Consider the following 52,429-nt stretch of genomic DNA (forward strand, 5'->3'; position numbering starts at 1 on the left):
GCGGAGCCCGCCGGGCGGGGTCTGGGGGGTTGCACCCCCGGAAAACACGACGAACATCCCCGTTGGTGAGCGCTTTCCGCGAACAGGGGTGGGCGAAGGGATGTGAGTGCCGAGTGTGGGACTCGAACCCACACGTCCGTGAGGACAACGGTTTTTGAGACCGTCGCTTTCGATGTTTGCAGTGATGGGGGAGTGTTGGCCCCGACGGTGATATCGCGCTGACCAGCGAATTTGCTCGTTGGTGTCGTTGGGTGTCATGGACACGCTCAGGCACTGCTGCGGACTGATTGCGGACCGAACCGCGTACGGAACGGTTTCGGCCACGGTCGAATCCGTGGGCGAGGTGCATCGGGAGGGTGCGATTGCGCACTGCCCAAATATCAAGCCCATACCCATCGAAGGTGCCGGTGGCGAGTAGGGCGCCCCCGGGGGTGAATTCGGCAGACCATCACCGGTTTCGATCCACGGCCTGGGCGGCGTTGATGTCGCAGCAGAACAGCTTGGTCGCGGCCCTGCGTAGCGCGGGTGGCGCAGGAAAGCATAGACGCGATCGGGCCGGACATGGTCACCTCTTCGCGGGTCTCGAGATGCAGGGCTTCTGCACGTTCATGCTCAACGAACTGGTGCCGCTCGTCGACCGCTGGCATGAACAGTACGCTGCCGACCATTGCCTCAGGCTGATACGGCATAAGCCAGATCTTCACTGGCAGCGGCTGCAACGGGTGGGCGCTGCTCGGAGGGGTTGCGCGGGGCTGTGTTTGCTATTTCAGCGGGTATGCGGCATCTTTTACGGCCAGGAGAGCCGGGAAGTCTGGTCGGCGTGCGTGGCCCCATCCGGGGTCGGGACCGACGTCGACGAAAGATGACTTGCACTGATGAGCTCACCTCCTTCCCGGCAACGGCCCGCGCTGTTGGCATCGAGGACCCTGGCCGGAAGCACGACAGATCACCGCGATCCTGCTCATCGACGCCCGTTGCCGCGCGCTTCTGCTGATTGCCGCGATCATCAGATTGATCTGGGCCGGGTGAGCCGATGAGGTCGGCTTACCTCAACGCACCCAGTCGTGAACTGATCCGTCTGTGGTGCAACACCCAGTTGCAGGACTCGGCCATCTCTCACCGGCAGTGGAGCATTACGACCTCGGCCGGGCTGACTAGTGTCGTGGAACTCGGCCACGCACGCGAGCCGGAGCCCGTAATCGTGGTCGTCCCAGGAACGAATATGAACACCGCGGCCTCACTGCCATTCCTGGCGGAATTGGCCTCGCGGCGCCGAATCATCGCCCTGGACATACCAGGCCAGCCTGGACTCAGCGCGTCGCAGCGGCCGAGCAGGGACCGGATGACCTGGTACGGCCGGTGGCTCGACGAAACGCTGGAGCAAACCGTGCCCAATAGGGCCGTGCTACTCGGCCACTCGCTGGGCGGCGCGATAGCGCTGGCCTGTTCGTCGCAGCGGATCGCTGGCCGCGTACTGGTCGCGCCCGCCGGGCTCGTGCGTCTGGCGGTGCCGCCCCGCCTGTTAACGGCCACCCTCCGCTGGCTCGCCGCCCCGTCCTACACCAGCACGGGTCGACTTCTGCAGCTGATGACGAGCCCGACACGCGGTGCCACACCGGACCTGGTCGAATGGATGACCTTGGTCGCCCGGTACTGCCGGACCACCCTGGCGCCAGCGCCTTTGAGCCCGCAACTACTCGCCGGCTGTCGGTCGGTTCCGACCCTGGTCGCCACTGGCTCCCGCGACATCTTCTTGCCGCCGCAGCGCCTTCGCCCTGCCGTCAGCGCACATCTGGGTACCGAGCTGCGGGTGATCGCAGACTGTGGACACTTGGCCCTCGACGACCATCCGACCCGCGTCGCCGATCTCGTTGATGAACTTGCCGCAAGCATTTGACGCCATGGTCGGGACATGCCACGGCAAAATCGTCGTCGGTGCCGCGATCGCGTTACTGGATCAGCTGCGGGATCTGGCCGACCGGCTGGAGATCGTCATCGTCGATATGCTCCGGAGGACCCTCCGGATGCTCGACGAAGCGATGCTTCGGAGGGGCCGGGTGCTGTGGGTTGGAATCACACCAAGGCGGTCATCGAGGTCCATTTTCGGGGCAGAACGGCGGACGCGGCGGGATCGGTGTTGGTGAACCGATCAGGGTGTGAGTAGGTGGGCGGTCACCGCGCTCGCCAGCCAGTTTCGGTATTTGGTTGCCGGCCAGCCGCTTTCGCGGCGCAATAGTCGGAACACGTGTGGTGAAGCGAGGGCGAAAAGGCTGTCGGCGGCGGTGTCGGGGTCGATGTCGGGCCGCAAGCTGCCGTGTTCGGCGAGGCTTCGGACGAAGGCGGCCCAGAATGCACGGGTTGCGGCGGCTCCTGCGTCGGCGCCGGATTTCAATTCTGGATCGGCCGATGCGGCGTCGACCCCGACCATGATGAGATCGCCGGCGCGCTCGAGCAGGCCAGCGGTGTAGTCCACGATCATGCCGACGGCCGCGATCGGATCGGATTCGGCCAGGGCGGTCTGTACTTCTGGTCGCTCGGCCACGGCGACCGGTTCCTCGTCGCCAACCGTGGCTACGTCGAGCGCGTGCCGGAAAAGAGCGAGCTTGGTGGGGAATGCGTCATAGAGGGTGCGTTCCCCGATCTCCGCCCGGCGTGCGACCTCCCGCATCGTCGTGGCTACGTATCCGCGTTCGACGAATAGTTCGGTGGCGGCCTGCCGAATCGCGGATCGGGTGGCGGCAGCGGCCTCGGCTCGTTTGGTGGCCCGGTAGGGCCTCTTGACGGGTCGGCTCACGAGGAGGATTCTATCAATATTAACCGCAGTGTCACTGCGGCTAAATTTAGGAGGTGGATCCGATGCCCGACCTCGCAGGTATTCATCACGTCAAGATCCCGGTCTCCGACCTGTCGCGTTCGGTGCGCTGGTATCGCGAAGTCTTCGGGATGCGCCCGACCCTGCAGTTCGCTGACAGCAGCGACGGCGTGGTGCGTGGAGCGGCCGGCGACATGCCCGGTCTCGGCCGGGTCCTGGTCGCTCTGCGCGAGAATCCCGTGGCGGCGACCGGTTGCAAGGGCTTCGACCCGGTGGGCTTCGCGGTGAACGACCGCGCCGATCTGGAGCAGTGGGCGACCCACCTCGACGGGCTCGGGATCCCGCATTCGCCGGTCATCGACGCCTCGATCGGCTGGCTGTTGGTCTTCGACGATCCCGATGGCGTGGAGATCCACCTGTACACATGGGAGGCCCACGGCATCGATCAATCGGGACGCCCTGGGTACGGCATGCCGGTCGCGGACCCAGAAACCTGGGAACCCGACCCACTGCGCCCGCTCTGACATTCGGGGCTCACCTGGCGAGTGCGACCGGTTCATTCAGCCGCGCCAGCTTCCGTGGGTTTGCGATCGCGTAGATCTGGGTGATCCGCTCGTTCTCGACGACGAGGCTCAGCGCCGCTGTCTCGCTGTTGATGTCGATTCGGCCGCCGAGCGTGCCGTTGAGCCACACGGTCGTGGTCGCGAACGTGGCCGCCACCCGGTTCAGGCGCGCGAGCGATTTCGCGACCCGTTCCGCCCCGCGCAGAGGAGTCCTTGTGGCGGTGACAAGCCCGCCGCCGTCTGCGATCAGGACCACATCCGGCGCCAGCACCTCCATCAGGTCCCGCAAGTGCCCGGTTCGCAGCGCCAGCAGGAACCGCTCCACCACGGCCTGTCGCTCCGATCTACTGACCCGCATCCGCGTGTGCCGAGCCGCCACATGATCGCGCGCTCGCCGCGCAATCTGTCGAACTGTCGCCGCGGACTTGCCGATGGTCTCGGCGATGTCGCCGTACGGCAGCTCGAAGACCTCGCGGAGCACGAAGACCGCGCGTTCGGTCGGTGTGAGCGTCTCGAGTACCAGCAGCATCGCTGTCGAGATGTTGTCGGCCAGCTCGACGTCCTCGGCCACGTCGGGCGTGGTCTGCAGCGGTTCGGGCAACCAGGGGCCGATGTATGACTCCCTGCGCCGAGTGAGCGTACGCAGCCGGGTGAGAGACTGCCGGGTGGTGATCCGGACCAGGTAGGCACGCTGGTGCCGCACCGTGTCCAGATCGACGCGCGCCCAGTGTAGCCAGGTCTCCTGCACGACGTCCTCGGCGTCGTCAACCGAGCCGAGCATCTCGTAGGCCACCGTGAAGAGCAGGTTGCGGTGGGTGAGGAAAACCTCGGTGGCAGGGTCCTGACGCTTGTTCTCGGTCACGGCCTGGGCGCCGGGGAATAGGTATTGGCAAGCGCGGCAACCCGGTCGGTGCCGGCTGTTTCCGCGGAATCGTCCTGGAGGTCGATGCCGCCGGCCAGCCAGCCGCCATCGATGGTGAACACCGCCCCGGTGATGAACGACGCGCTGTCGCCGGCCAGGAAGGCGACCAGGTCGGCGACCTCCTCGCTGCGTCCGGGCCTGCCCAGTGGGAATCGGCTGCCGACGTGGAGGTCCTCGCCGATCTTCCGGGTGAGGTCGTTGCTGGCGACGTAGCCCGGGCAGACGGTGTTGACCCGGATACCAACGGGCCCCAGCTCCAGGGCGGCCGACTTGGCCAATCCGATGACACCGTGCTTGGACGCCGAGTACGCAGACGACATTCGCACACCGGTGAGCCCGGCCGCCGACGATGTGACTATTACCGAGCCGCCTCCTACCTCGCGCATCGCGCCGCCGGCCGCTTGCAGGCCGAGCAGTACGCCGCGCAGATTCACTGCCATCGTGCGGTCCCATTCCTCTAACGGGTAGTCCAGAACATCGGCCCAGTGCCCTGTCGCGGCGTTGAGATGTGCGATATGGACGGCGCCGTAGCGGGCAACCGTCTCGCGGATCATCGCATGGTTGTCCTCGGGGGACGCCACGTCGACTTGCCGCCCGAACGCCTCGCCTCCGGCGGCCACGATCGTTTCGGCCGTCCGCTCGACAGCGTCGAGAGTGCGTCCGGCGCAGCACACCCGCGCGCCCCGCGCCGCCAGCGTTGCCGCGGTTGCCGCACCGATACCGGACCCCGCCCCGGTCACGACCGCTACCTTCCCGGCCAGCGATACCCTTGCCTGCTCCGTCCGCGTCATCACGTGATTCCTGTCTATCCGAGCTCGAGTCCTGAGGTCCGGCATAAGACGTCAGCGATGCGGTCCTCCGTGACAGCCCCAGCGCGTGACCCGCGCCACAATCTGTGGCTGGGGCAGTGGCCGTACGGCGGCGTTCTCGCGCTGACGACGTGCACGCATATCGCGCAGGACGTGGAAGCCGTTGGCGAGCAGGCGAAGACACCCGACGGTGATGTGCATCACAACATGTCAGAAACGCGGGTTCTGCGACGTCTTGTGTGCAGCCGCCATCGAGGTTTGGGAGGTCGTGGATTCATGAGCACTGTGGTCCGGAGTGCGGACGCCGCCGACGAGCGTTACCGTGGCGCGGCGTTCGTCCGGCGTTCGATCAACAAGGTATTCCCGACGCACTGGTCGTTCCTGCTCGGTGAGATCGCTCTGTACAGCTTCATCATCCTGCTGCTCAGCGGCGTGTACCTGACACTGTTCTTCGACCCATCGATGAGCGAGGTCGTCTACGACGGCGCGTATCAGCCGTTGCGCGGGACGACCATGTCGCGTGCCTACGAGTCCACCCTGAACATCAGTTTCGAGGTGCGTGGGGGACTGTTCGTCCGACAGGTACATCATTGGACCGCACTACTTTTCGTAGCCTCGATGATCGTGCACATGGGACGAATCTTCTTCACCGGCGCGTTCCGCAAGCCACGTGAAGTCACCTGGGTCATCGGCTGCCTGCTGCTGATACTCGCCCTGTTCGAAGGGTTCTTCGGCTACTCCTTGCCCGACGATCTGCTCTCGGGCACCGGATTACGCGCGGCGTTCTCCGGCATCACCATCTCTGTTCCGGTCGTGGGAACCTGGCTGCATTGGCTGCTCTTCGGCGGTGACTTCCCCGGCGATATCATCATTCCGCGCCTCTACATCACCCACGTCTTGCTGTTCCCGGCGCTCATGCTGGCGCTGATCATCGCCCACATCGGCATCGTCTGGTACCAGAAACACACCCAGTTCCCCGGCCCGGCGCGGACCGAGAACAACGTCGTCGGTACCCGCATCGTCCCGGTGTTCTCGCTCGATCAGAGCGCGTTCTTCATGTTCACTCTCGCGACCGCGGCGCTGATGGGCGGGCTGCTGCAGATCAATCCGGTCTGGAATCTGGGCCCCTACAACCCGGCTCACGTTTCGGCGGGGTCGCAGCCGGACTTCTACATGATGTGGACCGACGGGATCGCGCGCCTCATGCCCCCGTGGGAGCTGTACATCGGCCGCTACACGATCCCCGCGGCGTTCTGGGTCGCGGTGGTGATGGGTCTGGTTCTGGCAGTGCTGGTTGTGTATCCGTGGATCGAGAAGCGGCTGTCGAAGGACCGAGCACACCACAACCTGCTGCAACGGCCCCGAGACGTGCCGGTGCGCACAGCGATAGGTGCCATGGCGTTGACCTTCTACCTCGTGTTGACCCTGGCGTGCGTCAACGACATCCTCGCCCTGACGTTCAACCTCTCACTGAACGCCACCACGTGGTTCTTCCGGATCGCGGTCTTGCTCGCCCCGCCTGCCGCCTACTACCTGACCTACCGGATGTGCCTGGGCTTGCAGCGCAGCGATCGCAGCGTGCTCGTCCACGGCATCGAGACCGGCGTGATCACACGGCTACCCCATGGCGAATACATCGAGATACATCAACCGCTGGGACGGGTCGACGAGCACGGGCACCCGGTTCCGCTCGAATACCAGGGCGCCAGGGTTCCGAAGACGATGAACGCACTCGGCGCGGCAGGCGCACCGGGGCCCGGATCGTTCCTGCGCCCGGATCCGCCGGCCGAATCCGCCCGGGCTGCGGCGATCGAGCATGCCGAAGAACGCCGGCAGCTGGCGGTGCTCCGCGATCATCAACGACGTGCTAGCGGCGCCGGAGGCGAGCGGTGAGGCTGCGGCGCAGGGCAAGCAGGCAGGGTGCCGAAGAGGAATACGGGCTTCTGTTCCCGATAGCCAGCGCCACCAGCGAAGAGGGGGCGCGGAGTATCCGAGACACTCTCCGCGCCAACGGTATCCGTTCGACCACGACGGGATTTCCGGCTCCCGGCCGGGCTCCACGCATCCGGGTGCTGGTCTTCCCGGAGGATGCGCCACGCGCCTACCACGTGATATGTGCCCACACCACCTAGGCGATCTCAACCAGCCCAGCCGGCGGCCCGAAGTCAGTGCAGGATGGCATCTGTCGCCTCCGGCGCGCGGGCGGATTCGTCTGCATCTGGCGGCCATGTCGGTGCCGTCCTGTAGCGCTGAGCGTGATCGATACTCTCGTCGCCAGTACGGCGGGCCAGGGTGCGGCGCTATAGGGCTGCTCGAATTGCCGGGTCGGCTGTTCCTGGTTAACCGATCGATGATCGGTTGCGCCGCCGGACGCGGGGGCGCATGGGATTTGCGGTAGGAGATTTCGTGGTGCCAGCGTCACCGTCAATGTGTATTCGGCGCGGTGTCGGGATCCTGCTCTCGAACAGTGAGCGGCTCCATCGTGGTGTCGAGCGTGGCGACTGCCCCGTCGACGTCGAAATCCGATACCTACCGCCGGGATCTGGATGGTCTGCGTGGGGTCGCGATCGCGCTGGTCGTGGTGTTCCACATGTGGTTCGGGCGAGTGTCCGGGGGTGTGGACGTCTTCCTGGTGCTGCCGGGGCTCTTCTTCACCGGCTCACTTCTGCGCCGCGTCGAGTCGACCGGCGCGGTACGCATCGGATACACGTTCCGGCGGACTGTGCTCCGGTTGCTGCCAGCGCTGATCGTTGTTCTCGCGGCCGTAGCCGCCGCGACTGTGCTGATCCGGCCTTTTACTCAGTGGTCGGATATCGCGAGGCAGATACTGGCGTCGCTGCGGTACTCGAACGCTACCGGCAGGCGCCGGCCCAACCAACTCCGCCGACGACGTCACCCGACCCGGCACGGGACGGTCAGCGGCCATCCGAGCAGCCGCAGCAACCATCGGCTACCCCGGAGAAGACATCGACCGAACGATTGATTCCCGGCACCCGCAAACCCAACCGCGACCTGATCGTCACACCGGACGAGCCAGACGATGACGACCTGTACTTCCGAGACCGCCGGCAGCGTGGATGGCTCGAATAGAGCGGGACGTCACGATTGCCGTTCGGGCCGACGTCGAACCAACCCACGTGTCGATGCAGTTGCGCAGGCCGCTGCCGCCCGTGTGCAGCAAGCACGGCGAAGCAGCGGTTGAGCGTGGGGCTGCGGTGGTGAAGTTCCACTGGGACAACAACGTTCGCGTCGAAACCACCCTCGGTTCAGCGCTCGCATGGGGATGGCGCAGGCTCAGCCGCGTTCCGCCCTCGACCGCAGCCGAACTCTACGGTGAGTGGCCTCTGCGCACGATGTGTGCGGCACCGACGATGGTCGCGAGTGTTGAGCATCGCCCTGGTATCGGTCGGTCTGATTCCGATGATCGGGTTGACGATGGGGGGCTACCTCGGGTTCGTGCGCGGGCCGATGTCACCGTACTTGGCACTCGCCTTCCTGCCCGGCTGGTTCCCCGGGCTCCTCATGATCGCCTACGTGATCCATGAACGATCGACCAGATACGCCGAAGTTCAGCCGATCCTCAGCGAAACCGACATCGTCGTCCGGGCCCATCCCGCCTTCGCGGCTGCGGTCGAAGCCATGCCGAAGCAGTGAATGCTCACGATGGCAGTCGGCAAGCCGAGCCCATCGACCGACGCTCATGGCCCGATTGCGCCGACTTTGCGGCCTTCGGCGAGGCAGATCAACAGCGGCTCGAACACCTCTAGTCTCGGAACGGGTCGAACTCGGTCATCGATTACGGCAAGACCTCCGAGATCGGATCGAAACGCGGCGGGCTTTGGGGCCCGGCGAGGCGCCTAGTTCGCCACGGGTGACGAGGCCGACCCGAAGTCCTGGACGGGTGTCGGCGCGGTCGGTGGCCGCCTCGATGGCGTGCACCGGTGATGTGAATCACTTCACGCGCCCTATTCGGCCGACGACGTGCGTGCGGAAGCAGCGGTGTCTGGATCGCGCGGCGGCTCAAAGGTTGCCCGCGAGTGTGAGTTGAGTCACAAGATGTCAGGATGCTCGCCCGGTCGGTGTCTTGTTTTCGACCCACTCGGATCGAAGGAGACATCATGGGCAAGGGCATCGAAGTAGTCGTGGTCGGCGGCGGATACGCCGGAGTGATGGCCGCCAATCGTGTGCGGCAGCGCGAGGACGTGACCGTGACCGTGATCAATCCGCGGCAGGTATTCGTCCCGCGACTTCGGCTGCACCAGCTGGTAGGCGGGACCCACGATGCCGTCGTCGACTACCAGGAGGTACTCGCCGAGAGCGTGAAGCTGGTGGTCGACAATGCGACGCGCATCGACGCGACCGGCCGGACCGTGACCCTCGCCGGCGGTGGCAGCATCGGCTACGACTACCTGATCTACGCGGTAGGCAGCCTCAGCGGTGGCCCGCAGGTTCCGGGGGCGGCCGAATTCGCCTATCCGGTCGCGACTTTGGAGGCCGCGCAGCGGCTGCGGTCGGCGCTCTTCGACACGCCGATGACGACCACGGTGACGGTCGTCGGGGGCGGCCCGGTTGGTATCGAGACCGCTGCGGAGCTCGCGGAACAGGGTCGCAGTGTCAGGCTGGTCTGCGGCCGTGTCGCCGGCCCGTCCCTGCACCCCAGTGCTCGGCGCACGGCCCGCAAATACCTCACCGAGCTGGGCGTCGAAGTGATCGAAGGGCCGGAGGCGTCGGTCACCGCGGTGACGCCGGAAACGGTGGAACTCGGCGACGGCCGCATCCTGGCGAGTCCGGTCACCATTTGGACTGCCGGTTTCGGTGTGCCCGATCTGGCCGACCGCAGCGGGTTGAGCACCGACGACCTCGGGCGCATGATCACCGACGAGACCCTGACCAGCATCGACAGCGATCGCATCATCGCGGCGGGCGACGCGTCGGCACCGTCGGATCTGCCGTTCCGGATGAGTGCCTACATCGCCGGATGCCTCGGCGCCCACGCCGCCGACACGGTGCTCGCCCGGATCGCGGGGCAACGGCCGGCGCCGATCGACCTGGCATTCCAGGCCATGTGCTTCAGCTTCGGCCGCAGCGCCGGGATTTTCCAACTCCTGCACAAGGACGACACGGCCAAGCGTATGTACTTCACCGGGTTCATGGGTCGCCGGCTCAAGGAGTACTCCTGCGCCGCCAGTGTCAAGCATCTGGTGACCGAGGCGCACAAGCCTGGGTCTCACCACTGGCCGAAGGACGGGGAGCACCGGCCCGCCCTGCTGCAGGCACGGGACGAGGGCCTTACGGCGCCGAGCGCGTAGACACCGGTGTGTCGCTATCGCCAGCGCTACCGCGTGCGACAGCGCTCGTATCGAGAACACCGCGCACCGTGCGCCCGCACCGGCCCCGATCGAACGAGACGCATTCGTCTTGCGTCGACGCCGAAAAGCCCACTCACTGTGTGCGCTGACACAGGCCCACGACCAGACCGTTCAAGGGAGTAGACATGATCACGCGGGCATCGCTCGCCACCGATGAGCATCCGTCACGATGGCCGACCGTGGCCGGAGCGGTTGTCGTGCTCACGATCATCACCAGCGTTTTGCTCATCGCCTTCGCGTGGCCTTCGGTGCGGTCCTCGGTGCACGATGTGCCGATCGCTGTCGCTGGGCCGGCCCCCGCGGTCGCCCAGATCCGGACCGCACTCGAGCAACGGGTGCCGGGCGGCTTCGACATCGCTGAAGTCGCCGACACCGCGAGCGCTGAACAACTCATCCGCGACCGTCGGGTGTACGGGGCCATCGACCTCAGCTCCGGCGCTCCGCAGGTCATCGTCGCCTCGGCGGCCGGCACTGCGGTCGCCCAGACCCTGCAGACCATGGCGGCCGGGCTCGGGCAGGACGGGAATACCGCTGCGCCCCCGGCGGTTCGCGACCTCGCTGCCCTGCCCGCCGACGACCCGCGTGGCGCCGGCCTGTCCGCCGGTGCCCTGCCGTTGGTCATGGGTGGCCTGCTCGCCGCGGTGCTGCTGACCAAGCTCGTGCGTGGCTCCGGTCGTCGTGTCGCCGCGTCACTGGCCTTCGCGGTCACCGGCGGCCTGGCCGTGACGGGGATCCTCCAGTTCTGGTTCGGCTCGATCGCCGGCTCCTACCCGGCCAATGCCGGTGCCGTTGCGCTGAGCATCGCGGCGGTCTCGCTGACCGTTGTCGGGCTCGAATCGGTGTTCGGTTACGCCGGAATCGGGATCGGTGCCGTGGTCATGATGCTGATCGGCAACCCACTCTCGGGCACGGCTACCGCCCCCGAGATGCTGCCGGGCTGGTCCGGCGCACTCGGGCAGCTGCTGCCGCCCGGGGCCGGTGGTCGGTTACTGCGATCGACCGCGTTCTTCGACGGCCGCGGCGCTCTCCCCGCCATCACGGTACTGGTCGTCTGGGCCGTTCTCGGGGTGGTGCTGTGCCTGATCAGCGGACTACGCGCACGCCGCGCCGAGGCAGCCGCAGGTCCTGTGACGACACTCTCGTCCTCGGGCGACAGCACGCCGTCATCGCGCGGGTCGATCCACGTCGAATCGACAAGCCCTGAACGTGAGGGTGGGAAGGGGAGGCGCGCCCTCGCCCGCAACGACACAGTGCGGCGGTAGCACCGGTCGCCCTGCTCAACGATCGATCCGGGCGGTGGGTGAATACCAGGACCGGACAGCCGCTCTCGCCCGCACGCTCAACGCGAAGGAGAATCAACAGTGTTCATCGAGGACCTGGCTGCCGCAGCGGCGGCCGAACATTACTGGGCCGCCGCCTACGGTCCTGGCTCCGGCAGATTCGGAGCCGTGGTGGCTGCGGTTGTCGCGGTGATCAGCCTGCTCGCCGGCAGTCTGGCCCTGACTCGCTCCACCCGCCGGCCCGGTGCCGGTCGTGTTCTCGCCGTGTCGGCGCAAGCGATCGGGTCGACCGGCATGGCGCTTGCTGTCTGGCACATCGCCCGCTCCGCCGATGGTTTCGGCACCGGCAACGGGCGAGCCGGTGCGATCGTGGCCGCCGTGCTCGCGCTGGCCGGCATCGTGCTCGGCGGCTTTGCCCTGTGGCGCACCGCTGGACGAGCCGATCCACCCAGCGTCATCACCGCTGGACGGCCACGGTAATCCAGGCGACGGAATATCCCTCGTGCCCGGCGGGTTCATCCGGGCGCAATCCTGGCAACGCATTCGCCCGGTCCATCGGAGTATCTGTCGCTGCGAAGCCATATTCATCGAAACCGCTTGCAAGAGAACGAGAGAAGAGAATGTGTGATAACGCTGCGCGCAGTATCATCCCCACCCGCCGGCTCGGACTGACCGGGATGGATATCACCCGAGTCGGTTTCGGTTCCTGGGCCGTTGCCGGGTCGGGGTGGCGTTTCGGCTGGGGCGCGACCGATGACGCCGAGTCGGTCGCGGCCATCCGCCATGCCATCGAATCCGGCGTGAACTGGGTCGATACCGCTGCCGTGTACGGGCTGGGACATTCGGAGGAACTCGTCGGGCAGGCGATCGCCGGCCTGCCCGAGGCAGACCGGCCGTTCGTGTTCACCAAGGCCGGGCTGGTCTGGGACCCTGACAATCCCAGCGCGGCGCCCAGCCGGATCATGCGCCCCGACAGTGTGCGCCGCGAGGTCGAAGACTCGCTACGCCGGCTCGGCGTCGACCGCATCGACCTCTACCAGGTGCACTGGCCCGACACCGGTGAATCCCTCGAGTACGCCGGCGACGGCCACGGTTCGGTGTCCCCGAACGCGACTCCGCTGGAAGAGTATTGGCAGGTCATGGCCGACCTGAAGGCCGAGGGCAAGGTACGGGCGATCGGGCTGTCCAACCACACTCCTGACCTGCTCGACCGAGCCGAGAGTGTCGCGCACGTCGATGTGATCCAGCCGCCGTTCTCCGCGATCAACCGCTCCGCGGCCGCCGAAATCGCCTGGGCCGCAGCGCACGACACTGGCGTAATCGTATACTCGCCGCTGCAATCGGGGCTGCTCACCGGCGCGTTCACGGCCGAGCGCGCCGCCGCCCTGCCCGCCGACGACTGGCGGGCCGCACACGCCGATTTCACCACTGGCCTGGCCGCCAACCTCGCTCTCGCTGATGCCTTGCGCCCCATCGCGGAACGCCGTGGTGTGAGCGTGGCCGAGGTCGCCATCGCCTGGGTGCTGGCCTGGCCGGGGGTGACCGGAGCGATCGTGGGCGCCCGCCGACCCGAACAGGTGGACGGCTGGCGCGGTGCGGGTGCGGTCGAATTGACCCCGGCCGATCAGGACGACATCGCCGCCGCCATAGCGGCGACAGGCGCGGGAACCGGCCCCGCTCGACCCTGACCATCGACTCAGCCCTCGGCCGGTGTCCGGAATGATTCCCCAGCCACTCCGGCGCATCGGCCGAGGTCCGTCCGGCCGACGCAAATGCCGAGAACTCGCAGGGATATACAAGTGACCGCTGTCTGCTGGATTCTGTTGATGGTCGGCGGGATGATCACCCACGCCACCACTGTCACCCCGGCACTGTTCATCATGATCGGAATCTGGTCGATCTTCGCCTGGGCGCTCAGCCCTGCCATTCAAGCCGGGATCATGGCCATAGATCCCCAGCGAGCCATGCTCGCCCTCGCGCTGGGAATCAGCGGGCTCTACGGTGGCAGCGCTCTCGGCGCGGCTCTCGGCGGCTACCTCATCGACAACCGTTCCTCGTCAGCGATCCCGTTTGCCGGCGCGGCGGTCGTGGCGCTCGGATGGCTACTCACCGTGCCCGCGGTCCGCGACGCAGGCACTACCGCCGACCCTGATATGGCCCTGCACCGCTGAATTCGCCAGCTGCGCAGACCGACACCGGCGGCCCGGACCTCAACGACAATCGGTGGTTGCGTGTCCGGCCTGACGATTGGCCGGTTCGGGGCGTTGACTCGATGTTTATCGGCGAATTCTGGCGCCACCGCGCGGCCGCGCGGGTCATGGCAGCTACGTGGTGCAGAGTTGCAGACGCGGATCGTACCGGCCGAGTCAGGCGAAGGGCTCGAGCCCGAAACGGGCCACGGCCACGAAGACGGCCATGGCCAGGTAGAACACCTCGGCAACGGCTGTCGTCCACAACCCGCGCCGGATCCGCACGATGATCGCCCCGGCGAACAGCAGTGCCGTGCCTGTCGCGGCCACCGGCACCAGGATCGGCGCGATGTCGAGCACGGCGGGCAGAATCAGACCAACGGCGCCCAAGAGGTCCACTACACCAAGCGCTTTCAGAGCGGACGGGCTGAAATCCTCGGCCCACGCGGCGTACTTACCGGCAGCGACGATCTTCTCCTTGGGGATCACGATCTTGGCGCTGCTGACCAGGAGCACGGCCGCGAGCACGCCGGCGACGATCCACAGTGCGACGTTCATGATTGACTAGCTCCACATGTTCATGTCAGAAAACGGAATTCCTGTTTCTCTGACGGATCACGGCGAGGAAACCAGACACATGAACGGCAACGAACTGCTCGCGAAGCACTTCGAGGAGCATCGCAGCCATTTACGGGCAGTGGCCTACCGGATGCTGGGATCGCTCAGTGAGGCCGACGACGCAGTCCAGGTGGCATGGATCAAAGCGTCCGGCGCCGACATCAGCAGCGTCGCGAACCCGGCAGGCTGGCTGACGACCGTCGTGAGCCGGGTGTGCCTGGACATGCTCCGGTCCCGAGAGTCACGCAACGAGGACTCCCTCGACGAACACGGCGCCGGGCTCGCTACACGGGTTCAGGCCGACCCCGAGGAGGAGGCGGTGCTCGCGGACTCTGTCGGCTCGGCACTGCTGGTGGTTTTGGACAAACTCTCGCCGACCGAACGTATCGCCTTCGTCCTGCACGACCTGTTCGCCGTACCGTTCGCCGACATCGCACCGATCGTCGACCGCAGCTCCGAGACGACGCAACGGATCGCCAGCCGGGCGCGGCGACGGGTGCGAGGCCAGTCGGAGTTGGGCGGCGACCGGGCGCGGCGATACCGCGCTGTGGAAGCGTTTCTGGGGGCCGCGCAGAACGGCGAATTCGAGGCGCTGCTGGCAATGCTCGACCCGGACGTCACCTACCGCCCTGATGAGGCCGCTCGCCTACTGGGTGCGGGGACAGATCTCGACGGGCGTCAGGCGCTGGCCGAGGCGTTCTGCGGAAAGGCGCAGCCGGCCCGTGCGATCATGCTCGATGGCGAGCCGGGCCTGGTGCTTGCGCAGTACGGCACACTGAAGCTGGTCATGACTATCCGATTCACCGGCGAGCGCATCGCGGCGATCAACGCGGTCGCCGACGATGACCGTTTGGCGACAATGGAACTCACAGTGCCCTAGTCGGAGCCGGACCGGTCTGTGTCCGGTCTCCGTCCGATACCGGAAGCTCTCACTGGCAGGCCACTGTTCCATCCGCAGTCGGGTCATGCCCTCGGTCCGGCATTGCCGTGGTTCGGCGAGAACAGGGTGGCAGCCGTTGCCGGAAGGGGAATTCGTCGTCACCAGGTGCGGCTGGCTGCCGGTCAGGTCGTGCGGATATCGAAGATCTGATCGAGGTGGTAGCCGAACACGGCTGCGGCGGCTTCGGCGGTGTGCTGGCCGATCAGGACCGCTGTGCCCAGTCCGTGGCTGAGCATGACCAGCCGTGTGGCTTCGGTAGCGGCGTCGATTCCGGCGGCGAGTTCGCCCGCGGCCGCGGCTCGGGAAAGGGCTTCGGTGAGTTCCTGTTCGAGGCGGTCGATTCCGGCGATGAACGGATGCTGGGCAAGTTCGGGGTCGGTCATGGCCAATAAGGGGCCGGGCGCGGACACGGGTTTTGGCGCTGTGGACCGCGATAGGGATAGCCGGGGGTACGGCGGGCAATGTGCTGGGTGGTGCTCTCACCGAGTGGGGTTCGTGGCGGGCGACGTTGCTGATCAACGTGCCGATCGGCGTCGGCGTTGCGGTGGCCGCGTTCGGTGTGATCGCCCCCGATGTTCGCGCGCAGTCTCGTCCACGCCCGGACATCCCGGGTGCGGTCCTGGTCACCGCCGGGCTCATGTCCACGGCGTACGGGATGGGGGAGGCTGCGGTGCGCGGCTGGACGGCACCGGTCACCATCGCCGCGCTGACGGCCGGGATCTTGTTGTTGGGCGGATTCGTTCTGGTCGAAACGTTGTGGGCAGACAACCCGCTGATCCCGGTGCGGTTGTGGCGGATCCGATCGGTGGTGGTGGGAAATGCGATGATGCTGCTGGCAAGGGCGTGCTTGAATCCGATGTGGTTCTTTCTGACGCTGTCGATGCAGAACGGCCTGGGTTACGGTCCGCTGCAGACGGGCCTGGCTTTCCTGCCCCACACCCTCCTCGCCGTAGCCGTGGGTGCACGGCTCACCCCATGGTTGATGGACCGAGTCGATGGCCGGATCCTCATCGCCGGCGGAGGGCTGTTGGCGGCAGCGGGGTTTGCCTGGCAAGCCCGACTCGACGCCGCTAGTGGCTATGTCGACGGGATCCTCGGGCCCGCGATGCTGTTCAGCATCGGCGCCGGATTATTGAACACCCTACTGACCGCCGCGGTGACCGCCGGCGTCGACCCCGCCGACGCGGGAGCCGCCTCCGGGTTGATGAACACCGCCAAACAGGTGGGTGCCGGGTTCGGGCTCGCCATCCTGGTCACCCTGGCAACACCGGACAGCGTCGAGGGGGCAGGGCAGAACGTGCTCGCCGGCTACGGACATGCCTTCGCCGTGACCGCTGTAGTCATGCTCATCGCCGCCCGTCGGCGCCACGCTGCTTCCTCGCCAGCGCCACCCGGCAGCTAATTCCAGTTGAGTTCGACCGGCTCGTGCGGCCCCCGTCGGGGGCGCACACCTGATGTTCATTCCCGGCAACGTCATTTGTAATTCGGCCCCAACCGTTCGTTCGGCGGTCGGCGTCGTCGCGATCGGCCGCGCGGGCCGGGGTGGGAGAGTTGACCTAGAGACACCGGCATCCGGTTCGGCGAGGCGACGGCGCTTCGGGTGATGGACGTCGATCTAAAGGCCCGTCGGATCCGGGTGCGCGCTCGGTATCCGCGACACGGACCTGCCCTGGCGCCAGCATAGAACCGGCCGCGACGGCATCGAGATCGCCGGAGAACAGGTGCCCGACTGCGATGTCGCAGCTCGGGGGATAGTTGGATGGGCCGCTGGCCCGCGTCACCGGCATGCACGGACACCAGCTTGCCCGGTGTTGCGGCCGCCGTGCGCGTGGAAACGCAGGGCAATTCATTGCCGGTACCGCCCGGGCGTTTACCACGGCAGCACACCGCGCGGAGATAGTCAGTAAGTAGGAGCGTCGACTGAATCGCTCGATCGTCGAGGCCACAACGGGCTCTTGGTAGTCGGCGGCGAAGTCCGGACGAAACCCAACCCGTACAGATCCTTGCCGTTGGCCGCGCGTAACGCTCCTACCAGGCGCAATGGCCGATATTGACCTCTATCCAGCCTGGCAAGTATGCTCCCCTCGATCGGCCACACGTGTGTCCGATCAAGCCCTGAGCCGCCTGGCCGGGGCTTTTTTCATGCCCGCAAGCCCCCGACAGCTCGTCGGGGGCTTGTTTACGTTCGGAGGTGTTTATCTGTGGCCATTTCGACCGGATTGGCAGTGACAGCAGCGGGAGGGTGGGGGACGATCATCCTGGTGGTTGGGATCGCCCTAGTGCGTGCCCGGCCGGAGGATGTGCCGAAGGTGGTCGACGCGTTCGGGAGGTTCTTCTGCCGATGCTTCCGCCGGCGGGGGCATTGTGAGCGGAACGCCAGGCAGGCGAATTCGATGGAAGAGCTGGACCTTTGAGCCGTCGTCGTGCCCGCCGCCACGATGCGTTGGACAGTCGTGTCGCCAATAGCCTTCTGCGTCGAGAGATCGACCACGAACTACTTCCGGGATGGATGCGGCGAGGAGACGCCGCTGCTTTGCGTCTATTGCTCGACCGGGACGTGGTCGCGGCCATAGAACTGCTCGCTGAGCACGTGGATGTGATGGAGGGATATGAGGACCACAGATACGAAACGGCTGCGAGATACCTGGTGACACAACTGGTTCAGACCCTGGTCCGGGCTCATCCCGAGTACGAAGAGCTCGGCAAGGAGTTGACGTATGGCGTCGGCAGGCTTTCCACTCTGCTCAGGTATCACCCTGAGTTCCGTCGCAGGATCTTGGAGTACCTGCGTGGAGAGGAACTTGCCGGAGAACGGTTCTGCGCAGAATGCGGAGACCGGCTGAAGCAGGGAAACGTCGGGCGGCCCCGGAAGTACTGCAGCCCGAGGTGCCGAAAGCGGCGCTCCGGCCGGAGGCTTCGCCGGGACAGTATCTGAGGGGATGATTGCCCAGTCCATGTCGTCGGAGATACGGATCGCGTAGGCAACTCCGAGCGCACCTCACATCGATGGGTCCCGCCCGGCGAGCAGGGTATAGGAATAGGACCTATGTGGTGTCCATAACGGGCCGCGTCGGGATCAGGTCGGCCCCTGGCACATTGCCGGGGCCGACTTCGGTGTTGTGGCTTCCATCTCGGGTGCGTGGCTGGTGTCGAGACCATCTGACAGCGGTTGGTGCCGGGCAGGTGTCAGGTCAACACCCTTACCGAAGGGCCCCGAGGGTGGCTCCGGCGGCGGGAACGCCCTGCGTTGGGAATACCGGGCCTGGCACAGCACGGTCCTCATCTGTTCCGGTAAGGGCTGCCGATGCCTGTCTCACCTTCGACGTTGGGGTAAGAACGCGGGCGGGGTAACAGCGGTGAATAGCGTGCGTGTTGCGCGTCGTGACTACAGCCGGGAGTCCATCGAATGACCTCTGGCGACAGGCGAATCGTTGAGGCCTGGCAGTCAAGCCTGACGAGTTGGATCCGGGAACGCGGGTTGTGCGCAGCACGACTTGCGCCTGCCGAGGCACTATGGAAGGGCAGTGCCAAATACGGATTCCGGTGGAGAACTGATCGGCCGACTGGGCGCGCCTGTGGAGTCGAGCACCGTGCCCGCACTCCCGGCGATGGACTCCGCCGCGGTGCGTGCGCGCGGCGACAACGCATTCACGGTTCCGGACCAATCGACCGAGACACGCTGGCGGGTCCGCACCTTCGTACAGCAACCGACCACGGCGGACCCAAGCGAAAGAACAGCCGCGGTCGCGATGTCGCTGGCAACCTCGGACGCGACCGCGGAACGATTGCGGACCATCGAACTGAGTGTCGGCGCGATCCTCTTGGCCGCGATGACCCTGCTGGCAGCCATATTGGTGCGACTGGGGCTGATCCCGTTGACCCGCATCGAACTCACCGCCGAGGCGATAGCGGCCGGCGACCTCGATCGCCGGGTCGACGACACCGACCCGCACACCGAAGCCGGTCGGCTCGGCGCCGCTTTCAATGTGATGGTCGATCGCCAGGCACAGACGATGCGGCAGCTGGAGGCATCCGAGCAGCGTATGCGCCGGTTCATCGCCGATGCCTCGCACGAACTGCGCACGCCTTTGACCACCGTGCGTGGCTTTGCCGAACTGTACCGGCGCGGCGGCGCGCAGGCCGATCCGGAGATACGGGAGCTGATGGGCCAGATCGAGGGCGCCGCGATCAGGATGGGGTTACTGGTCGATGATCTTCTCCTGCTGGCCCGACTCGATGAAGAACGGCCACTGGACCTGACAGAAGTCGACCTGGTCGGTATCGCCGAAAGCGTCGTGCGGGATGCGAAGACCCGTGCACCGGACCGCACCATCAGGCTACTGGCCGGCAACGGTGCGCCGCGGGTGATCGGTGACGATCTCCGCTTACGTCAGGTCGTCGCCAACCTGGTCGACAACGCATTGGTGCACGCGCCGGCTCCGGCAACGGTCACCGTCAGGGTGAGCACCAGCACCGGTGTGCCCGACACCGACCCGGTCGCCGCCGAAGCCGGTGGGGACCTGCCTCCGGCGTCGGAATATGTGGTGCTCGACGTCGCCGACGACGGTCCGGGCATCCCACCGGACAAGGCGGCGCACATGTTCGACCGTTTCTACCGGGCCAGTGACTCCCGCTCGGGAACCAACGGTTCCGGTCTCGGCCTCGCGATCACCGCCGCGATCCTCACCGCCCACCGTGCGCGGATCCGGCTTCACACAGAACTCGGTGAAGGCGCGCGGTTCCGCATCCTGTTCCCGCGGAGCTGAACCGGATTGGTCCTGGCAGGCGAGGGCGCGTACCCGCAGCGCCAGCACCGGTGCCGCATCCAGGACCCGTCTACTCGAGCGTGAGACACCGGCGAGAGGGATCTGGCCCAGTGGTGATGCCGAGGTGACGACGAAGGTACGACCGGCACGTGGGTCGACCCCGATCGCAGTGGGGTGTTGGTCGGTGCGGTGGCCGAGAAGTGTTTCGCTACAAAGAAGTTCCGAAGTCGTAGACCGTGGCCGGCTATCGATCGCTGCTGGACACACTGGTGCTCCCGAGATGGGAGTCCGTGCCCGCACCACGGACATAGCGCGCCACCCGGATCCGACGGGCCTCTAGATCGACGTCCATCACCCGAAGCGCGGTCTATCGGCATCGCGGACAGTCTCATGCAGGGACGCCGCCTCGATGCGCTGGTGTTTCCGAGTCGGAAGGGCGGTTACCTGGAGTCGACGGAGTTCCGGTGGGTGTTCGACCAGGCCGCCGCCGCGGCCGGGTTGAGCAGTATCGCTCCGCATGGTCTGCGCCATACGGCGGCGTCGCTGGCGATCAGTGCCGGGGCGAATATCAAGGTGGTTCAGCGGATGCTGGGCCACAAGACGGCCACGCTGACTCTGGACCTGTACGGGCACCTGTTCCCGGGCGATCTCGACGCCGTGGCGGTCGGGATGGACGCGGGCGCCAGGACTGCTGCGGACCAATTGCGGACTGCGTGAGGTGACGATGTCGGAAGCGACGGCAAAAATGCCGTCTGACCTGGTGCCGAGTGTGGGACTCGAACCCACACGTCCGTGAGGACAACGGTTTTTGAGACCGTCGCGTCTGCCAGTTCCGCCAACTCGGCGCACCGGGTGGAAATGATAGCGGGTGAGTGGGGTAATCGCCCAACCGGTCGCCTCACGGTTGTGACGTAGGGGGTGTGCGCTGGGTATATGCGTTCGATGCCGAGGTGAAAGGTACTCTTTACATCACTCGATTGCGTGACGGTGGGTCGTCGGCCGGTTCGTCCGGCTCTGGCCGCGGTCGATCGTGTCGGGGCTCGAGCATCGAACCAGAGGGGTCTTCTATGAGCACTACTGCGGGCGCGGACGCGAAGGCAGGCGCCGGGGCCAAGCGTGTCGTCGTCGCCGAGGACGAGGCCTTGATTCGCATGGATCTGGTCGAGATGCTCACCGAAGAGGGCTATCAGGTGGTCGGTGAGGCGGGCGACGGCCAGCAAGCGGTGGATCTGGCGGTGGAGCACCGGCCCGATCTGGTGATCATGGACGTGAAGATGCCGCGCCGCGATGGAATCGACGCGGCCGCCGAGATCGCCTCCAAACGTGTTGCGCCGGTGGTGATCCTGACCGCGTTCAGTCAGCGCGATCTGGTCGAGCGGGCACGCGACGCCGGGGCGATGGCCTATCTGGTGAAGCCGTTCACCAAGTCGGATCTGGTGCCCGCGATCGAGTTGGCCGCGAGCCGGTTCCATGAGATCACCGCGCTCGAGGGTGAGGTCGCGAGCCTGTCGGAGCGGCTGGAGACCCGCAAGCTGGTCGAGCGGGCCAAGGGCGTGCTGATGCAGACCCAGGGGCTGTCGGAGCCGCAGGCCTTCAAATGGATTCAGCGCACCGCGATGGATCGCCGTACCACCATGAAGGCGGTCGCGGAAGTGGTTCTGGAGAATCTGACCCCGCAGTGACGGCCGCTCGGGCCTTATACCCGACGCGATTTACATCGCGGAAACATGATCGCGAAAAAGAATTCGACACGATGTCATCTGCATGATCCGAATGTGATGCGGATCTAACCTGCCGACGCTATGTTTCTGCGCAGGCTGAGTGGTCGGCCTCCTCGGTTGCCCGGGGGAAGCACAGGAACGCAGAGGTGAATCGTGCTTAGTTCGACGTGGCGAAACCGTACGGTGCGAGTGCTGGGGGCCGGTGCGGCCGCAGCCCTGGTGTTGACCGGATGCAGCGATAAATCGACGGGGGATTCGGAGGCCACCGGCGCCGACACCGGGGGCCTGTCCATTCAGCCGGTGATGCAGATCGACGCCCAGGGCAAGGAAGTTCCGTCCACCGACACCGCCGCGGCCGCCGATCCCGCCGGTGACGGTTCGGCGACCTGCCCGGAGAACACCTCGATCGCCATGGCGGGCGCACTGACCGGACCGAATGCCGCGCTCGGCATCAATATCCTCAACGGCGCGAAGCTGGCGATCGACCAGCACAACAAGGCCAATCCGGGTTGCCAGATCGAGTTGAAGGACTTCGACACCGAGGGCAACCCGCAAAAGGCCACGCAGATCATCCCGCAGATCGTCAACGATCCCACCGTCATCGGCTTGGTCGGCCCGGCCTTCTCGGGCGAGACCAAGGCCACCGGCCAGATCCTCAGCGACGCGGGCCTGGTGGCGGTGTCGTCCTCGGCCACCAACGCCTCGCTCACCCAGAACGGCTGGCGCAGCTTCTTCCGCGGCCTGGCCAACGACGACGTGCAGGGCCCGTCCGTGGCCAATTACATGATCAATACCGCCGGCTACAAGAAGGTGTGCGTCGTCCAGGACAACACCGATTACGGCACCGGCCTCGCCGCCAGCGTCACCGCCGCGCTCGGCCCGGTGGCCGATCCGGCGTGCGCGGCCAGTATCAAAGAGGGTGACAAGGACTTCTCCGCCACCGTCACCAAGATCGCCAGCGCGAACCCGGACGCGATCTTCTACTCCGGCTACTACGCGGAGGCCGCACCGCTGGCCAAGCAGTTGAAGTCCGGCGGCGTGGACGCCACCTTCGTTTCCGCCGACGGCAGCAACGACCCGCAGTTCGTCTCTCAGGCCGGTAGCTCGGCCAAGGGGGCGGTGCTGTCGTGCCCCTGCGGTCCGGCCCCGAAGGAATTCACCTCCGAATACGAGGCGCTCAACGGCCAGGCCCCCGGCGTCTACTCGGTGGAGGCCTATGACCTGGCCACCATCCTGGCCAAGGGCATCGACTCGGGCAAGCTCACCCGGCCCGACCTGCTCGAATTCGTCCGCTCCTATGACGGCGCCGGCCTGGCCCGGCAGTACAAGTGGAACCCCGACGGCGAACTGTCCAACGCGCTGATCTGGGTGTACGAGGTCAAGTAGCGGGAGTGGTACCGGCGCGTGCCCCACGACCCTGCCGGAGGGTCGGGGTACGCGCCGATCCGTCAGGGGCGACAGCGATGAGGGCAAGGCACGGATGACTCCTACCGTTTACGTCGGCGCGTTACCGCTTGCCGACGGTTCGATCGACTTCAACTACGAGGGGGTGATCGATCAATTCTGGCGACTGACCGTCGACGGACTGTCCTACGGCGCGATCTACGCCCTGGTGGCGGTGGGCTACACGCTGGTGTACGGCGTGCTGCGGTTGATCAACTTCGCGCATTCGGAAGTGTTCATGCTCGGCATGTTCGGGCAGTACGTGGGGTTGATGCTGCTGGGATTCTCGCCCAGCGGTGATGTGTATTCCCAAGGTGTCATCCTCACCGTCACCTATCTGGGTTTGGCGATGCTGTTCGGGATGGCGGTCTCGGGTGCGGCGGCGGTGGGATTGGAGCGGGTCGCCTATCGGCCGTTGCGCCGTCGCGGCGCCAAACCATTGATCTTTTTGATCACCGCGATCGGAATGTCGTTCGTACTCCAGGAATTCGTGCATTTCATCCTGCCGAAACTGTGGCCGGATCTGGGTGGCACCAATGCCCAGCAACCGATCATCCTGGTCGAGCCGACGGTGCAGTTCAGTGTCGGCGGCGCCGACGTCACCAATGTGACCATCGTGATCGTGGTGGCCGCGGTGGTGCTCGCCGCGGCAGCCGAGATGCTGATCAACCGCACCAAGTTCGGGCGCGGCATCCGCGCGGTGGCCCAGGACCCGGATACCGCCACGCTGATGGGGGTGTCGCGGGAACGGGTCATCATGCTGACGTTCCTCATCGGTGGTGTGCTGGCTGGTGCGGCGGCGCTGTTGTACGCGCTGAAGATTCCCAACGGCATCATCTATTCCGGCGGTTTCGTGCTCGGTATCAAGGCCTTCAGCGCGGCGGTCCTCGGCGGCATCGGGAATCTTCGCGGCGCCTTGCTCGGCGGGCTGCTGCTCGGGCTGGCCGAGAACTACGGGCAGATCCTGTTCGGCACCGAATGGCGCGACGTGGTGGCGTTCGTGGTGCTGGTGCTGGTGCTGATGTTCCGGCCGACGGGCATCCTCGGTGAGAGTCTCGGGAGGGCCCGCGCATGAGTGAGAAGTCCACGCCGATCGAGGCTCCGAAGCCGCCGCCGCGGCCGATGCACGGTGTCGGCGACGCGTTACGCGGCTGGTGGGAGGGGCTGAGCCGGCCCGCGCAGTGGGCGGTCGGCGTTCCGGCGATCATCGCGCTCGCCCTGCTTCCGCTGTTCCCGCCGCCGCTGCTGGACACCCCCGGCACCAGTTTCGGCGGCGTGATGGCCCAGTTCGCGATGTACGCGCTGATCGCGATCGGGTTGAACGTGGTGGTCGGGCAGGCGGGCCTGCTCGACCTCGGATATGTCGGCTTCTACGCCGTCGGCGCCTACACCGTCGGCCTGTTGACCAGCCCGAACAGCCCGTGGAATCAGACCGACGGCGGCTGGCTCGACTCCGACTGGGCGTGGCTGGCGTGTGTGCCGCTGGCCATCGCGGTGACCGCGGTGTCCGGGTTGATCCTCGGCTCGCCGACCCTGCGGCTGCGCGGTGACTACCTGGCCATCGTCACCCTCGGGTTCGGTGAGATCGTGCGACTGCTCGCCGACAATCTCGGCGATCTGACCAACGGCAGCCTCGGCCTGTCCGGCATCGCCTACCCGCGTGTCGGCGAATCCGAGGAGCGCCCGACCGGGGTGTTCTCGGCGGGCAATGTCGGTGCGGGCGACAGCGCGAACCTGCTCGACCGCGCCAACTCCGGCACCTGGTGGTACTGGCTCGGCATGATCTGCGTGATCGTGGTGCTGCTCATCGTCGGCAACCTGGAACGCAGCCGGGTGGGCCGGGCCTGGGTTGCGATCCGCGAAGACGAGGACGCGGCCGAGATCATGGGCGTGCCGGCGTTCAAATTCAAGCTGTGGGCATTCATGATCGGCGCCGCCGTCGGCGGATTGTCCGGCGCCTTGTACGCGGGCCAGGTGCAGTTCATCAATCCGACCGGATTCAACATCATCAACTCGATGCTGTTCCTGTGCGCGGTGGTGATCGGCGGTCAGGGCAACAAACTCGGCGTCATCGTCGGGGCGTTCCTGATCGTGTACCTGCCCAACCGGTTGATGTCGGTGCAGCTGGTCACCGATGAAACCGCGGGCTATATCCAGCTCGGCGTGCTGGCGGTGGTGTTCGCCGGACTCGCGCTGGCGTGGAAGCGGTGGATGCACGAGCGCGGCGTGTGGGCGCGCAGGCTGTTCGTCACCGTCACGGTGGTGCTCGGGGTGTACTGGCTGGTCCTGCTCGGCAGCGTGCTGCTGTTCCGGCCGCAGGGCGCGCAGACCCTCGGCGACCTGAAGTATCTGTATTTCGGCATCGCGCTGGTGGTGATGATGATCCTGCGGCCCCAAGGCCTGTTCCCGATGCGGCAGAAACTGCTGGCCTATGGCAGGCAGATCTATCTCGCGGTGCGCAGACCGATGACGGCCGAACCGGTGGGAGCGAAGCGATGACCGGGCCGGGCGCGGGCGACGCACTGTTCGACAACGAAGATATGGCCGCGGGGTATGCCCCGGAACCGGAGGTGGAGTCGGCGGGCACCGTCGACGTCGAGGCCGTCGACCCGGCGCTGGCCGATGCGGCCGCGGTCGCCGAGGCGGTCGCTCCGCGCCGCGAGATCGAGACCGAGGTCGGCGCGCCACTGCTGCGCACCGAGGGGTTGACCGTGAAGTTCGGCGGCCTGACCGCACTCGATGCCGTCAGCTTCGAGATCCGCCGCGGTGAGATCCTCGGCCTGATCGGCCCCAACGGTGCCGGCAAGACCACCTGCTTCAATGCCATCACCGGCGTGTACCGGCCCTCGGCGGGCACGGTGTATTTCGACGGCAAGCCGCTCACCAAGACCAAACGCAATGCCATCACCCGCCTCGGCATCGCCCGCACCTTCCAGAACGTGCGACTGTTCGGGGAGATGACGGCCCTGGAGAACGTCGTGGTCGGCACCGATGCCAGGCACAAGACCTCGGTGCCAGGCGCGATCTTCCGCACGGCCAGGCATCGGCGCGAGGAACGCGACGCCATCGAACGCGGCATGGCGTTGCTCGAATTCGTCGGTATCGCGCCGCGCGCGGTGGAGAAGGCGCGCAACCTGTCCTACGGCGATCAGCGTCGCCTCGAGATCGCCCGTGCGCTGGCCACCGAACCGAAACTGCTGTGCCTGGACGAACCGGCGGCGGGGTTCAATCCGAGCGAGAAGTCGGCGTTGATGGACCTGATCCGCAAGATCCGCGACGACGGGTTCACCGTGCTGCTGATCGAGCACGACATGCGGCTGGTGATGGGGGTGACCGACCGGATCGTCGTCCTCGAATTCGGCCGCAAGATCGCCGATGGCCTGCCCGCCGACATCCGGGCCGATCCGGCGGTGATCGCCGCCTATCTCGGTGTGCCCGACGACGAGGACGGACAGGACGCATGAGCACAGCCACATCGATGCTGGAAGTCGACGAGATCTACGTCAACTACGGCAGAATCCGAGCGCTGCACGGCATCTCGCTGCGCGTGGCCGAAGGCGAACTGGTCACCCTGCTCGGCGCCAACGGTGCGGGCAAGACCACGACGATGCGCGCGCTGTCGGGCCTGCTGCCGTTGACCAAGGGGCGCATCGTCTTCGAAGGTCGCGACATCAGCCGGATGAAAGCCCACGAACGGGTCGTGGCCGGCCTGATCCAGGCACCGGAGGGCCGCGGCATCTTCCCCGGTATGTCCGTGCAGGAAAATCTGGACATGGGTTGTTACGCACGGCCTTTCAAGCAGAAGGCCGACTACGCCGCGACCCTGGAGCGGGTGTTCGAGTTGTTTCCGCGGCTGCAAGAGCGGCGCAAACAGGTCGGCGGCACGCTCTCCGGCGGCGAGCAGCAGATGCTGGCGATAGGCCGGTCGCTGATGGCGCGCCCGCGCCTGCTGCTGCTCGACGAACCCTCGATGGGGTTGGCGCCCATGGTGATCCAGCAGATCTTCCGCATCATCAGCGAGATCAACCAGCAGGGCACCACGGTGCTGCTGGTCGAGCAGAACGCCAGGCAGGCGCTCAAACGCAGCGATCGCGGCTACATCCTGGAGACCGGTGCGGTGACCAAGTCCGGTACCGGTGCGGACCTGTTGGTCGACCCGGCGGTGAAGTCGGCGTACCTGGGTGTCGGGTGAGTGGCGCGCGCCCGGGTGTCGGCGGTTCGACTTGTCGGTGGCTGTCCCTACACTCTGGGGGGTGAGTTCACCGACGACAGCCCCGCGTTCTGCCTCTTCCGGATCCGGCACGGCACCGAGCACCGCGTCGAGTGCCGCCGCGACGGCCACGGGGGAGCGGCCGACGCTATTGCTGATCGACGGCCACTCGGTGGCCTATCGCGCCTTCTACGCGCTACCGGCGGAGAACTTCAAAACCGTCACCGGCCAGACCACCAACGCGGTGTACGGGTTCACCGCCATGCTGATCAACCTGCTGCGCGATGAGAAGCCCACCCATATCGCGGCGGCCTTCGACGTCTCGCGCCAGACCTTCCGCACCGAGGCCTACCCCGAATACAAGGCCAACCGCACCACCACGCCGGACGAGTTCCGCGGCCAGGTCGAGCTCACCAAGGAGGTGCTGGGCGCGCTCGGCATCCCCGTGATGGCCATCGACGGCTACGAGGCCGATGACGTCATCGCCACGCTCACCACCCAGGCGGTGCCGCAGGGTTACCGGGTGCTCATCGTCACCGGCGACCGTGATTCCATCCAGCTGGTCAACGATGACGTCACGGTGCTGTACCCGCGCAAGGGCGTCTCCGATCTCACCCGCTTCACCCCCGAGGAAGTGCAGGCCAAATACGGTCTCAGCCCGGCGCAGTACCCGGACTACGCGGCGCTGCGCGGCGACCCGAGCGACAACCTGCCCGGCATTCCCGGCGTGGGGGAGAAGACCGCCGCCAAGTGGATCCGCGAATACGGTGATCTGGCCACCCTGGTCGACAAGGTCGACGAGGTGCGCGGCAAGGTCGGCGACGCGCTGCGCGCCAACCTGAGCAGCGTGGTGCTCAATCGTCAGCTCACCGAGATGGTGCGCGATGTGCCGCTGCCCTACACCCCCGATCAGCTCGCTCAGGGGCCGTGGGACCGTGAACGCATCCACCGGCTCTTCGACGACCTGGAATTCCGGGTGCTGCGCGACCGGCTGTTCGAAACGCTGGCACCGCCCAGTCCGGAGGCGGAGTCCGGTTTCGAGATCAGCGGTTCGTCGCTGGCGCCGGGCAGCGTCGGCGATTGGCTCACCGATCACGCGCCGGCCGGGGTGCGCCACGGGGTGTCGGTGGTGGGTTCGGGTGCGCCGGCGCACGGCGACGTCAAGGCGATCGCCATCGCCGCGGCCGACGGTGAGGGCGCTTATATCGACGTCACCGGAATGACGCCCGAGGACGAAGCCCGCCTCGGCGCCTGGCTGGCCGATCCGGCGCGTCCCAAAGCCTTGCACGAGGCGAAGTCCGCGATCCACGCCCTGCGCGGGCGCGGGTGGACGCTGGCCGGGCTCACCAGCGATACCGCGCTGGCCGCCTACCTGGTGCGGCCGGGGCAGCGCAGCTTCAACCTCGACGATCTGTCGCTGCGCTACCTGCACCGGGAGCTGCGCGCCGAAACCGACGAGACCCCGCAGCTGTCGCTGCTCGACGATGAAGACGCCGTCGACACCGAACTCGCCAAGGCCGAGATGCTGCGCGCCCGCGCCGTCGCCGATCTCGCCGAAGCCCTCGACGGCGAGCTGGCGAACATCGAATCCACCGCACTGCTCGGCGAGATGGAGTTGCCGCTGCTGGAGGTGCTGGCCACGCTCGAGGACGCGGGCATCGCCGTCGACGTCGACCAGCTGGAAACGCTGCAACGCCAGTTCGCCGACAAGGTGAACGAGGCCGCCGAGGCGGCCTACGGCGTGATCGGCAAGCAGATCAACCTCGGCTCGCCCAAACAGTTGCAGGTGGTGCTGTTCGACGAGCTCGACATGCCCAAGACCAAGCGCACCAAGACCGGCTACACCACCGACGCCGACGCGCTCGAATCGCTCTACGAGAAGACCGAGCATCCGTTCCTTGCGCATCTGCTGGCCCACCGCGACGCCACCCGGCTCAAGGTCACCGTGGACGGCCTGCTCAAGTCCGTCGCCGACGACGGCCGCATCCACACCACCTTCAACCAGACCATCGCCGCCACCGGCCGGTTGTCCTCCACCGAGCCGAACCTGCAGAACATCCCCATCCGCACCGACACCGGCCGCCAGATCCGCGACACCTTCGTCGTCGGCCCCGGTTACGAATCGCTGATGACGGCCGACTACAGCCAGATCGAGATGCGGATCATGGCGCATCTGTCCGGCGACGCCGGCTTGATCGAGGCCTTCAACTCCGGGGAGGATCTGCACACCTTCGTCGCGTCCAAGGCCTTCGACATCCCGATCTCGGAGGTGAATCCGGAGATGCGGCGCCGGATCAAGGCCATGTCCTACGGCCTGGCCTACGGTCTGAGTTCCTACGGCCTGTCCGCGCAGCTGAAGATCAGCACGCAGGAGGCCAAGGACCAGATGGAGGTCTACTTCGCCCGGTTCGGCGGTATCCGCGACTACCTGCACGAGGTGGTGGAACAGGCCCGCAAGGTCGGCTACACCCAGACCCTGTTCGGCCGCCGCCGCTATCTGCCCGACCTGGATTCCAGTAACCGTCAGCGCCGCGAGGCCGCCGAACGGATGGCGCTGAACGCGCCGATCCAGGGCACCGCCGCCGACATCATCAAGGTCGCGATGATCAACGTGCACAAGGCCATTCAGGACGCGGGCCTGAAGTCGCGGATGCTGCTGCAGATCCACGACGAACTGCTCTTCGAGGTCGCCACCGGTGAACGGGAAGCCCTGGAGGAACTGGCCAGGCGGGAGATGGCAGCGGCCATCGACCTGTCGGTGCCGCTGGATGTGTCCGTCGGCACCGGCCGCAGCTGGGACGCCGCCGCGCACTGATAGCCGTACCGGTCTCGGCCGGTGCGGTCGGTCGCGGATTCAGCGCTCGGTCGTATTCGCCATCACTCGTCCGGAAACGGCGTCGATGGTGACCTCATGCTTGGTGCCGGAGGGATCGATCACGTCCGACTCCCACACGGTGGTCCCGTTGTCGCTGTCGAGATTCAATTCGGTGATGGTGCCGCCCGGAACTTCCCGCAGTACGCTGTCGGCCGCTGCCCGGTAGTCCACGCGAGCGGTTTGTATGCGGTCGCGATGCTTGGCTTTGTCGGCGTCGTCCTCGTTCTTCGCGACGGGCCCCATGGTCACGGTCGCGCCGTCGCCGGACACCTCCATCTCGTGCTCGATGCCGTCGGCGGTGACGACCTGGACCTCCCAGCCGTGGTCGCGTTCGGTCTCGATGGAGATGAGCGTGCTACCGGCCACGGCGGCCGTCGCGGTGCTGCCCGCCTTGTGCAAGGCGTCGGTGTCGAGGGCTGCCGCTGCCGAGCCCGTCACGGATGCCGACACCGTCGTCGCCGGCGGCGCCGTGGTCGCCACCGCATCGTTGTCGCTGCCGTCGGCGCACCCGCTCACCGCGAGGAGTGCGGCACCGGCCAGCACCACCGGCGCGCCGTACCGGCTCTTCGGACCCGAACCACCTGGGACTCGCATCTGTTCCTCCGTTCGCCGCTGTTTGCACGGGCGTGCCCCGCCGACGTGCGCCGAAACCTGTTCCGCGCACGCCGGGACCGAGCGAAACGACCTGGTGCGCGAGCACGATGTCCCAAGAGACCGGGTAGGTGATTCCGGCTACCCGCCTGCTACTCGCGCGTAACCCGGTCGCGCCCGATGACCTGGGCGAACAGCATCCGGCACGAAAGGAAACGACAAGCAAATGTGGTTGCCTTCGCCGCATCGACTCTCTATCCTCGGACGCGTGCCGAATCCCTCCGACCGCCACAGCGCGCCGCTGCATGTCGCCGACCGCGACAGCGTTGCGCTAGTTCCGCACACCGCGATGGTGGCGCGTCGGCTACTGCTCGTAGTAACCCGCCGCAGCGGGGTCTGATTCGGACCGGCCCCCTCGCTGCGGGCCGTTTGACGTTTGTTGCTGGTCCCCTCTGCCGCCTCACGCATTCTCGGGAAGACCTACGTGACCATGCTCACCCTCGATAGCCATGACCTGATCGCCGCCGCCCCACGGAGCCTTCGCTCCGAAAGCGCCGGCCTGACCCCCGACCAGTTCCGCGACCGCTACGGCGAAAGCACCGGGCCGATCCGCCTCGGTGACTGGTCGCCGGCCGGGAACCGGAACGCCACCTTCACCGCGACCCTCGAATTCGCCGATCACCTGCGCACCGTGGTGGCCACCGGCAACCCGGTCGCGGCCATGACCTCGGCCCTCTACGACGAGGGCTACCCGGTCGAGATCCTGCAATTCCATCAGCGCCGCACCGGCTCGGCCACCGCCACCTTCGTCCAGTGCGAATTCAACGGCCGCCGCGGCTGGGGCGCCGCCCTGGCCGGCGACGGTGCCGAATCCACCGTGCGCGCCATGATCGCCGGGCTCAACCGCCTCGGCGCCTGACACGACAGACGGGTCCGGCCCTCCCGATCGGGAGGGCCGGACCCGTCGTCACGGTCTGCGGTATTACTCCGTGGAAGCCTGCTGTTCGGCCAGCTGCTTGCGCACCTCGTCCATGTCGAGGGCCTTCACCTGGGTGACCAGGTCCTCGAGTGCGGCCGGGGGCAGCGCGCCGGGCTGGGCGAACACCAGCACGCCCTCGCGGAAGGCCATGATCGTCGGGATGGAACGGATGTTGGCCGCGGCCGCGAGACCTTGCTCGGCCTCGGTGTCGACCTTGCCGTGCACCACGTCGGGGTGCTGCTCCGAGGACTTTTCGAAGGTCGGGGCGAAGCTCTTGCACGGACCGCACCACTCGGCCCAGAAATCGACGAGTACCACGTCGTTTCCGGTGACGACCTCATCGAAATTCTTGTCGGTCAGCGTCTGCGTTGCCATGGGCGTCCTCTCGTGTGGGTGTGCCGGGTCCAACGCCGGGCGCCGGTATTATCTTCCACCGGCGACCGGCCAGGCCCGCCGTTCGTCGCCGTCCCACCTCCGGATACCCACCGCGGTCGCGGTGAAATCACGATCCGACGCGACAGCGAGAATCGCCGCGCCGAGCTGCGGTGGTGGCACGCGTCTGGCCAGTGTGACATGCGGGGTCCACTGATCGGGATGCATATTGCCCGGAACTCCAGGGCACGGCGCTACCAGTGCGTGGACGCGGCGCTGCCAGGCCAGCAACTGCTCGGACGGCACCACCAGCCGCACCAGAATGGGCCGGCGCGCCCCGAACACCAGTACGCCACCCAGCCGCACCGGGAACGGATGAAACGGCAATTTCTCCAGGTCGTGGTCGATGCGCGGCCAGATCTGGCCGGCCACCGCCAGGGTGATGTGCGGGCGTTTGGGCGGATCGCCTGCGGCGGGCTTGCGGATGACGCCCGTCAGGCCCGCCGCGGCCAGCGCGGACCACTGCTGACGGATGTACTCCTCGCCCGTGTCGTCGAGCACCAGTTCCACCGACTGCACCATGATCTGCAGAAACTAGCCGCCGCGGACCCGGGCGCGGGCCGGTTCGACGGCGACGGCAGGATGTCGGGGTGCACGAGTCGAAGCAAACAGGTGGTGAACCGCTGCGATTGGGGCTGATCGACGGCGACGGCATCGGCCCCGAGGTGGTGGGCGCGGCACGCGCCGTGGTCGACGAGGCCCTGGTGGCTTCCGGCGCGGCCGCCGTGGACTGGGTGCGGCTACCGATCGGCCACCGCGCCATCGCCGAGTACGGCAGCGCGTTGCCGCAGCACACCCTCGACGCGCTCGCCGAGCTGGACGGCTGGATCCTCGGCCCGCACGACAACGCCTCTTATCCGCCCGAACACCGGGCGGCTCCGGGCGGCGCGATCCGCAAACATTTCGGCCTGTACGCCAATATCCGTCCGGCCAGGGCGTTCCCCGGTGTGCGCGCGGCCGCCCCCGATATCGACCTGGTGATCGTGCGGGAGAACAGTGAGGGCTTCTACGCCGACCGCAATATGTTCGCCGGAACCGGTGAGTTCCGGCCGACCGAAGACGTCGCCATGTCCGTCGGCGTGGTCACCCGTCGAGCCTGCGAACTGATCGCGCACGAGGCCATGCGGCTGGCGAGCACCCGGCGCAAACGGGTGACGATCGTGCACAAGGCCAATGTGCTGCCGATGACGATGGGCCTGTTCCGCGACGTCTGCTACGAGGTGGCGCACCAGTATCCGGGTGTGCGGGTCGACGACGAACACGTCGACGCCACCGCCGCGCACCTGGTCCGCGCGCCCGGCGACTTCGATGTCCTGGTCACCGAGAACCTCTTCGGCGACATCCTCTCGGATCTGGCCGCGGAGCTGAGCGGTTCGCTCGGTCTTGCGGCGTCGCTGAACTGTTCGGCCGATCGCGCCATGGCCCAGGCCGTGCACGGCGCGGCGCCGACGCTGGCCGGACGCAACCGCGCCAACCCTGCCGCACTGCAATTGTCATCGGCAATGTTGTTGCATTGGATGGGAATTCGCCGTGCCGACCCGGTGCTGACCCAGGCCGCCGAGCGCATCGAGCGTGCTGTCGCGACGACGCTGGAAGCCGGGATCGCGACCGCCGACCTCGGTGGACTGGCCTCGACGAGTGAGTTCACCGAGCAGGTGAGCGCGCGGGTGCATCGCCGATGAGCGCGCACCGGAGGCGGGCGAGCGTGCATTACGGCTCGGTGTGTATTGGACCGCAGGGGCCGGATTCTCCGCTACTGTCCGGTACGCGGGTGCTCGGTCGCCTGGATCGCGAGAAGGGTGGGGTCGGGTACTCCGGACCGGAAGGTGGAGGCTGCGGTGGCTGATCGAACCGAACCCGGCGGGCGTGGACGCTGGGCGATACTGGTGGCCGCAGTGCTCGGTGCCATCGTGCTCGCGGTCACCGGCTGCACGCACAACACCGAGGATCTACCCGACGTCGCGAAGGTGCCGGTGAGCGAGGTGCCCGAGCTCGCGGCGCTGGTGCCGCCGGAGATCCGGCAGTCCGGGGTGCTGAAGGTGGGGGTGAACGTGCCGTATCAGCCCAATGAGTACCGCGACAGCGACGGCAATATCGCCGGATTCGACGTCGACCTGATGGACGCGGTGACCACAGTGCTCGGCTTGCGCGCCGAATACATCGAGTCGGCGTTCGAGAAGATCATTCCCGCCGTGCAGGCCGGCACCTACCACGTGGGCATGTCCTCGATCACCGACTCGCTCGAACGGGAGAAGCAGGTCGATTTCGTCACCTACTTCAGCGCGGGCGTGCAATGGGCCCAGCGCGCCGACCGGCCGGTCGACCCGGACAATGCCTGCGGTAAGCGGGTGGCGGTGCAGGCCACCACCTTCGAGCATCTGGAAGAGCTGCCCGCCAAGAGCCGGGCCTGCGAAGCGGCGGGCAAGGACCCGATCATCATCCAGAGTTTCGATGAGCAGAGCGCGGCGACCAATGCGTTGGTGCTCGGCCAGGTGGACGCCATGTCGGCCGATTCGCCGGTCACCGCGTATGCCATCAAGCTCACCGAGGGCAAGATCGAACCGGCGGGCCCGGTCGTCGACGCCGCGCCCTACGGCTGGGCGGTGGCCAAGGGGTCGCCGTTGGCCCCGGTGCTGCAGCAGGCGCTGCAACATCTGATCGACAACGGCAAGTACCGCCAGATCACCGAGAACTGGGGTGTGCAGGAGGGCGCGATCACCGAGTCCGTCATCAACGGCGCGCCGAAGGGATGAAATGAGCGAATCACAGACCGAGCCGGAGCCGATCAAGGCCGTCCCGCTGCGCAGGCCGGGGCGTTGGCTCGCCGCGACCGCCATCCTGGTGCTGGTCGGGCTGTTCATCTATGGCGCCGCGACGAATCCGGCCTACCGCTGGGACGTCTACTGGCGGTACCTGCGCGACAGTCGCATCGCCGAGGGCGCCGTCGTCACGCTCGAGCTGACGGTGCTGTCCATGGCGATCGCGGTGCTGCTCGGCGCGCTGCTCGCGGTGATGCGCCTGTCACCGAATCCGGTGCTGCGGTCGACCGCGTGGGTGTATCTGTGGATCTTCCGCGGCACACCGGTGTTCGTGCAGTTGGTGTTCTGGGGACTGGTGCCCTCGCTGTACAAGCAGATCACCCTCGGGGTGCCGTTCGGGCCGCAGCTGGTGGAGCTGGATGTGCAGGGCTTGCAGGCCGCGTTCGCCTTCGCGGTGATCGGCCTCGGCCTCAATGAGGCCGCGTATATGGCCGAAATCGTGCGCGCCGGCATCAATTCGGTCGGTGAGGGGCAGCGCGAGGCGTCGGTCGCGCTCGGCATGACGTGGTCGCAGACCATGCGCCGGACGGTGCTGCCGCAGGCGATGCGGGTGATCATCCCGCCCACCGGCAACGAACTGATCGGCATGCTCAAAACCACCTCGCTGGTGACCGCGATCCCGCTCAGTACCGACCTGTTCGGCCGCGCCCGCGATATCTACGGCGTCAACTTCCTGCCGATCCCGCTGCTGCTGGTCATCGCCACCTGGTACCTGGCCATCACCAGCGTGCTGATGGTCGGGCAGTACTACCTGGAGCGCTACTTCTCGCGCGGGGTCTCGCGGCAGCTGACCGCCAAACAGTTGCAGGAACTGGCCGATGCGCAGAATGTGGTGAAGGCGAAATGAGCGATGCGATGAAGGGTGGCGCCGATTCCGCGGCCGAGCCGATGATCGTCGCCGATCGGGTGTGCAAATCCTTCGGGGCGCTCCAGGTGCTCAAGGGGATCTCGCTGGAGGTGCAGCGTGGGCAGGTGCTGTGCCTGGTCGGGCCCTCCGGTTCGGGCAAGTCGACGTTCCTGCGCTGCATCAACCATCTCGAGCAGGTCAATGCCGGACGGCTCTACGTCGACGGCGAGCTGGTCGGTTACCGGGAGAAGGGCGACAAGCTCTACGAGCTGCATCCGCGGGAAGCGGCCAGGCAGCGCCGCGATATCGGCATGGTCTTCCAGCACTTCAACCTGTTCCCGCACCGCACCGCGCTCGCGAACATCATCGAGGCGCCGACTCAGGTCAAGAGGATGCGCAAGTCGGAGGCGGTGGGCCGGGCCAAGGAATTGCTGGATCGGGTGGGGTTGGCCGACAAGGCCAATGCGTATCCGGCGCAGCTGTCCGGCGGGCAGCAGCAGCGGGTGGCGATCGCCCGGGCACTGGCGATGGACCCGAAGCTGATGCTGTTCGACGAGCCGACCTCCGCGCTGGACCCCGAGCTGGTGGGCGAGGTGCTCACCGTGATGCGCGAGCTCGCCGATGATGGCATGACGATGGTCGTGGTCACCCACGAAATGGGTTTCGCCCGCGAGGTCGCCGACCAGCTGGTGTTCATGGACGGGGGAGTGGTGGTCGAGGCCGGCGCGCCGCGTGCGGTGCTGGCGGAGCCGAAACACGAACGCACCAAGGCGTTCTTGTCGCGGCTGCTCTGATCGCGAGATTCCCGGACGCGGCGTTCGGACGACCCGGTGCGGTGTCAGCGCGCCGGACCCGGGGCCGCCGGCGTCGCGCCCGTCGGCCGTGCCAGCGCGATGCGTAGCTGGCCGAGCAGCACTTTCGCCGCCGGAGGCATGGGGCGGGCGGTGCGCCAGGCGATGGCCAACTGCCCGCGCAGTTCGGGTTGCGCGATGGGCAGCGCTCGGACGCCGAACGCGGCGGCCTCGGCCTCGGTGAGTTCGGGTACCACCGCGACACCGAGCCCATGCGCCGCCAGCCGCAGCAACAGTGGCGGCGCCGCGGCTTCGAACGCGATATTCGGGGTGAAACCCGCTGCCGCGCACGCACGTTGGAGTACGCCGTGAATGCCGGTGCCTGCGGGCAGGCAGATCAGCTGGCGGTCGCGAAGATCGCGCAGCGGCATCAGCGCGCCCTCGGTGCCGTCGTCGGCGGCGACGGCGGCCACCACCGCGGTGTCGAGGATGACGTCGACGGCGATCCCCGGATCGAGTTCCGCCCCGGTCAACCCGACCACCGCGATATCCAGCTCGCCGCTGCCCACCGCGTCCAGCATGCGCTGCGAAGTGTCCTCGGTGAGCACGATGCCGACCTGCGGATGATCGTCGTGGAAGGCGGCCAGCGCGCCGGGCACATCGAAGGCCTCCATCGCGGCGCCCGAGATGAGCCCGACCCGCACCTGCCCGCGCAGCAGCCCGGTGAACTCGTCGACGGTCTGCGCGATCCGTTCGGCGGCGGCGAGCGCGGCGCGGGCATCGGCCAGTACCGCGGCGCCGACCTCGGTCGGTGTGACCCGGCGCGTACCACGCTCGAGCAGCGGTTGGCCCAGCTCGCGTTCCAGCTGCCGGATCTGTGCGCTCAGCCCGGGCTGGGTCAGATGCAGTCGTTGCGCGGCGCGGGTGAAACCGCCTTCGTCGACCACGGTGACGAAGTAGCGCAGTTGCCGCAATTCCATAACTGATGATTATGGCAGCAAGACAAACTAGCTGTTTCCCTTATCGCCCTGGCCGGGGCACTGTCGAAGGCATGGGAAACATCGCAGCCGAATACCTCGCTCTCACTCCAGCCGCCGAGGCGGAATTGCCGTCCTTCCCCGCGCCGGTGCTCCGGCCGGCGGACGCGGAGTACGCCACCGAGATCTCCGGATTCCAGACCGCCTACCAGCACCGTCCGGCCGTGGTCGTGGCCGCCCGGCACACCGAAGACGTCCGGGCCGCCGTCGAATTCGCCGCCAGGCACCGGCTGCCGGTGGCGGTGCAGGCCACCGGACACGGCTTGTCGGTCGCCGCCGAGGGCGGCGTGCTCATCAGCACCCGGCGCATGACCGGCATCCACATCGATGCCGACGCCGCGACCGCGCGTATCGGCGCGGGTGTACAGGCCGGCGCGTTGATCGACGCCGCGGCCGGGCACGGACTTGCGCCGCTGAACGGGTCGTCGCCCTCGGTCGGTGTGGTCGGCTACCTCCTCGGCGGCGGGCTCGGACTGCTCGGGCGCACCTACGGCTACGCCGCCGACCACGTCCGCGTGATCGAGCTGGTCACCGCCGACGGCCGGGTGCGCACGCTGCGCCCCGGTGACGAACTGTTCGGTGCGGTGCTCGGCAGCGGCGGCAATTTCGGCGTCGTGACGGCGCTGGAAGTGGGCCTGGTGCCGGTGACCACCGTCTACGGCGGTCAACTCATGTTCGACACCGCCCAGGTGCCGCGCGCGCTCGAGGCGTGGCGGGAATGGACCACGACCGTGCCCGACACGGTGACCTCCACCGTCGCCATGCTCGCCTTCCCGGATATCCCGCCGGTGCCGCAGCCGCTGCGTGGCCGGTTCGTCGCCTCCATCCGGATCGCGATCGCCGGCGACGCCGAGGCAGGCGAGCGTCTGGTCGCGCCGCTCCGGGCGATCGGCACACCGCTGAAGGACGATCTGCGCCGCATGCCCTACACCGAATCGCACACCATCCACTCCGATCCGGCCGATCCGCACGCCTACGCCGCCACCAACGCCCTGCTCGACGACCTCACGCCGGAGGCATTGCAGGCCTTGCTGTCGGTGGCCGGACCCGATTCCGGGCTCGGCGCCGTCATCGATATCCGGCATCTCGGTGGCGCGCTGCGTACGGCCCGCGAGGATCTGGCCCTCGACCACCGCGAGGCCCGCTACGTGGTGCGGGCGATCACCATGCCGGAGCCGGGGGCCGGCCCCGTCGAGCCCGGCGCTCCGGTGCGCGCCGCACTGGCGCCGTGGACGATCGGCCACAGTCTCAACTTCCTCTACGGCGCCGGCGATGTGGCCGACGAGGCGCAGACGCGGGGCGGGTACCGGGACGAGACCTACCGGCGGCTGGCCGCGCTGAAGGCGGTCTACGACCCGCACAACATGTTCCGTTTCAACCGCAATATCCGCCCGGCGAGCTGATCCGCCCGCAGATCGGAACGACCAGGCCTACGACGGCGGCACCATGCTATTGTCGTGATATCACTTTGATACCGGGAGGATGTCATGAAGCTTCGTGCCGCTGTCCACGTCAACGGGTTCGTGGTGCTACTGACGTGGCTGGTGCTGACGCTCGCCGTCGGCGGCGCCACCGCGCTCGCCTTCGTCGTCGGCACCAAGGACGGCAACGCCGCCGCGATCGGGGCGGGCATCGCCGGATCGGTCGTGCTGGTCGCGCTGCTGCTCGCGATCACCGGGCTGATCGTGGTGAACCCGAACGAGGCGAAAGTGGTGCAGTTCTTCGGCCGCTACATCGGCTCGGTGAGCGAACCGGGCTTCTTCTCGGTGCTGCCGCTGACCGACCGGCGCAGCATCTCGCTGCGGGTGCGTAACTTCGAGACCCAGAAGCTGAAGGTCAACGACGCCGACGGCAATCCGGTCGAGATCGCCGCGGTGGTCGTCTACCGGGTGGTCGACAGTTACAAGGCCGCGTTCGCCGTCGACGATTACGAGGAATACGTGGAGACCCAGTCCGAGGCCGCGGTCCGGCATCTGGCCACCACCCATCCCTATGATGCCCACGACGACGAGCGCACCAGCCTGCGTGACGGCAGCGAGGTCGCCGAGGAACTCACCGTCGAACTGCGGGAACGCACCGAACTGGCCGGTATCGAGGTGCTGGAGGCCCGCATCACCCACCTCGCCTACGCCCCCGAGATCGCCCAGGCCATGCTGGTGCGCCAGCAGGCGTCGCAGGTGGTCGCGGCCCGCACCCACATCGTGGAAGGCGCGGTCGGCATGGTCGGTCTCGCGCTCGAGCGGCTGGCCGCCCAGGGCATGGTGGAACTCGACGAGGAGCGCAAGGCCGGCATGGTGTCGAACCTGCTGGTGGTGCTGTGCGGTGATCGACCGACCCAGCCCGTGGTCAACGCCGGATCGCTCTACTCCTGACCGGCGAGCGCGATGGCCGACCGTAAGAAGATCCTGCTCCGGCTCGATCCGGCGGTGTACGAGGCGGTGGCCCGCTGGGCCTCCGACGACCTGCGCAGCGTCAACGCGCAGATCGAATACGCACTGCGCCTTGCCCTGGACAATGCCGGGCGCAAACCCCGGCCGGGCCGGTCATCGGCCGACGACGGCGAATGACACCGGACCGCACGCTCGGGAACGACGTGCGGTCCGGTCGTTCATGTCGTGGCGCCGGGTTTGCGGGCGACGAAGATCGCGGTGCCGGGGAACAGCGCGCCGCGCAGCGGGCTCCACTGGCCCCATTCCCGGTCCAGCCATTCCGGCCAGTCCGGTTCGATGATGTCCTCCAGGATCAGGCCGGCGGCGACGATCTCGCGGACCCGATCGCCGATGGTGCGGTGGTGTTCGACGTAGGTGGGCTCGCCGTCGGCATCGACCTCTATATAAGGGGTGCGGTCGAAGTACGGGGTGGTGGCCACCAGCCCCGCCGGCCCGGGATCGTCGGGGAAGATCCAGCGCATGGGATGGTTCACCGAGAACACCCAGCGCCCGCCGGGCCGCAGCACCCGCTCGACCTCGCGCATCACCCGGGCCGAATCGGCGACGAAGGGGATCGCGCCGAACGCCGAGCAGGCGGCGTCGAAGGATTCCCCGGCGAAGGGCAGCGCCTCGGCGGTGGCCTGCACCAGCGGCACCCGTGGACCGCCGCGTGCCATCGCGGCCAGCCCGTGCGCGAGCATGCCCGCCGACAGATCCAGGCCGACCGGGAACGCGCCATTGCTCGCCAGCCAGCGCGAACACGGCGCCGAACCGCAACCGATCTCCAGAATGCGCTGTCCCGCAATATCGCCGAGCAGATGCCAATCGCCCTCGTGCAGTCCCTCGGGACACCAGACGAATTCACCGCCGGGGGAGTCGACACCGAGGAATTCGGCATGGGTATCGTGGTATTGGCCGGCGTCGGCATCCCACCAGCGCCGGCTGGCACGTTCGGAGTCCGTGGAATCGATTCGGGCACGTGCCGGACCAACGGTTCCGAGCAGTTCGTTTGCTTGCGCATGGCGATCGTCCGACACGCCGTAAGAGTATCGGCGTGGCGACGGGACCGGTTTGCCCGGCCCGATGCAGGTCGCGTACGCTGAACGCGCGAGTGATCACACCGCGCCCAATTTCGGTGTGTCGCACAGTACCGAAAGATCCAATGTCCGCAACCGACCACAATCCGTCCGGAGCAAATCCACATATGCCCACCACCGTCACCTCGCCGCAGGTAGCCGTCAACGACATCGGCTCCGCCGAGGATTTCCTCGCCGCCATCGACGCCACGATCAAGTACTTCAACGATGGCGACATCGTCGAGGGAACCATCGTCAAGGTCGATCGTGACGAGGTCCTGCTCGACATCGGTTACAAGACCGAAGGCGTCATCCCCTCCCGTGAGCTCTCCATCAAACACGATGTCGACCCCAACGAGGTCGTTTCCGTGGGTGATGAGGTCGAGGCCCTGGTTCTCACCAAGGAGGACAAGGAAGGCCGCCTGATCCTGTCGAAGAAGCGGGCGCAGTACGAGCGCGCGTGGGGCACGATCGAGGAGCTCAAGGAGAAGGACGAGGCCGTCAAGGGCACCGTCATCGAGGTCGTCAAGGGTGGCCTGATCCTCGACATCGGGCTGCGTGGCTTCCTGCCCGCCTCGCTGGTCGAGATGCGTCGGGTCCGCGATCTGCAGCCGTACGTCGGCAAGGAGATCGAGGCCAAGATCATCGAGCTCGACAAGAACCGCAACAACGTGGTTCTCTCGCGTCGCGCCTGGCTGGAGCAGACCCAGTCCGAGGTCCGCAGCGAGTTCCTGCACCAGCTGCAGAAGGGCCAGGTCCGCAAGGGTGTGGTCTCCTCGATCGTCAACTTCGGTGCCTTCGTGGACCTGGGCGGCGTCGACGGTCTGGTGCACGTCTCCGAGCTGTCCTGGAAGCACATCGACCACCCGTCCGAGGTCGTCGAGGTGGGCACCGAGGTCACCGTCGAGGTGCTCGACGTCGACCTGGACCGCGAGCGCGTCTCGCTGTCGCTGAAGGCCACCCAGGAAGATCCGTGGCGTCAGTTCGCCCGCACCCACGCGATCGGTCAGATCGTGCCGGGCAAGGTCACCAAGCTGGTTCCGTTCGGTGCGTTCGTGCGCGTCGAAGAGGGCATCGAGGGCCTGGTGCACATCTCCGAACTGGCCGAGCGCCACGTCGAGGTGCCGGACCAGGTCGTTGCCGTCGGCGACGACGCGATGGTCAAGGTCATCGACATCGACCTGGAGCGTCGCCGGATCTCGCTGTCGCTGAAGCAGGCGAACGAGGATTACCACGCCGAGTTCGACCCGTCGAAGTACGGCATGGCCGACAGCTACGACGAGCAGGGCAACTACATCTTCCCCGAGGGCTTCGATCCCGAGACCAACGAATGGCTCGAGGGCTTCGACAAGCAGCGCGAGGAGTGGGAAGGCCGCTACGCCGAGGCGGAGCGTCGCCACAAGATGCACACCGCGCAGATGGAGAAGATGGCGGCCGACGCCGCGGCCGAGGCCGCGAACGGTGGCGGCTCGTCGAACTACTCCTCCGAGAGCGGTTCGCAGTCCACCTCCAGCCAGCCCGAGTCCGCCGGCGGCTCGCTCGCCAGCGACGCCCAGCTCGCGGCTCTGCGGGAGAAGCTCTCCGGCAACGCCTGATACGGCTAGAGCAACACCGAAGGCCCCGGTCCGCAATGGACCGGGGCCTTCGGGCTTGTCCGGGCCGATCACCGGTGCGGGGCCCGGTGATCTCGGCCGCCCGCCCGGATCGCCGCAGGCAGGACCTGCGGCGAGGGGGCAATCAGGCGGCGGCGACAGTGAACCGGCGTTGCACGAACCGGGAATTCTCGGCCTCGTCGATGAGCGCGACCGCGAGATCCTCGGCCGAGATATCGGTATCGGCCGCCAGGAGCTGATCGCCGCCGAGGCGGTAGCGGCCGGTGCGCACACCCGGATCGATCCGCCCCGAGGACGGGCTCAGGTACGTCCACTGCCGGTCGGAGAGCCGGTACACGTTCAACGCCTCGCGCAGCGCCGAGATCACCCGGTGATACTCGACCGGGACCCCGAGATTCTCCGGCAGCCCCTCGGCGAACCCCGGCTGATCCACCAGCTGCATCCCGGGCGCGACCTCCAAACTTCCGCCACCGCCCACTGCGATCAGCCGAAGCGCCGGATGACGGGTCATCGCCCGCACCATCGCCCGCGCACCGACCACGAAATCGTCGGCCTTGGCAATGGTGTCCTCGATTCCATGTCCCGCATTCACCGCGCTGACCACCACATCCAGGCCGGCGATAGCCTCCGCGACACTATCGGCATCGCGCCAGTCCGCCACCTGCCAGCTGACGCCCTCGCGCGCCGCGGGAAACCGTGCCGCATCACTGGCGAACGCCCGCACCGTATGCCCGCGCCGCCGCGCCTCCTCGACCACCCGCGAACCGATGACCCCGCTCGCGCCGAACACCCCGATATCCATCCCGACTCCTCTGCTGTACATGCCGTGCAATTACTACACGGCGTTCAGTTACTGCACGGCAGATGGTACTCGCACGCTGTAGAGTGTCAACCGTGGTGGAGGCGATGACGAGTCGGCGAGAGCGGCTGCGTGCTCAGACGGCGCAGGAGATCAAGACGGTCGCGCTGCGATTGCTCGACGAGGGCGGTCCCGATGCTGTGACACTGCGGGCCATCGCCCGCGAGATGGGCATGACGGCGGGCGCCATCTACGGCTACTACGCCACTCGCGACGAACTCATCTCGACGCTGATCACCGAGGTCTACACGGCGCTGCTGGACCGCGTCGAAGCGGCCCGCGACGCCATCGCCGCCGATGATCCGGGTGCTCGCATCATCGCGTGGGGCGAGGCGGTGCGGGACTGGGCGGTGGCGCGACCCGCCGAATTCCGGCTGATCTACGGTGACCCGGTCCCCGGCTACCAACCCCCGCCCGGCGGCCCCGCCGCCGGGGCGCGGCTACGGGCCTGCACCGGCCTGGTCGGGCTGGCCGCCGCGGCCTGGCCGCACGGCGCCGACGGCCGCGCGGACACCTCTCCGGAATTCGCGTGGACGGATTTCGACGCCGATCTGGTCGACCATGTGCGCACCGATTTCCCCGATCTCCCGCCCGCGGGGCTGGCTCTCGCGCTGCGCATGTGGGGCCGGATGCACGGGCTGGTCGCGCTCGAGGTGTACGGCCATCTGCGCCCGCTGGCGCAGGATCCGGCGCGGCTGTTCCGGGCCGAGATGCTCGACCTGGTGCATTCGCTGGGACTGTCGCCGCAGCTGCCGCGGCGATAGTCGTCGACGCGCACGACAGTGGCCCGGTCGCGAGGACCGGGCCACTGTCGTGGAAGTGGGCGTCAGCCCGCGGTGGCGGGAACCCAGCGCACCGAGGGCGTCACGGAACGCCGGCGCATGGCGGCGAAACTATGCCGAGCCGGACTGATCAACGAGGTGAACCATGTGCGGCGATGCTCGGCGAGCGCAGCCGCGACGGCGGGGATTTCGATGCAGTGCACGCCTCCCGCCATTCCCAGGCGGTGGCGACCCGTCTGGTTGTTACTGGTGCCCAATGGTCTTCCTTTGCTTGATGGTTCTGGCCTGGATCGCCACGGCGAAGATTAGCGGACCCGAAGTCGTCGGCAGTGTATTTTGCCGAAGTAATTGCCCGGCGTGTCGGAAAGTTATCGCTTGGAAACCGACTTCGGCAGGAAATGTTGCGAGATGGTCTCGGCCGCGTCACGGAACGGGCAATTGCGGTGCAGGGTGGTGAAAAGGGATGCGGGAGTGGGTATCCAGCATGGTCGGCATATTGCTAGCGAAAGCGAAGGCCGATTCCATGCGGTGCCGCGGATTTCCGGCCCCGATTCACGCGGGGCGTCGTCGGCCCGCATCCACTGTTCGTGGCGGCACCGCCCGTGGATGGGTACCGAATGGGAGCTCGGCCGCCCGGATGCGAAACTGGTCGGATGTTACGAATCGGCCTCACCGGAGGCATGGGTGCCGGCAAGTCGACCGTGGCGCGGATCCTCGCCGAACGGGGCGCGGTGGTGATCGACTCGGATGCGATCGCGCGCGAGGTCGTCGCGCCGGGCACCGAGGGGCTCGCCGCTCTGGTCGAGGCCTTCGGCCCCGATATTCTGGCCGCCGACGGTAGTTTGGACCGGCCCGCGCTGGCGGCCAGAGCCTTCGCCGACGACGACGCGCGCGCCCGGTTGAACGCGATCACGCACCCGCTGGTCGGCCGCCGCACCACTGAACTGCTGGCCGCTGCCGCGCCGGATGCCATTGTCGTGCAAGATATTCCGCTGCTGGTGGAGAACGGCTTGGCGCCGCTGATGAATCTGGTGATCGTGGTGGACGTGGCCGCCGAGACCCGCATCCAGCGGCTCGTGCACTCGCGCGGCGTGCCCGAAGCCGATGCGCGCGCCCGCATTTCGGCCCAGGCCACCGATGAGCAGCGACGGGCCGTCGCCGACGTCCTGCTCGACAACAACGGGCCGGCCGAAGCCATCGAATCCGCTGTACACCAGCTGTGGGACGAACGACTTGTGCCCTTCGAGCACAACATGCGCACCGCCCGGGTGGCCGAGACCGAACTGCGGCTGGTCGCACCCGATCCGCAGTGGGCGGCGCAGGCGCAGCGGTTGATCGCCCGGCTGTGGGTGGTCGCGGGGGCGGCGGCCTCGCGCATCGATCACGTCGGGTCGACCGCGGTGCCGGGACTGCTCGCCAAGGACGTCATCGATATCCAGATCACCGTGGCCGATCTCGCCGCCGCCGACGGCCTGCGTGACGCACTGGGCGCGGCCGGATTCCCGGTGGTCTCCCGGATCGTGCACGACAACCCGAAGCCGACCGAGGCCGATCCCGAGGGCGTTGACACCGAGCTGTGGGCCAAGCGGTTCCACGGCAGCGCCGACCCGGGCCGTCCGGCCAATGTGCACCTGCGTGTCGACGGCTCGCCCGGTCAGCAGTTCGCGCTGGCCTTCCGGGACTGGCTGCGCACGGATGCCGGCGCCCGCGAGGAGTACGCGCGGGTCAAGCGCGAGGGGGAGTCGAAGGCCGCGGGCTTGTCCGGTGACGAGGCGATGGTGGCCTACCTGGCGGTGAAGGAACCGTGGTTCGACCAGGCGTACCCGAAGATCATGCGGTGGCGCGCGGAGCAGGCCTGATCGCCGCTCACAGCCAGCTGAGCGGCATACCCCGCGAAGCGGTCCAGGCCAGCAGGTCGTGGCCGTGCGCGGCGATACCGTCGATGGCCGCGGTGGCGGTGGCGATCGCCTTTTCCGCGGTGGCCGCGTCCACCAGACCGGCCTGCAGCGCCGCCAGCAGTTCGTCCACGTCGAGCAGACGGGTATCGCGTCCGGTGCGCACCAGCAGATCGAGATAGTGGTCCACCGACCGCCACTTCTTGGGTTCGACCTCGGTGAACTCGCCGATATCGATGTAGTAGTCCTGGTTACGCAGATGCGCGGCGGTGTAGTGGAACACCGTCGCGCGGATCGACAGCTCGGGCAGCAGCCACGACTCCATGTAGTGGAACGACGGATGATCGGCGGTGCGCGCCATGTACAGGCCCCACGGCTCGACGCGGTAGTTCTGCACCGGCCGGACGAACCCCTTGGGATCGGTGTTGGTGAGCTCGGCGACGTTGAAGTACTCCACCTTCGGCCGGTGCACGTGCACGGATGGTGCCTGAGTCATGTCCCGAGAATCTACCGTCAGCGATGCCGTTGTCCAGGCCGGTCGTGGCGCGGCTCTCCTCGGCCGAAATCTGTCGGTGGCTGCGCCTACCCTGGTGACCATGGCATTCGCAACCGAGATCCCGGCCGACGAACAGGGCGGCACCCCGCTGGCCCATTCGGAGTTCCGTCCGGTGGGCGAGATCGAACGCGCCGGTGGCCGGTTCGAGGTCGTCAGCCCGCATCAGCCCGCAGGTGATCAGCCCGCCGCCATCGATGAGCTCGAACGCCGCATCAAGGCGGGGGAGCGCGATGTGGTGCTGCTCGGCGCCACCGGTACCGGTAAATCGGCCACCACCGCGTGGCTGATCGAGCGGCTGCAGCGGCCGACGCTGGTGATGGCGCCGAACAAGACGCTCGCCGCGCAGCTGGCCAACGAACTGCGCGAGATGCTCCCGCACAACGCGGTCGAGTATTTCGTCTCGTACTACGACTACTACCAGCCCGAGGCCTATATCGCGCAGACCGATACCTATATCGAGAAGGACAGCTCGATCAACGACGATGTCGAGCGGCTGCGCCATTCGGCGACGTCGAGCCTGCTGTCGCGCCGCGATGTGGTGGTGGTCGCGTCGGTGTCGTGCATCTACGGCCTCGGTACCCCGCAGTCCTATCTCGACCGCTCGGTGCAGCTGCAGGTGGGCACCGAGGTCGATCGGGACGCGCTGCTGCGGCTGCTGGTCGATGTGCAGTACACCCGCAACGACATGGCCTTCACGCGCGGCTCGTTCCGGGTGCGCGGCGATACCGTCGAGATCATCCCCTCCTATGAGGAGCTCGCGGTCCGTATCGAATTCTTCGGCGACGAGATCGACGCGCTGTATTACCTGCATCCGCTCACCGGTGATGTGGTGCGCCAGGTGGATACGCTGCGGATCTTCCCGGCCACCCACTATGTGGCCGGCCCCGATCGGATGGAGCGCGCGGTTCACGATATCGAGGCCGAGCTCGAGCAGCGGCTCGCCGAATTCGAACGGCAGGGCAAATTGCTCGAGGCGCAGCGATTGCGCATGCGCACCCAGTACGACCTGGAGATGATCCGTCAGGTCGGGTTCTGCTCCGGTATCGAGAACTATTCGCGCCATATCGACGGCCGCCCGGCCGGGTCGGCGCCCGCGACGCTGCTCGACTATTTCCCCGAGGATTTCCTGCTGGTCATCGACGAGTCGCACGTCACGGTGCCGCAGATCGGCGGCATGTACGAAGGCGATATGTCGCGCAAGCGCAACCTCGTCGAATACGGGTTCCGGCTGCCGTCGGCCATCGACAACCGGCCGCTCACCTGGGAAGAGTTCGCCGAGCGGATCGGGCAGACGGTCTACCTGTCGGCCACCCCCGGCAACTACGAGCTGGGGCAATCCGGTGGTGAGGTGGTCGAGCAGGTCATCCGCCCGACCGGTCTGGTGGATCCGAAGGTGATCGTCAAACCGACCAAGGGCCAGATCGACGATCTGGTGCACGAGATCCGTCAACGCACCGACCGCGACGAACGCGTCCTGGTCACCACCCTCACCAAGAAGATGGCCGAGGACCTCACCGACTATCTGCTCGGTCTCGGGGTACGGGTGCGGTATCTGCATTCGGAGATCGACACCCTGCGCCGGGTGGAACTGCTGCGGCAGCTGCGCCTCGGCGAATACGACGTGCTGGTCGGCATCAACCTGCTGCGTGAGGGCCTCGACCTGCCCGAGGTGTCGCTGGTGGCGATCCTCGACGCGGACAAGGAAGGGTTCCTGCGCAGCAGCACCAGCCTGATCCAGACCATCGGCCGCGCGGCGCGCAACGTGTCCGGCGAGGTGCACATGTACGCGGACAAGATCACCGATTCGATGCGGCACGCCATCGACGAGACCGAACGCCGCCGCGCCAAGCAGATCGCCTACAACGAGGAAATGGGCATCGACCCGCAGCCGCTGCGCAAGAAGATCGCCGACATCCTCGACCAGGTGTATCAGGAGGCCGACGACGAGGTCGCCGTCGGCGGCTCGGGCCGCAACGCCAGCCGCGGCAGGCGCGCCCAGGGCGAGCCGGGGCGGGCGGTGAGCGCCGGCGTCATCGAGGGCCGCGATGTGAAGTCCATGCCACGCGCCGAACTGGCCGACCTGGTGAAGGAACTGACCGACCAGATGATGAACGCCGCGCGCGAATTGCAATTCGAGCTCGCCGGTCGGCTGCGCGACGAGATCGCCGACCTGAAAAAGGAGCTACGCGGAATGGATGCGGCCGGGTTGAGCTGAGTGGTGTCGTCGGCCACCGGGTCTCGTCGTCCGGAGCGCTGCGGGGCCGCCGCTCGCCGGCCGGCCCCGCGGCGGCTCCCGGGCCGGGTGCCGCCGCAGCCGACGGCGCCCGGCCGCCCGGCCCGGAATGAACAGTGCTCAGCCCTGGGTTGCCATCCATTCGTTCACGCGGCGCTCGGCCTCTTCCCGCGAGACATCCTCGACCTTGGTCATCACCGCCCACCGGTGGCCGAACGGGTCGATGATCACGCCGAAACGATCGCCGGTGACGAAGGTCTGCGGTTCTTCGACACAGCGGGCCCCACGCTCGACCGCACGGGCGACGGCCGCGTCGGTGTCGGGGCAGTAATGCACGAGGGAGGTGTGCACCCACTCGCCGTTCGGTGCGAGCACTCCGTTGTCCGGAATCGGCATGCCCAGCTGGAGCGTGGAATCGCCGATCTTCAGCTCCGCGTGGGCGGGCTGACCGTCGGGCAGATCGTTGCGGGTGATCATCTCGGCGCCGAAGACCTCGGTGTAGAAGTCGATCGCCTTGTTGGCGTCGGCGACGGCCAGGAAACAGGTGATGGAGTGGTAGCCGTCGGGAATCGGATTCACAGTGCTTGTCATGTCTTTCATCCTCGGCGCTACGGCCGCGGTGATCTTGTAAGAAAGCGACACCATGGCCGAGCGGGGTGATCGCGGCGCCCTCACCGGGCGCAAAGGGATCCTGCATCCGGACGAGCAGGCCAGGTATCGCACCCTGAACCGGCTGCCGGTGGGTCCGGCGGTGGCCGAGTTCATCGACTGGTATTGGTCGGTGCGCTGGGATCTACGCGGCCGGCCGCCGTATATCGCCGAGGTGCTGCCGTTTCCGTGCGTGAACGTCACCTTCGAGCGGTCCGACGTCAAGACCGGCGGCTTCGTCAACGGCGTCTGCACCACCAAGTTCGTCCGCGAATTGTCCGGCGCCGGTGAAACGTTCGGGATCCGGTTCCGCGCGGGCGGATTCGGCGCGTTCACCGGACTCGACGTCGGCGAATTCCGCGACCGCACCGTCGCCCTGGCCGAGGTGCTGCCCGACGCGGATCGGCTCACCGCCGCGGTACTGGCCGAGCCCGGCGATGCGGGCCGCCGCGACATCGTCGAATCGTTCTTCGGCCGCGGACTGTCCGCGCCCGACCCGAACTACGACCTGGTGCGGCGCATCGTCGCGGCGATGGCAGGCGACCAGGAACTGACCCGTGTCGATCAGGTCACCGAGCGCTACGCGGTGTCGATCCGCACCCTGCAACGGCTGTTCCGGCGCTATGTCGGCGCCGGTCCGAAATGGGTGCTGCGCCGCTACCGGCTCCAAGACGCGGCCGACCTGCTCGCCCGGGGCCGGGCCGAGGATCTGGCGGCACTGGCGGCCGAGCTCGGCTATTACGATCAGGCGCATTTCACCCGCGAATTCACCGCGGAAGTCGGAATGGCGCCGGCGGAATATGCCAAACACACCCTTCGCGCCCGCAACGAGGTCACCGCGAAAATGCTCCCGCGCGGCGAGGAGATACCGGAACAGTTCCGATAGATCATTTCCGGCCGAACACCGGCCGGTCGAGTGGTTGAATTACGCATCATCTACCCACCGGCGAAACGAGGAGCTGGACATGGATGTCGTGGTGTTGATCGGCCGGGTGTTGTTCGTTGTGCTCTTTTTCGGCTCGGCCATCGGTCACTTCACTCAGACCGAGGCGATGACCGGTTACGCGCAGAGCAGGGGTGTGCCCGCGGCCAAGGCCGGAGTGCTCGTTTCGGGATTGCTGATGGCGCTCGGCGGTCTGAGTGTGCTGCTCGGCATCTGGGCCGATCTCGGTGCGCTGCTGCTGTTCATCATGCTGCTGCCGACGGCGGTGCTCATGCACGGGTTCTGGTCCGAAACCGATGCGGAGGCCAAGCAGATGGAGATGATCCAGTTCAACAAGGATCTGGCGCTGGCGGGAGCGTCGCTGATGCTGTTCGCCTTCTTCGCCCACACCGACGAACTGGGATTGACCATCACCGGACCGCTTTTCAGCCTGTGACGGAGCGCACGCGCTAATATTGCGGTCCGCATCCGCAGTGAAAGGGAACGCATGGACATCATCGGCGCGATTCTGGGTATTTTCTGGGCCGACTACCGGCAGTGGCCCTGAGCCCAGTACCTGCCGGCCGCCGGCCCGTTCGTGATCGCGGACGGGCCGGAGCTGTTTCCGGCACCGGGCATGTGATGAATGTCCCAGAGCGGCAACGTCGTTCACCGATGTTGTGGCAGATCACAGCCCAGCCCGGGCCGGTTTGGGTCCGCCCAGGTAGAGCAGGCCATGCGGTATTCGCCCAGGCCGGGCCGCTGCCACCGCGGGTGAACACTCCGAATGTGATGTGTTGCGAATTCTGATAATTCCGGGCGTATTGCCGCTATGGTCGACCCAGTCGCCGCGCCGAAGCCCCGACACGCCGGGACGAAAAACCTGACGCAGGCGTCCGACCCGCACAGTTGGAGGAGAGATGACCGCCTACCGGACCATTGTCGTCGGTACCGATGGCTCGGACTCGTCGTATGTCGCCGTCGACAAGGCCGCCGCACTGGCCGGGGCCGCAGGCTCGACCCTGATCGTTGCCTGCGCCTACTACCCGACCGACGACCGTGAGGTCGCCGCGGCCGCCGATGTGCTCAAGGACGAGGCCTACCAGGTGCGCGGTTCCGCGCCGACCAACGAGATCCTGCGCACCGCCCGCGACCGGGCCACCGCCGCGGGCGCCAAGGAGATCGTCGAGCGCGCCATCGTCGGCGAGCCGGTCGAATCGCTGCTCGACCTGGTCAAGGAGACCCAGGCCGATCTGCTCGTCGTCGGTAACCGCGGCCTCAACACCCTGACCGGGCGCCTGCTCGGCTCGGTGCCCTCGGACGTCGCGCGCAAATCGCGCTCGGACGTCCTCATCGTGCACACCGTTCGCTGACACCAGCCGCGGGGTCGCCGCCGGTGCGGC

50 protein-coding genes, 1 tRNA gene and 1 pseudogene are annotated in these 52,429 nt (G+C 67.1%); 38 read left to right on the forward strand and 14 right to left on the reverse strand.

The annotated features are described in order from the left end of the window. Positions 1 to 1,033: 1,033 nt before the first annotated feature. On the forward strand, positions 1,034 to 1,897 hold the full coding sequence (locus GV790_RS13635) for an alpha/beta fold hydrolase (RefSeq protein WP_163813727.1): 864 nt from the start codon (positions 1,034 to 1,036) through the stop codon (positions 1,895 to 1,897). Between the two features lie 252 nt (positions 1,898 to 2,149). Here GV790_RS13635 and GV790_RS13640 read toward each other — a convergent pair whose 3' ends face one another. Continuing rightward, complete coding sequence (locus GV790_RS13640) at positions 2,150 to 2,794, reverse strand: TetR/AcrR family transcriptional regulator (protein ID WP_163813728.1); 645 nt, start codon at positions 2,792 to 2,794, stop codon at positions 2,150 to 2,152. Positions 2,795 to 2,856: 62 nt separating this feature from the next. Here GV790_RS13640 and GV790_RS13645 point away from each other — a divergent pair, with 62 nt between their 5' ends. Then, positions 2,857 to 3,336 (forward strand): VOC family protein, encoded by a 480-nt coding sequence (locus GV790_RS13645; protein WP_163813729.1) that lies wholly within the window; start codon positions 2,857 to 2,859, stop codon positions 3,334 to 3,336. A gap of 10 nt (positions 3,337 to 3,346) precedes the next feature. On the opposite strand, the gene GV790_RS13650 is transcribed toward GV790_RS13645, so the two are convergent. Next, positions 3,347 to 4,237 (reverse strand): RNA polymerase sigma-70 factor, encoded by an 891-nt coding sequence (locus GV790_RS13650; protein ID WP_280211731.1) that lies wholly within the window; start codon positions 4,235 to 4,237, stop codon positions 3,347 to 3,349. Beyond that, positions 4,234 to 5,088: an SDR family NAD(P)-dependent oxidoreductase gene (locus tag GV790_RS30750; RefSeq protein WP_163813731.1), complete on the reverse strand. Its 855-nt coding sequence runs from the start codon at positions 5,086 to 5,088 to the stop codon at positions 4,234 to 4,236. Before GV790_RS30750 ends, GV790_RS13650 begins: the two co-directional genes overlap by 4 nt. 294 nt (positions 5,089 to 5,382) lie before the next feature. Here GV790_RS30750 and qcrB point away from each other — a divergent pair, with 294 nt between their 5' ends. The 8 genes and pseudogenes from qcrB to GV790_RS30555 all read left to right on the forward strand — a co-directional run bounded on the left by qcrB (position 5,383) and on the right by GV790_RS30555 (position 13,926). Next, positions 5,383 to 6,999, forward strand: coding sequence for a cytochrome bc1 complex cytochrome b subunit (gene qcrB, locus GV790_RS13660; RefSeq protein ID WP_163813732.1), 1,617 nt, complete (start codon positions 5,383 to 5,385; stop codon positions 6,997 to 6,999). Between the two features lie 589 nt (positions 7,000 to 7,588). After that, positions 7,589 to 7,951: pseudogene (locus GV790_RS31095) on the forward strand (acyltransferase family protein); the annotation flags it as partial. 536 nt (positions 7,952 to 8,487) lie between these two features. Continuing rightward, complete coding sequence (locus tag GV790_RS13665) at positions 8,488 to 8,760, forward strand: hypothetical protein (RefSeq protein WP_163813733.1); 273 nt, start codon at positions 8,488 to 8,490, stop codon at positions 8,758 to 8,760. 464 nt (positions 8,761 to 9,224) lie between these two features. After that, complete coding sequence (locus GV790_RS13670) at positions 9,225 to 10,415, forward strand: NAD(P)/FAD-dependent oxidoreductase (RefSeq protein ID WP_163813734.1); 1,191 nt, start codon at positions 9,225 to 9,227, stop codon at positions 10,413 to 10,415. Positions 10,416 to 10,600: 185 nt separating this feature from the next. After that, positions 10,601 to 11,737 (forward strand): hypothetical protein, encoded by a 1,137-nt coding sequence (locus tag GV790_RS13675; RefSeq protein ID WP_218586413.1) that lies wholly within the window; start codon positions 10,601 to 10,603, stop codon positions 11,735 to 11,737. 99 nt (positions 11,738 to 11,836) lie between these two features. Beyond that, on the forward strand, positions 11,837 to 12,235 hold the full coding sequence (locus GV790_RS13680) for a DUF6223 family protein (RefSeq protein WP_218586414.1): 399 nt from the start codon (positions 11,837 to 11,839) through the stop codon (positions 12,233 to 12,235). A gap of 197 nt (positions 12,236 to 12,432) precedes the next feature. Continuing rightward, positions 12,433 to 13,443, forward strand: a complete 1,011-nt coding sequence (locus tag GV790_RS13685; RefSeq protein ID WP_163813735.1) for an aldo/keto reductase — start codon at positions 12,433 to 12,435, stop codon at positions 13,441 to 13,443. A 111-nt stretch (positions 13,444 to 13,554) separates the two neighbouring features. After that, entirely contained in the window at positions 13,555 to 13,926 is a 372-nt protein-coding gene (locus GV790_RS30555) for a hypothetical protein (protein WP_175585888.1), read from the forward strand. 195 nt (positions 13,927 to 14,121) lie between these two features. Here GV790_RS30555 and GV790_RS13695 read toward each other — a convergent pair whose 3' ends face one another. After that, on the reverse strand, positions 14,122 to 14,502 hold the full coding sequence (locus tag GV790_RS13695) for a DoxX family protein (protein WP_163813736.1): 381 nt from the start codon (positions 14,500 to 14,502) through the stop codon (positions 14,122 to 14,124). Positions 14,503 to 14,581: 79 nt separating this feature from the next. On the opposite strand from GV790_RS13695, the gene GV790_RS13700 reads away from it, so the two are divergent. After that, positions 14,582 to 15,442, forward strand: coding sequence for a sigma-70 family RNA polymerase sigma factor (locus GV790_RS13700; RefSeq protein WP_163813818.1), 861 nt, complete (start codon positions 14,582 to 14,584; stop codon positions 15,440 to 15,442). A 182-nt stretch (positions 15,443 to 15,624) separates the two neighbouring features. Here the strand turns inward: GV790_RS13700 and GV790_RS13705 are convergent, their stop codons facing one another. Beyond that, positions 15,625 to 15,885 (reverse strand): TetR family transcriptional regulator C-terminal domain-containing protein, encoded by a 261-nt coding sequence (locus tag GV790_RS13705; RefSeq protein ID WP_163813737.1) that lies wholly within the window; start codon positions 15,883 to 15,885, stop codon positions 15,625 to 15,627. 5 nt (positions 15,886 to 15,890) lie between these two features. On the opposite strand from GV790_RS13705, the gene GV790_RS13710 reads away from it, so the two are divergent. From GV790_RS13710 to GV790_RS13725, 4 genes are all read left to right on the forward strand, one after another. Then, positions 15,891 to 16,904, forward strand: a complete 1,014-nt coding sequence (locus GV790_RS13710) for an MFS transporter (RefSeq protein WP_163813819.1) — start codon at positions 15,891 to 15,893, stop codon at positions 16,902 to 16,904. Positions 16,905 to 18,035: 1,131 nt separating this feature from the next. After that, entirely contained in the window at positions 18,036 to 18,437 is a 402-nt protein-coding gene (locus GV790_RS13715) for a hypothetical protein (protein WP_163813738.1), read from the forward strand. An 814-nt stretch (positions 18,438 to 19,251) separates the two neighbouring features. Beyond that, entirely contained in the window at positions 19,252 to 20,268 is a 1,017-nt protein-coding gene (locus GV790_RS13720) for a sensor histidine kinase (RefSeq protein WP_163813739.1), read from the forward strand. 468 nt (positions 20,269 to 20,736) lie between these two features. After that, the gene (locus tag GV790_RS13725) at positions 20,737 to 20,985 is read left to right on the forward strand and encodes a tyrosine-type recombinase/integrase (protein WP_375139392.1); all 249 of its coding nucleotides are present in this window, start codon (positions 20,737 to 20,739) and stop codon (positions 20,983 to 20,985) included. 41 nt (positions 20,986 to 21,026) lie between these two features. Here GV790_RS13725 and GV790_RS13730 read toward each other — a convergent pair. Further along, positions 21,027 to 21,113: transfer RNA gene (locus tag GV790_RS13730), tRNA-Leu, on the reverse strand. A 222-nt stretch (positions 21,114 to 21,335) separates the two neighbouring features. On the opposite strand from GV790_RS13730, the gene GV790_RS13735 reads away from it, so the two are divergent. From GV790_RS13735 to polA, 7 genes are all read left to right on the forward strand, one after another. Continuing rightward, positions 21,336 to 21,950 carry an ANTAR domain-containing response regulator gene (locus GV790_RS13735; protein WP_014350328.1) on the forward strand — a complete coding sequence of 205 codons (615 nt, stop codon included), beginning with the start codon at positions 21,336 to 21,338 and terminating at the stop codon, positions 21,948 to 21,950. Positions 21,951 to 22,178: 228 nt separating this feature from the next. After that, a complete protein-coding gene (locus GV790_RS13740) occupies positions 22,179 to 23,375 on the forward strand; it encodes a branched-chain amino acid ABC transporter substrate-binding protein (protein WP_163813820.1) in 1,197 nt (398 codons plus the stop codon). 94 nt (positions 23,376 to 23,469) lie between these two features. Continuing rightward, entirely contained in the window at positions 23,470 to 24,507 is a 1,038-nt protein-coding gene (locus GV790_RS13745) for a branched-chain amino acid ABC transporter permease (RefSeq protein WP_163813740.1), read from the forward strand. After that, positions 24,504 to 25,931: a branched-chain amino acid ABC transporter permease gene (locus tag GV790_RS13750; protein ID WP_163813741.1), complete on the forward strand. Its 1,428-nt coding sequence runs from the start codon at positions 24,504 to 24,506 to the stop codon at positions 25,929 to 25,931. Before GV790_RS13745 ends, GV790_RS13750 begins: the two co-directional genes overlap by 4 nt. Beyond that, the gene (locus tag GV790_RS13755) at positions 25,928 to 26,896 is read left to right on the forward strand and encodes an ABC transporter ATP-binding protein (protein WP_163813742.1); all 969 of its coding nucleotides are present in this window, start codon (positions 25,928 to 25,930) and stop codon (positions 26,894 to 26,896) included. The genes GV790_RS13750 and GV790_RS13755 overlap by 4 nt, the downstream gene beginning before the upstream one ends. Beyond that, positions 26,893 to 27,624, forward strand: a complete 732-nt coding sequence (locus GV790_RS13760) for an ABC transporter ATP-binding protein (RefSeq protein ID WP_228807136.1) — start codon at positions 26,893 to 26,895, stop codon at positions 27,622 to 27,624. Before GV790_RS13755 ends, GV790_RS13760 begins: the two co-directional genes overlap by 4 nt. Before the next feature lie 61 nt (positions 27,625 to 27,685). Continuing rightward, positions 27,686 to 30,457, forward strand: a complete 2,772-nt coding sequence (gene polA / locus GV790_RS13765; RefSeq protein WP_163813743.1) for a DNA polymerase I — start codon at positions 27,686 to 27,688, stop codon at positions 30,455 to 30,457. 39 nt (positions 30,458 to 30,496) lie between these two features. On the opposite strand, the gene GV790_RS13770 is transcribed toward polA, so the two are convergent. Further along, positions 30,497 to 31,111 (reverse strand): PepSY domain-containing protein, encoded by a 615-nt coding sequence (locus GV790_RS13770; protein ID WP_163813744.1) that lies wholly within the window; start codon positions 31,109 to 31,111, stop codon positions 30,497 to 30,499. 265 nt (positions 31,112 to 31,376) lie between these two features. Between GV790_RS13770 and GV790_RS31100 the strand changes: the two genes are divergently transcribed. Together GV790_RS31100 and GV790_RS13775 are read left to right on the forward strand one after the other, a co-directional pair. Further along, positions 31,377 to 31,508 carry a hypothetical protein gene (locus tag GV790_RS31100; protein WP_256673274.1) on the forward strand — a complete coding sequence of 44 codons (132 nt, stop codon included), beginning with the start codon at positions 31,377 to 31,379 and terminating at the stop codon, positions 31,506 to 31,508. A gap of 90 nt (positions 31,509 to 31,598) precedes the next feature. Next, positions 31,599 to 32,027, forward strand: coding sequence for an alpha-isopropylmalate synthase regulatory domain-containing protein (locus GV790_RS13775; protein ID WP_163813822.1), 429 nt, complete (start codon positions 31,599 to 31,601; stop codon positions 32,025 to 32,027). A gap of 63 nt (positions 32,028 to 32,090) precedes the next feature. Here the strand turns inward: GV790_RS13775 and trxA are convergent, their stop codons facing one another. Continuing rightward, positions 32,091 to 32,462, reverse strand: coding sequence for a thioredoxin (gene trxA / locus GV790_RS13780; protein ID WP_163813745.1), 372 nt, complete (start codon positions 32,460 to 32,462; stop codon positions 32,091 to 32,093). A gap of 48 nt (positions 32,463 to 32,510) precedes the next feature. Then, positions 32,511 to 33,041: a 2'-5' RNA ligase family protein gene (locus GV790_RS13785; protein ID WP_163813746.1), complete on the reverse strand. Its 531-nt coding sequence runs from the start codon at positions 33,039 to 33,041 to the stop codon at positions 32,511 to 32,513. A gap of 68 nt (positions 33,042 to 33,109) precedes the next feature. Here GV790_RS13785 and GV790_RS13790 point away from each other — a divergent pair, with 68 nt between their 5' ends. From GV790_RS13790 to GV790_RS13805, 4 genes are all read left to right on the forward strand, one after another. Continuing rightward, entirely contained in the window at positions 33,110 to 34,201 is a 1,092-nt protein-coding gene (locus GV790_RS13790; RefSeq protein WP_163813747.1) for an isocitrate/isopropylmalate dehydrogenase family protein, read from the forward strand. A gap of 156 nt (positions 34,202 to 34,357) precedes the next feature. Beyond that, a complete protein-coding gene (locus GV790_RS13795; RefSeq protein ID WP_280213557.1) occupies positions 34,358 to 35,272 on the forward strand; it encodes an ABC transporter substrate-binding protein in 915 nt (304 codons plus the stop codon). 1 nt (position 35,273) lies between these two features. Further along, positions 35,274 to 36,185 (forward strand): amino acid ABC transporter permease, encoded by a 912-nt coding sequence (locus GV790_RS13800; RefSeq protein ID WP_163813748.1) that lies wholly within the window; start codon positions 35,274 to 35,276, stop codon positions 36,183 to 36,185. Between the two features lie 41 nt (positions 36,186 to 36,226). Next, positions 36,227 to 36,979 carry an amino acid ABC transporter ATP-binding protein gene (locus tag GV790_RS13805; RefSeq protein WP_163813824.1) on the forward strand — a complete coding sequence of 251 codons (753 nt, stop codon included), beginning with the start codon at positions 36,227 to 36,229 and terminating at the stop codon, positions 36,977 to 36,979. Positions 36,980 to 37,023: 44 nt separating this feature from the next. Here the strand turns inward: GV790_RS13805 and GV790_RS13810 are convergent, their stop codons facing one another. Next, positions 37,024 to 37,956 (reverse strand): LysR family transcriptional regulator, encoded by a 933-nt coding sequence (locus tag GV790_RS13810; protein ID WP_163813749.1) that lies wholly within the window; start codon positions 37,954 to 37,956, stop codon positions 37,024 to 37,026. A 71-nt stretch (positions 37,957 to 38,027) separates the two neighbouring features. Between GV790_RS13810 and GV790_RS13815 the strand changes: the two genes are divergently transcribed. The 3 genes from GV790_RS13815 to GV790_RS13825 all read left to right on the forward strand — a co-directional run bounded on the left by GV790_RS13815 (position 38,028) and on the right by GV790_RS13825 (position 40,580). Next, the gene (locus GV790_RS13815) at positions 38,028 to 39,416 is read left to right on the forward strand and encodes an FAD-binding oxidoreductase (RefSeq protein ID WP_163813750.1); all 1,389 of its coding nucleotides are present in this window, start codon (positions 38,028 to 38,030) and stop codon (positions 39,414 to 39,416) included. An 84-nt stretch (positions 39,417 to 39,500) separates the two neighbouring features. After that, positions 39,501 to 40,385 (forward strand): SPFH domain-containing protein, encoded by an 885-nt coding sequence (locus GV790_RS13820; RefSeq protein WP_163813751.1) that lies wholly within the window; start codon positions 39,501 to 39,503, stop codon positions 40,383 to 40,385. Positions 40,386 to 40,397: 12 nt separating this feature from the next. Then, complete coding sequence (locus GV790_RS13825; protein WP_163813752.1) at positions 40,398 to 40,580, forward strand: hypothetical protein; 183 nt, start codon at positions 40,398 to 40,400, stop codon at positions 40,578 to 40,580. A 41-nt stretch (positions 40,581 to 40,621) separates the two neighbouring features. Here GV790_RS13825 and GV790_RS13830 read toward each other — a convergent pair whose 3' ends face one another. Then, the gene (locus GV790_RS13830) at positions 40,622 to 41,479 is read right to left on the reverse strand and encodes a class I SAM-dependent methyltransferase (protein WP_163813753.1); all 858 of its coding nucleotides are present in this window, start codon (positions 41,477 to 41,479) and stop codon (positions 40,622 to 40,624) included. A gap of 167 nt (positions 41,480 to 41,646) precedes the next feature. Here GV790_RS13830 and rpsA point away from each other — a divergent pair, with 167 nt between their 5' ends. Continuing rightward, positions 41,647 to 43,113 (forward strand): 30S ribosomal protein S1, encoded by a 1,467-nt coding sequence (gene rpsA, locus GV790_RS13835; RefSeq protein WP_014350347.1) that lies wholly within the window; start codon positions 41,647 to 41,649, stop codon positions 43,111 to 43,113. Positions 43,114 to 43,255: 142 nt separating this feature from the next. Here the strand turns inward: rpsA and GV790_RS13840 are convergent, their stop codons facing one another. Beyond that, a complete protein-coding gene (locus tag GV790_RS13840) occupies positions 43,256 to 43,933 on the reverse strand; it encodes an NAD(P)-dependent oxidoreductase (protein WP_163813754.1) in 678 nt (225 codons plus the stop codon). Positions 43,934 to 44,037: 104 nt separating this feature from the next. Here GV790_RS13840 and GV790_RS13845 point away from each other — a divergent pair, with 104 nt between their 5' ends. Together GV790_RS13845 and coaE are read left to right on the forward strand one after the other, a co-directional pair. Then, positions 44,038 to 44,754: a TetR/AcrR family transcriptional regulator gene (locus tag GV790_RS13845; protein ID WP_195007339.1), complete on the forward strand. Its 717-nt coding sequence runs from the start codon at positions 44,038 to 44,040 to the stop codon at positions 44,752 to 44,754. Positions 44,755 to 45,425: 671 nt separating this feature from the next. Then, positions 45,426 to 46,631 (forward strand): dephospho-CoA kinase, encoded by a 1,206-nt coding sequence (gene coaE / locus GV790_RS13850; protein ID WP_163813756.1) that lies wholly within the window; start codon positions 45,426 to 45,428, stop codon positions 46,629 to 46,631. A 7-nt stretch (positions 46,632 to 46,638) separates the two neighbouring features. On the opposite strand, the gene GV790_RS13855 is transcribed toward coaE, so the two are convergent. Further along, the gene (locus GV790_RS13855) at positions 46,639 to 47,163 is read right to left on the reverse strand and encodes a DUF402 domain-containing protein (protein WP_163813757.1); all 525 of its coding nucleotides are present in this window, start codon (positions 47,161 to 47,163) and stop codon (positions 46,639 to 46,641) included. 100 nt (positions 47,164 to 47,263) lie between these two features. Here GV790_RS13855 and uvrB point away from each other — a divergent pair, with 100 nt between their 5' ends. Beyond that, the gene (uvrB, locus tag GV790_RS13860) at positions 47,264 to 49,438 is read left to right on the forward strand and encodes an excinuclease ABC subunit UvrB (RefSeq protein WP_104359525.1); all 2,175 of its coding nucleotides are present in this window, start codon (positions 47,264 to 47,266) and stop codon (positions 49,436 to 49,438) included. A 138-nt stretch (positions 49,439 to 49,576) separates the two neighbouring features. Here the strand turns inward: uvrB and GV790_RS13865 are convergent, their stop codons facing one another. Continuing rightward, entirely contained in the window at positions 49,577 to 50,047 is a 471-nt protein-coding gene (locus GV790_RS13865) for a VOC family protein (RefSeq protein WP_163813758.1), read from the reverse strand. A 52-nt stretch (positions 50,048 to 50,099) separates the two neighbouring features. Here GV790_RS13865 and GV790_RS13870 point away from each other — a divergent pair, with 52 nt between their 5' ends. The 3 genes from GV790_RS13870 (at position 50,100) to GV790_RS13880 (ending at position 52,399) form a co-directional block, all read left to right on the forward strand. After that, entirely contained in the window at positions 50,100 to 50,990 is an 891-nt protein-coding gene (locus GV790_RS13870; RefSeq protein ID WP_163813759.1) for a helix-turn-helix domain-containing protein, read from the forward strand. A 79-nt stretch (positions 50,991 to 51,069) separates the two neighbouring features. Beyond that, entirely contained in the window at positions 51,070 to 51,483 is a 414-nt protein-coding gene (locus tag GV790_RS13875; protein ID WP_163813760.1) for a DoxX family protein, read from the forward strand. A 463-nt stretch (positions 51,484 to 51,946) separates the two neighbouring features. Further along, the gene (locus GV790_RS13880; protein WP_014350356.1) at positions 51,947 to 52,399 is read left to right on the forward strand and encodes a universal stress protein; all 453 of its coding nucleotides are present in this window, start codon (positions 51,947 to 51,949) and stop codon (positions 52,397 to 52,399) included. Positions 52,400 to 52,429: the final 30 nt, after the last annotated feature.

The sequence above is a fragment of the Nocardia cyriacigeorgica genome (genome assembly GCF_010858045.1).
In the GTDB taxonomy this organism is placed as follows: Bacteria; Actinomycetota; Actinomycetes; order Mycobacteriales; family Mycobacteriaceae; genus Nocardia; species Nocardia cyriacigeorgica_E.

What these genes read in the sequence shown, in the direction of transcription:
- GV790_RS13810 (WP_163813749.1), bottom strand. Translation starts at nt 37,956, where the DNA reads ATGGAATTGCGGCAACTGCGCTACTTCGTCACCGTGGTCGACGAAGGC.
- GV790_RS13820 (WP_163813751.1), top strand. Translation starts at nt 39,501, where the DNA reads ATGAAGCTTCGTGCCGCTGTCCACGTCAACGGGTTCGTGGTGCTACTG.
- GV790_RS13675 (WP_218586413.1), top strand. Translation starts at nt 10,601, where the DNA reads ATGATCACGCGGGCATCGCTCGCCACCGATGAGCATCCGTCACGATGG.
- GV790_RS13805 (WP_163813824.1), top strand. Translation starts at nt 36,227, where the DNA reads ATGATCGTCGCCGATCGGGTGTGCAAATCCTTCGGGGCGCTCCAGGTG.
- GV790_RS13720 (WP_163813739.1), top strand. Translation starts at nt 19,252, where the DNA reads ATGTCGCTGGCAACCTCGGACGCGACCGCGGAACGATTGCGGACCATC.
- GV790_RS13785 (WP_163813746.1), bottom strand. Translation starts at nt 33,041, where the DNA reads ATGGTGCAGTCGGTGGAACTGGTGCTCGACGACACGGGCGAGGAGTAC.
- GV790_RS13760 (WP_228807136.1), top strand. Translation starts at nt 26,893, where the DNA reads ATGAGCACAGCCACATCGATGCTGGAAGTCGACGAGATCTACGTCAAC.
- GV790_RS13870 (WP_163813759.1), top strand. Translation starts at nt 50,100, where the DNA reads ATGGCCGAGCGGGGTGATCGCGGCGCCCTCACCGGGCGCAAAGGGATC.
- GV790_RS13695 (WP_163813736.1), bottom strand. Translation starts at nt 14,502, where the DNA reads ATGAACGTCGCACTGTGGATCGTCGCCGGCGTGCTCGCGGCCGTGCTC.
- GV790_RS13670 (WP_163813734.1), top strand. Translation starts at nt 9,225, where the DNA reads ATGGGCAAGGGCATCGAAGTAGTCGTGGTCGGCGGCGGATACGCCGGA.
- GV790_RS13865 (WP_163813758.1), bottom strand. Translation starts at nt 50,047, where the DNA reads ATGACAAGCACTGTGAATCCGATTCCCGACGGCTACCACTCCATCACC.
- GV790_RS30750 (WP_163813731.1), bottom strand. Translation starts at nt 5,088, where the DNA reads ATGACGCGGACGGAGCAGGCAAGGGTATCGCTGGCCGGGAAGGTAGCG.
- GV790_RS13875 (WP_163813760.1), top strand. Translation starts at nt 51,070, where the DNA reads ATGGATGTCGTGGTGTTGATCGGCCGGGTGTTGTTCGTTGTGCTCTTT.
- GV790_RS13880 (WP_014350356.1), top strand. Translation starts at nt 51,947, where the DNA reads ATGACCGCCTACCGGACCATTGTCGTCGGTACCGATGGCTCGGACTCG.
- GV790_RS13700 (WP_163813818.1), top strand. Translation starts at nt 14,582, where the DNA reads ATGAACGGCAACGAACTGCTCGCGAAGCACTTCGAGGAGCATCGCAGC.
- coaE (WP_163813756.1), top strand. Translation starts at nt 45,426, where the DNA reads ATGTTACGAATCGGCCTCACCGGAGGCATGGGTGCCGGCAAGTCGACC.
- GV790_RS13750 (WP_163813741.1), top strand. Translation starts at nt 24,504, where the DNA reads ATGAGTGAGAAGTCCACGCCGATCGAGGCTCCGAAGCCGCCGCCGCGG.
- GV790_RS13775 (WP_163813822.1), top strand. Translation starts at nt 31,599, where the DNA reads ATGCTCACCCTCGATAGCCATGACCTGATCGCCGCCGCCCCACGGAGC.
- GV790_RS13645 (WP_163813729.1), top strand. Translation starts at nt 2,857, where the DNA reads ATGCCCGACCTCGCAGGTATTCATCACGTCAAGATCCCGGTCTCCGAC.
- GV790_RS13815 (WP_163813750.1), top strand. Translation starts at nt 38,028, where the DNA reads ATGGGAAACATCGCAGCCGAATACCTCGCTCTCACTCCAGCCGCCGAG.
- GV790_RS13735 (WP_014350328.1), top strand. Translation starts at nt 21,336, where the DNA reads ATGAGCACTACTGCGGGCGCGGACGCGAAGGCAGGCGCCGGGGCCAAG.
- GV790_RS13745 (WP_163813740.1), top strand. Translation starts at nt 23,470, where the DNA reads ATGACTCCTACCGTTTACGTCGGCGCGTTACCGCTTGCCGACGGTTCG.
- uvrB (WP_104359525.1), top strand. Translation starts at nt 47,264, where the DNA reads ATGGCATTCGCAACCGAGATCCCGGCCGACGAACAGGGCGGCACCCCG.
- GV790_RS13845 (WP_195007339.1), top strand. Translation starts at nt 44,038, where the DNA reads ATGACGAGTCGGCGAGAGCGGCTGCGTGCTCAGACGGCGCAGGAGATC.
- trxA (WP_163813745.1), bottom strand. Translation starts at nt 32,462, where the DNA reads ATGGCAACGCAGACGCTGACCGACAAGAATTTCGATGAGGTCGTCACC.
- qcrB (WP_163813732.1), top strand. Translation starts at nt 5,383, where the DNA reads ATGAGCACTGTGGTCCGGAGTGCGGACGCCGCCGACGAGCGTTACCGT.
- GV790_RS13840 (WP_163813754.1), bottom strand. Translation starts at nt 43,933, where the DNA reads ATGGATATCGGGGTGTTCGGCGCGAGCGGGGTCATCGGTTCGCGGGTG.
- GV790_RS13825 (WP_163813752.1), top strand. Translation starts at nt 40,398, where the DNA reads ATGGCCGACCGTAAGAAGATCCTGCTCCGGCTCGATCCGGCGGTGTAC.
- GV790_RS13755 (WP_163813742.1), top strand. Translation starts at nt 25,928, where the DNA reads ATGACCGGGCCGGGCGCGGGCGACGCACTGTTCGACAACGAAGATATG.
- GV790_RS13705 (WP_163813737.1), bottom strand. Translation starts at nt 15,885, where the DNA reads ATGACCGACCCCGAACTTGCCCAGCATCCGTTCATCGCCGGAATCGAC.
- GV790_RS13855 (WP_163813757.1), bottom strand. Translation starts at nt 47,163, where the DNA reads ATGACTCAGGCACCATCCGTGCACGTGCACCGGCCGAAGGTGGAGTAC.
- GV790_RS13800 (WP_163813748.1), top strand. Translation starts at nt 35,274, where the DNA reads ATGAGCGAATCACAGACCGAGCCGGAGCCGATCAAGGCCGTCCCGCTG.
- GV790_RS13770 (WP_163813744.1), bottom strand. Translation starts at nt 31,111, where the DNA reads ATGCGAGTCCCAGGTGGTTCGGGTCCGAAGAGCCGGTACGGCGCGCCG.
- GV790_RS13635 (WP_163813727.1), top strand. Translation starts at nt 1,034, where the DNA reads ATGAGGTCGGCTTACCTCAACGCACCCAGTCGTGAACTGATCCGTCTG.
- GV790_RS13685 (WP_163813735.1), top strand. Translation starts at nt 12,433, where the DNA reads ATGGATATCACCCGAGTCGGTTTCGGTTCCTGGGCCGTTGCCGGGTCG.
- rpsA (WP_014350347.1), top strand. Translation starts at nt 41,647, where the DNA reads ATGCCCACCACCGTCACCTCGCCGCAGGTAGCCGTCAACGACATCGGC.